The 46,829-nt window shown below is 66.0% G+C and carries 42 protein-coding genes and 4 tRNA genes; 8 read left to right on the top strand and 38 right to left on the bottom strand.

Going from position 1 to position 46,829, the window contains the following annotated elements; all coding sequences use genetic code 11:
• Nucleotides 1-99 precede the first annotated feature (99 nt).
• The 4 genes from UU9_RS17035 to UU9_RS17020 form a co-directional block, all read right to left on the bottom strand.
• Nucleotides 100-175: transfer RNA gene (locus UU9_RS17035), tRNA-Thr, on the bottom strand.
• Nucleotides 176-296: 121 nt separating this feature from the next.
• Nucleotides 297-370 (bottom strand) — tRNA-Gly (locus UU9_RS17030).
• Between the two features lie 59 nt (nucleotides 371-429).
• Nucleotides 430-515 (bottom strand) — tRNA-Tyr (locus UU9_RS17025).
• 101 nt (nucleotides 516-616) lie between these two features.
• Nucleotides 617-1,105: an acyl-CoA thioesterase gene (locus UU9_RS17020; protein ID WP_007083010.1), complete on the bottom strand. Its 489-nt coding sequence runs from the start codon at nucleotides 1,103-1,105 to the stop codon at nucleotides 617-619.
• Nucleotides 1,106-1,238: 133 nt separating this feature from the next.
• On the opposite strand from UU9_RS17020, the gene UU9_RS17015 reads away from it, so the two are divergent.
• On the top strand, nucleotides 1,239-3,554 hold the full coding sequence (locus UU9_RS17015) for a SpoIIE family protein phosphatase (protein WP_007083009.1): 2,316 nt from the start codon (nucleotides 1,239-1,241) through the stop codon (nucleotides 3,552-3,554).
• Nucleotides 3,551-3,943 (top strand): STAS domain-containing protein, encoded by a 393-nt coding sequence (locus UU9_RS17010; RefSeq protein WP_007083008.1) that lies wholly within the window; start codon nucleotides 3,551-3,553, stop codon nucleotides 3,941-3,943. Before UU9_RS17015 ends, UU9_RS17010 begins: the two co-directional genes overlap by 4 nt.
• A 27-nt stretch (nucleotides 3,944-3,970) precedes the next feature.
• On the opposite strand, the gene ychF is transcribed toward UU9_RS17010, so the two are convergent.
• The 8 genes from ychF to UU9_RS16970 form a co-directional block, all read right to left on the bottom strand.
• Nucleotides 3,971-5,059: a redox-regulated ATPase YchF gene (gene ychF, locus UU9_RS17005; RefSeq protein WP_007083007.1), complete on the bottom strand. Its 1,089-nt coding sequence runs from the start codon at nucleotides 5,057-5,059 to the stop codon at nucleotides 3,971-3,973.
• Nucleotides 5,060-5,153: 94 nt separating this feature from the next.
• Nucleotides 5,154-5,729, bottom strand: coding sequence for an aminoacyl-tRNA hydrolase (gene pth / locus UU9_RS17000; RefSeq protein WP_007083006.1), 576 nt, complete (start codon nucleotides 5,727-5,729; stop codon nucleotides 5,154-5,156).
• Nucleotides 5,730-5,782: 53 nt separating this feature from the next.
• Complete coding sequence (locus tag UU9_RS16995; protein WP_007083005.1) at nucleotides 5,783-6,466, bottom strand: 50S ribosomal protein L25/general stress protein Ctc; 684 nt, start codon at nucleotides 6,464-6,466, stop codon at nucleotides 5,783-5,785.
• Nucleotides 6,467-6,631: 165 nt separating this feature from the next.
• Nucleotides 6,632-7,597, bottom strand: a complete 966-nt coding sequence (locus UU9_RS16990; RefSeq protein WP_050982479.1) for a ribose-phosphate diphosphokinase — start codon at nucleotides 7,595-7,597, stop codon at nucleotides 6,632-6,634.
• A 27-nt stretch (nucleotides 7,598-7,624) separates the two neighbouring features.
• Nucleotides 7,625-7,701: transfer RNA gene (locus UU9_RS16985), tRNA-Gln, on the bottom strand.
• Nucleotides 7,702-7,744: 43 nt separating this feature from the next.
• Nucleotides 7,745-9,121 (bottom strand): 4-(cytidine 5'-diphospho)-2-C-methyl-D-erythritol kinase, encoded by a 1,377-nt coding sequence (gene ispE / locus UU9_RS18605; protein WP_007083003.1) that lies wholly within the window; start codon nucleotides 9,119-9,121, stop codon nucleotides 7,745-7,747.
• A 53-nt stretch (nucleotides 9,122-9,174) separates the two neighbouring features.
• The gene (gene lolB / locus UU9_RS16975; RefSeq protein WP_007083002.1) at nucleotides 9,175-9,777 is read right to left on the bottom strand and encodes a lipoprotein insertase outer membrane protein LolB; all 603 of its coding nucleotides are present in this window, start codon (nucleotides 9,775-9,777) and stop codon (nucleotides 9,175-9,177) included.
• Nucleotides 9,774-11,426: a tetratricopeptide repeat protein gene (locus UU9_RS16970; RefSeq protein ID WP_007083001.1), complete on the bottom strand. Its 1,653-nt coding sequence runs from the start codon at nucleotides 11,424-11,426 to the stop codon at nucleotides 9,774-9,776. The genes lolB and UU9_RS16970 overlap by 4 nt, the downstream gene beginning before the upstream one ends.
• 194 nt (nucleotides 11,427-11,620) lie before the next feature.
• On the opposite strand from UU9_RS16970, the gene hemA reads away from it, so the two are divergent.
• Together hemA and prfA are read left to right on the top strand one after the other, a co-directional pair.
• Nucleotides 11,621-12,895 (top strand): glutamyl-tRNA reductase, encoded by a 1,275-nt coding sequence (gene hemA, locus UU9_RS16965; protein WP_007083000.1) that lies wholly within the window; start codon nucleotides 11,621-11,623, stop codon nucleotides 12,893-12,895.
• 108 nt (nucleotides 12,896-13,003) lie between these two features.
• The gene (prfA, locus tag UU9_RS16960) at nucleotides 13,004-14,083 is read left to right on the top strand and encodes a peptide chain release factor 1 (RefSeq protein ID WP_007082999.1); all 1,080 of its coding nucleotides are present in this window, start codon (nucleotides 13,004-13,006) and stop codon (nucleotides 14,081-14,083) included.
• A 116-nt stretch (nucleotides 14,084-14,199) separates the two neighbouring features.
• On the opposite strand, the gene UU9_RS16955 is transcribed toward prfA, so the two are convergent.
• From UU9_RS16955 to UU9_RS16945, 3 genes are read right to left on the bottom strand one after another with little or no spacing between them, the layout of a single operon-like run.
• Nucleotides 14,200-14,466, bottom strand: a complete 267-nt coding sequence (locus UU9_RS16955) for an acylphosphatase (RefSeq protein ID WP_007082998.1) — start codon at nucleotides 14,464-14,466, stop codon at nucleotides 14,200-14,202.
• 13 nt (nucleotides 14,467-14,479) lie between these two features.
• On the bottom strand, nucleotides 14,480-14,968 hold the full coding sequence (locus tag UU9_RS16950; RefSeq protein ID WP_007082997.1) for a TlpA family protein disulfide reductase: 489 nt from the start codon (nucleotides 14,966-14,968) through the stop codon (nucleotides 14,480-14,482).
• Complete coding sequence (locus UU9_RS16945; RefSeq protein WP_007082996.1) at nucleotides 14,965-16,248, bottom strand: YihY family inner membrane protein; 1,284 nt, start codon at nucleotides 16,246-16,248, stop codon at nucleotides 14,965-14,967. Before UU9_RS16945 ends, UU9_RS16950 begins: the two co-directional genes overlap by 4 nt.
• Before the next feature lie 153 nt (nucleotides 16,249-16,401).
• Here UU9_RS16945 and wrbA point away from each other — a divergent pair, with 153 nt between their 5' ends.
• On the top strand, nucleotides 16,402-17,004 hold the full coding sequence (wrbA, locus tag UU9_RS16940) for an NAD(P)H:quinone oxidoreductase (RefSeq protein WP_007082995.1): 603 nt from the start codon (nucleotides 16,402-16,404) through the stop codon (nucleotides 17,002-17,004).
• Entirely contained in the window at nucleotides 17,001-17,351 is a 351-nt protein-coding gene (locus UU9_RS16935; RefSeq protein ID WP_007082994.1) for a DUF2069 domain-containing protein, read from the top strand. The genes wrbA and UU9_RS16935 overlap by 4 nt, the downstream gene beginning before the upstream one ends.
• A 1-nt stretch (nucleotide 17,352) precedes the next feature.
• Here UU9_RS16935 and UU9_RS16930 read toward each other — a convergent pair whose 3' ends face one another.
• Both UU9_RS16930 and UU9_RS16925 read right to left on the bottom strand, forming a co-directional pair.
• A complete protein-coding gene (locus UU9_RS16930; RefSeq protein WP_007082993.1) occupies nucleotides 17,353-18,960 on the bottom strand; it encodes a hypothetical protein in 1,608 nt (535 codons plus the stop codon).
• The gene (locus tag UU9_RS16925; protein WP_007082992.1) at nucleotides 18,960-19,910 is read right to left on the bottom strand and encodes a glycosyltransferase family 2 protein; all 951 of its coding nucleotides are present in this window, start codon (nucleotides 19,908-19,910) and stop codon (nucleotides 18,960-18,962) included. The genes UU9_RS16930 and UU9_RS16925 overlap by 1 nt, the downstream gene beginning before the upstream one ends.
• 90 nt (nucleotides 19,911-20,000) lie before the next feature.
• Here UU9_RS16925 and UU9_RS16920 point away from each other — a divergent pair, with 90 nt between their 5' ends.
• Together UU9_RS16920 and UU9_RS16915 are read left to right on the top strand one after the other, a co-directional pair.
• On the top strand, nucleotides 20,001-21,641 hold the full coding sequence (locus tag UU9_RS16920; protein WP_007082991.1) for an acyl-CoA dehydrogenase family protein: 1,641 nt from the start codon (nucleotides 20,001-20,003) through the stop codon (nucleotides 21,639-21,641).
• Between the two features lie 82 nt (nucleotides 21,642-21,723).
• A complete protein-coding gene (locus UU9_RS16915; protein WP_007082990.1) occupies nucleotides 21,724-22,218 on the top strand; it encodes an asparaginase domain-containing protein in 495 nt (164 codons plus the stop codon).
• A 50-nt stretch (nucleotides 22,219-22,268) separates the two neighbouring features.
• Here UU9_RS16915 and UU9_RS16910 read toward each other — a convergent pair whose 3' ends face one another.
• From UU9_RS16910 to UU9_RS16815, 21 genes are all read right to left on the bottom strand, one after another.
• Entirely contained in the window at nucleotides 22,269-23,540 is a 1,272-nt protein-coding gene (locus tag UU9_RS16910) for a threonine/serine exporter family protein (protein ID WP_007082989.1), read from the bottom strand.
• Entirely contained in the window at nucleotides 23,537-23,998 is a 462-nt protein-coding gene (locus UU9_RS16905; RefSeq protein WP_007082988.1) for an NfeD family protein, read from the bottom strand. The genes UU9_RS16910 and UU9_RS16905 overlap by 4 nt, the downstream gene beginning before the upstream one ends.
• A gap of 21 nt (nucleotides 23,999-24,019) precedes the next feature.
• A complete protein-coding gene (locus tag UU9_RS17675; protein WP_007082987.1) occupies nucleotides 24,020-24,397 on the bottom strand; it encodes an endonuclease domain-containing protein in 378 nt (125 codons plus the stop codon).
• A gap of 67 nt (nucleotides 24,398-24,464) precedes the next feature.
• The gene (locus UU9_RS16900) at nucleotides 24,465-25,409 is read right to left on the bottom strand and encodes an SPFH domain-containing protein (protein WP_007082986.1); all 945 of its coding nucleotides are present in this window, start codon (nucleotides 25,407-25,409) and stop codon (nucleotides 24,465-24,467) included.
• A gap of 61 nt (nucleotides 25,410-25,470) precedes the next feature.
• A complete protein-coding gene (locus UU9_RS16895; protein WP_007082985.1) occupies nucleotides 25,471-26,853 on the bottom strand; it encodes a sensor histidine kinase in 1,383 nt (460 codons plus the stop codon).
• Between the two features lie 97 nt (nucleotides 26,854-26,950).
• Complete coding sequence (locus tag UU9_RS16890; RefSeq protein ID WP_040671306.1) at nucleotides 26,951-27,277, bottom strand: hypothetical protein; 327 nt, start codon at nucleotides 27,275-27,277, stop codon at nucleotides 26,951-26,953.
• Nucleotides 27,278-27,348: 71 nt separating this feature from the next.
• Entirely contained in the window at nucleotides 27,349-28,689 is a 1,341-nt protein-coding gene (locus UU9_RS16885; RefSeq protein ID WP_007082983.1) for a sigma-54-dependent transcriptional regulator, read from the bottom strand.
• A 121-nt stretch (nucleotides 28,690-28,810) separates the two neighbouring features.
• Nucleotides 28,811-30,067, bottom strand: coding sequence for an ABC transporter permease (locus tag UU9_RS16880; RefSeq protein ID WP_040671305.1), 1,257 nt, complete (start codon nucleotides 30,065-30,067; stop codon nucleotides 28,811-28,813).
• Between the two features lie 11 nt (nucleotides 30,068-30,078).
• A complete protein-coding gene (locus tag UU9_RS16875; protein ID WP_007082981.1) occupies nucleotides 30,079-31,407 on the bottom strand; it encodes an ABC transporter permease in 1,329 nt (442 codons plus the stop codon).
• A gap of 85 nt (nucleotides 31,408-31,492) precedes the next feature.
• Nucleotides 31,493-32,731, bottom strand: a complete 1,239-nt coding sequence (locus UU9_RS16870; protein WP_007082980.1) for an ABC transporter permease — start codon at nucleotides 32,729-32,731, stop codon at nucleotides 31,493-31,495.
• A 9-nt stretch (nucleotides 32,732-32,740) separates the two neighbouring features.
• Nucleotides 32,741-34,057 carry an ABC transporter permease gene (locus tag UU9_RS16865; protein ID WP_007082979.1) on the bottom strand — a complete coding sequence of 439 codons (1,317 nt, stop codon included), beginning with the start codon at nucleotides 34,055-34,057 and terminating at the stop codon, nucleotides 32,741-32,743.
• Nucleotides 34,058-34,099: 42 nt separating this feature from the next.
• On the bottom strand, nucleotides 34,100-35,155 hold the full coding sequence (locus UU9_RS16860) for an alpha/beta fold hydrolase (RefSeq protein WP_237710318.1): 1,056 nt from the start codon (nucleotides 35,153-35,155) through the stop codon (nucleotides 34,100-34,102).
• A 169-nt stretch (nucleotides 35,156-35,324) separates the two neighbouring features.
• Entirely contained in the window at nucleotides 35,325-36,542 is a 1,218-nt protein-coding gene (locus tag UU9_RS16855) for an ABC transporter permease (protein WP_007082977.1), read from the bottom strand.
• Nucleotides 36,543-36,553: 11 nt separating this feature from the next.
• Nucleotides 36,554-37,855: an ABC transporter permease gene (locus tag UU9_RS16850; RefSeq protein WP_007082976.1), complete on the bottom strand. Its 1,302-nt coding sequence runs from the start codon at nucleotides 37,853-37,855 to the stop codon at nucleotides 36,554-36,556.
• 117 nt (nucleotides 37,856-37,972) lie between these two features.
• Complete coding sequence (locus UU9_RS16845) at nucleotides 37,973-39,196, bottom strand: ABC transporter permease (RefSeq protein WP_007082975.1); 1,224 nt, start codon at nucleotides 39,194-39,196, stop codon at nucleotides 37,973-37,975.
• A gap of 1 nt (nucleotide 39,197) precedes the next feature.
• Nucleotides 39,198-40,496, bottom strand: a complete 1,299-nt coding sequence (locus UU9_RS16840) for an ABC transporter permease (RefSeq protein ID WP_007082974.1) — start codon at nucleotides 40,494-40,496, stop codon at nucleotides 39,198-39,200.
• A 132-nt stretch (nucleotides 40,497-40,628) separates the two neighbouring features.
• Nucleotides 40,629-41,882, bottom strand: coding sequence for an ABC transporter permease (locus UU9_RS16835; RefSeq protein ID WP_007082973.1), 1,254 nt, complete (start codon nucleotides 41,880-41,882; stop codon nucleotides 40,629-40,631).
• Between the two features lie 10 nt (nucleotides 41,883-41,892).
• Nucleotides 41,893-43,209, bottom strand: coding sequence for an ABC transporter permease (locus UU9_RS16830; protein ID WP_007082972.1), 1,317 nt, complete (start codon nucleotides 43,207-43,209; stop codon nucleotides 41,893-41,895).
• A gap of 135 nt (nucleotides 43,210-43,344) precedes the next feature.
• Complete coding sequence (locus tag UU9_RS16825; RefSeq protein ID WP_040671309.1) at nucleotides 43,345-44,583, bottom strand: ABC transporter permease; 1,239 nt, start codon at nucleotides 44,581-44,583, stop codon at nucleotides 43,345-43,347.
• A gap of 9 nt (nucleotides 44,584-44,592) precedes the next feature.
• A complete protein-coding gene (locus UU9_RS16820) occupies nucleotides 44,593-45,903 on the bottom strand; it encodes an ABC transporter permease (protein ID WP_007082970.1) in 1,311 nt (436 codons plus the stop codon).
• A gap of 108 nt (nucleotides 45,904-46,011) precedes the next feature.
• On the bottom strand, nucleotides 46,012-46,731 hold the full coding sequence (locus tag UU9_RS16815) for an ABC transporter ATP-binding protein (RefSeq protein ID WP_007082969.1): 720 nt from the start codon (nucleotides 46,729-46,731) through the stop codon (nucleotides 46,012-46,014).
• Nucleotides 46,732-46,829: the final 98 nt, after the last annotated feature.

Genomic DNA, 46,829 nt, shown 5'->3' with positions numbered 1-46,829 from the left:
GAATTTACCCTTTGCCATGCGCGCTAAACCCCGATGGAGTCAATGGTTAAAAAGAAAACGTGCCCTGCTAGGGTCACGACCGTGAAGGTCAAACTGAACTGGTGCTCATAACAGGAATCGAACCTGTGACCTCTTCCTTACCAAGGAAGTGCTCTACCGACTGAGCTACATGAGCAGATACTTTTTGCCATCCTCCGTGATGGCGAAGATAAACCCGGCATCCGGCCGGACTTCATCAAGGCGTCGATCTAAGCAGCGACTGCTTCGACCGAGGGCGCCGGGCACGTGCAGAACAATGGAGCGGAAGGCGGGAATCGAACCCGCGTAATCAGTTTGGAAAACTGATGTTCTACCATTGAACTACTCCCGCCCTGCGCGGAACCCTTTGTCAACCGCGCCGTTTTCACGTCGCATGATGCCGCTTGCAACTGGTGGAGGGAGGTGGATTCGAACCACCGAAGGCGTAAGCCAGCAGATTTACAGTCTGCCCCCGTTGGCCGCTTGGGTATCCCTCCAACAAAGAACGCGTATTGTGTGGATCGGACCCGGGACTGTCAACACCTTCTGGCACCGAATTCGCATGTCCGCATGATTTTCCGGCGGGTTTTGCGGCCGCTCAATCCAGTGTCACGCCGCGCAGATCGACCAGTTGCTCCATTCCCTTGGACAGCTCCAGCAACTGCCGGGCCTGCGCCTGCAGCCGGCGCTCGCTGTCGTCGCGCGGTTCCCAGCGCGGCACCGGGGCGGGCTTGCCGTCCTGCCCGTCGAGCGCCACGAAAACCATGACGCAGCTGGTGGCCAGGCGCTGCTCGTCGCGACGCAGGTCGCGAGCCAGCACGTCGACCGCCAGATGCATGCTGCTGGTGCCGGTGTGGATCAGCCGCGCGCGTACCGTGACCAGGTCGCCGATCAGGATCGGCGCCACGAACTGGATGCCGCTCACCGATGCGGTGACGCAATACGCCCCGCTCCAGCCCACCGCGCAGGCATAGCCAGCCTGGTCGATCCACTTCATCGCCATGCCGCCATGCACCTTGCCGCCGAAATTGACGTCCGTTGGCTGGGCGAGAAAGCGAAACGTCACTTCGTGCTGTTGTCCGGACATGGGGCGGCGTCTCGTCGGTGAAGTAGGAGGGCGGGATTATGCCCTGACTGACGAAACCACCCTTGCCGGTCCGGCTTGCGGACAACCAATTATTCGTGGCTAGATGCAAGGCCAAGGAAACCGGGAATGCAGCATGGCCCTGCGCAGCATTGCATCGCGGACAGCACTGTGGGTTCTGGTCGGATCCACGGTCGTGCTTGCGGCGATCGGGGCGTTGTTGCTCAGCCTGACCCGCGCGCAGATCCTGCAGCACACCCACCACGAGGCCGCCGCCCTGGCGGCCAACGCGGGTAGCCAGATCCAGGCCAGGATCGATCGCGTGGCCGTCTCGGCGCAGATGCTCGCAACGATCGTCGCCACCCGCCAGGATGACGCCGAACCCCTGCTGCGCGACACCTTGTCCACCAATCTGGACATGGACGGCCTGGCCGCGGTGTTCACGCCGTCACCCGACCCCTCCGATGCGCCCATGTACTCGCCGTTCGTGCGTCGACTGGACGACGGCAGCCTGACCAGCCGCAACCTGTCGCAAGACAGCAACCCCTACTGGAACAGCAACTGGTTCCTCGGCGGACTCGGTTGCGCCAGCGGCTGCTGGCAGCGGCCGTTCCTGTCGCTGTCGCGGCACCGCCAGGTGATCAACTACTCCGTGGCGATCGAGCGCAACGGGCACCCCACCGGCATCATCAACGCCGACGTCACGCTCGACTGGCTGCACAATATCCTCAGCAGCCTGGACAAGCCCGCGGGCGCCTACGCCTTCGTGCTCGACAGCGACGGCAACTACCTGGCGCACGACAATCCGGTTCTGGTCGGCAAACGCGGCTCACCGGCCCTGCTCAACGCGCTGGCCAGCGACCAGGCCGGAACCATGCGCCTGCGGGTGGCGCAGAACCCGCGGGCGCGCGGGCCGGTCTGGGTTTATTCCGCACCGATCGAAGGCACCCGCTGGCGGCTTGGGCTGGTGGTGCCCGAGTACCAGACCTACGCCAGCGTGCGGCGCATCTTCATGCTGAGCCTCGCGCTGGGCCTGTTGGCGCTGCTCGGCGTGTCGCTGATCACCCTGCTGACGATCCGTCGCACGATGGCGCCGCTGGGTGTGCTGGCCGACCGCGCCGAGCACGTTGCCCGCGGCGAGCTGGATTTCGAATTGCCGCCGGCCCGCCGGCCCGACGAAGTGGGCCGCCTGACCCAGTCGTTCGATCACATGCGCCGCGAGCTGGCCCTGCACCTGGAAGATCTCGCCCGGGTGGCGCGCGAAAAACAGCGGCTGGCCAGCGAACTGGAGATCGCCCATCAGATCCAGCTGGGCCTGTTGCCGAATGCACACTACCTCGACGCCGTCTGCGCGCAGTTCGAACTGCATGCCGCGCTGCGTCCCGCGCGGGCGGTGGGCGGCGATCTCTACAGCTACTTCATGCTCGACCCGCAGCGCTTCTTCGTGATGGTCGGCGACGTCTCCGACAAGGGCATTCCGGCCGCCCTGTTCATGGCGCAGACGATCACCCTGGCCAAGGCGCTGGCGCCGCGCGCACAGACGCCGCAGAACCTGCTGCATCTGCTCAATCTCGAACTCTGCCGCGGCAACGACAGCTGCATGTTCGTCACCCTGCTGTGCGGCCTGCTGGACACCGGCAGCGGCGACCTGGTACTGGCCAGCGCCGGCCACGAGCCGCCGATCCTGTGCGGCCGCGGCGCGCCGCAACTGCTGGAATTCCCCACCGGCGCGGTGCTGGGGCTGTACGAGGATTCCACTTATCCGGAACACCGCCTGCGCCTGCGCACCGGCGAAACGCTGCTGATGTATACCGACGGCATCACCGAAGCCAGCGACCACGAGCAACAGATGTACGGCATCGAGCGCACCGTGGAAAGCCTGGTGCAGGTGCCGTCGACCGCCACCACCGCCGGCTACATCGAGCGGTTGCTGGGCGACGTCGACCATTTCGTGGCGGATGCCGCGCAGGCGGACGACATCACCCTGCTGGCGCTGACCTGGCACGGCACCGGGGTGCCGGCGACCGGGATAGACATCGACAACCGGCTGCCGGACGTCTTCGTGGCGCTCGACCGCTGCGAGCAGCTGCTGCAGGAGGCAAAAGTCCCGGCATCACTGCACGGCGACGTGCGCCTGGTGCTGGAGGAGCTGATGGTCAACACGGTGGAATACGGCTACCCCGATGGTCGACCCGGCCGGATTCGGCTGCTGCTGCAGTCCCGACCCGGCGCCACCACGATCGAGCTGATCGACGACGGCATCGCCTTCGATCCGCTGCAATCCGCCGCCCCCACCCTTACCGGCGACCTGGCCGACCGCGAGCAGATCGGCGGCCTGGGCATCCACCTCGCACGCACCATGACCGACGAAATGCGCTATACACGGGACGCGCAAGGCAATCACCTGCTGCTTCGCTTCACCTACCCGACCGAGGATGGATCTTCACCATGACGCTCAGCCTGCACAGTGAATTCTCCGCCCCCGACCGCGCGGTCGTGCAGGTCGGCGGCCGCCTCGACGCGATGACCTTCGGCGAGCTCGACGAGGCCATGCTCGCCCTGCTGCCACGGCTCGCCGATGGCGGCACCGTGGTGATCGACCTGGCCCACCTTGAATACGTCAGCAGCGCCGGCCTGCGCAGCTTTGCCAAGATCCGCAAAAGCATGCGCGCCCGCGGCGGCCACACCCTGCTGCTGAATCCGCAGCCGCAGGTGCGCAAGGTGTTCGACATCGTCAAGGCCGTGCCGGTGAACGAGGTCTTCGCCAGCACGCAAGAACTCGACGCCTATCTGGACCGCATGCAGCGGCAGATCACCGAAGGCGACGACAGCGACATCTGATCGCTGCGCCGCCGAACGTCCGGCAGCTCAGACGTTGAACAGGAAGTGCAGCACGTCGCCGTCCTTGACGATGTATTCCTTGCCTTCCTTGCGCAGCCGGCCGGCGGCGGCGGCGCCGGCTTCGCCCTTGTACTGGATGAAGTCGTCGTAGCCGATCGTCTCGGCGCGGATGAAGCCCTTCTCGAAATCGCTGTGGATCACGCCCGCCGCCTGCGGTGCGCTGGAGCCGCGGCGCAACTGCCACGCGCGCACTTCCTTCACGCCGGCGGTGAAATAGGTCTGCAGGTCGAGCAATTTGTAACCGGCGCGGATCACCCGGTTCAGACCCGGCTCGTCCAGGCCCATGTCCTTCAGGAACTCGTCGCGGTCGGCGTCGTCCAGCTGCGCCATTTCCTCTTCGATCGACGCGCACACCGGCACCACTTCGGCACCCTCGGCCGCAGCGCGCTCACGCACGACATCGAGCAGCGGATTGTTCTCGAAGCCGTCGTCGGGGACGTTGGCGATGTACATCAGCGGCTTCAGGGTGAGCAGGAACAGGTCGCGCACCAGCGCCTTTTCTTCCTCGTCCAGGCCGAGGCTGCGGGCGGACTTGCCCTCGTTGAGCCCGGTGGACAATTTCTGCAGCACCGGCTTGCGCGCCAGCGCCTCCTTGTCGTTCGCCTTGGCCGCGCGCTCGGCGCGGTTCAGCGCCTTGTCCACCGACTCGAGGTCGGCCAGCGCCAGCTCGGTGTCGATGGTCTCGATGTCGGCGATCGGATCGACCTTGCCGGCCACGTGGATCACGTCACCCTCGAAGCAGCGCACCACGTGAGCAATCGCGTCGACCTCGCGGATGTGGGCCAGGAACTTGTTACCCAGGCCCTCGCCCTTCGACGCGCCAGCCACCAGCCCGGCGATGTCGACGAACTCCACCGCGGTCGGGATCACCTTCTGCGGATTGACGATCTCTGCCAGCGCGTTCAGGCGCGGGTCCGGTACCGGCACCACGCCCACGTTCGGCTCGATCGTGCAGAACGGGAAATTCGCCGCGGCGATGCCCGCCTTGGTCAGCGCGTTGAACAGGGTGGACTTGCCGACATTGGGCAGACCGACGATGCCGCATTTGATGCCCATTTGGGACTCCGGGATTTGGGATTCGGGATTCGGGATTCGGAAGAGCGGGCCGCCATGTTTTGACGAATCCCGAATCCCGAATCTCCAATCCCGGCTACTTCGTATGCAACAACTGCATCGCCTTGTCGAATTGGCCTTCCGCTGCCAGCGGCAGCACGTCCAGGGCGCGGGCGATGCCGTCGAGGATCGCGTCCTCGTCCGTGGCCGACGGCCGGCCCAGCACCCACGGGGTGACCTGGTCGCGGTGGCCGGGGTGGCCGATGCCCACGCGCAGGCGATGGAACTTGCCGTGGCCGAGGTGGGCCATGATGTCGCGCAGGCCGTTCTGGCCGCCGTGGCCGCCGTCGAACTTCAGCCGCACGGTGCCCGCAGGAAGATCCAGGTCGTCATGCGCGACCAGACATTGTTCGGGTTCGATCTTGTAATAGCGCAGCGCCGAAACCACGGCGATGCCGCTCTTGTTCATGAAGGTGGCCGGCTTCAGCAGCCAGACCGGTTCGCCACCGAGGCGCACGCGGCAACTCTCGCCATGCAGCTTGCCGTCGAAGGCGAAACGCTCGCCTTGAGCGCTGGCGAGGGCGTCAACTAGCCAGAACCCGGCGTTGTGCCGGGTTCGGAGGTATTCGGTACCGGGGTTGCCCAGCCCGACGATGAGTCGCAAACCAGCCATGCGCAGAAGCAGCAGGACGGCCCGCACTCCATCGGAGCGCGGGCCGTCGCGGCTTACTTCTTGTCAGCCGCCGGCTTGGCCGGCTTGGCAGCCGCGGCCTTGTTCGCCTCGGCCTCGGCTTCGGCAGCCGCGTCTTCGGCCGCGTCGGCAGCGCTTTCCTTGACGGCGTTCACGGTGACCACCGCGGCGTCGTGCGCCTCGCCCAGCGCCAGCGCGGGCAGTTCCACGTTGGCCGGCAGCTTCAGCTGCGACAGGTGGATGATGTCGCCGGCTTCGACCGCGCCCAGATCCAGCTCGATGAACGCGGGCAGGTCCTTCGGCAGGCAGCTGACTTCCACCTCGGTCAGGTTGTGCGAGATCACCACGCCGGACATCTTGCCGGCCGGCGATGTTTCCTGGTTGAGGAAGTGCAGCGGCACGTTGGCGCGCAGCTTGGCGTTCTCGTCGATGCGCAGGAAATCCATGTGCATCATCAGCTGCTTGAACGGGTGCTTCTGCCAGTCGCGCACCAGCACCTTCTGCACCTTGCCGTCGACGTTCAGGTCGAGCACCGAGGAGAAGAACGACTCGTTCTTCGCGGCCAGCAGGATGGTGTTGTGCTCGATCTGGATGCTCTCGGGAGCCTGATCGCCGCCGTAGACAACGGCAGGCACATAAGCGGCACGACGCAGGCGGCGGCTCGCACCTTTCCCCTCGTCCTTGCGGCTTTGCGCCTTGATTTCAAGATTCTTGGACATTGCTTTTCACTACCTTGGTGGTTGTTTGCCGCCTCGCGGCGACTGGTTGACTTCCCCGCGACCAGGTGAAGTCTGTGTTTCGGGATTTGGAATTTGGGATTTGTGATTCGTCAGAGCCAGTGGCGCTTTTGCGAATGCCAAATCCCCAATCCCGAATCCCGTCTCTCAATCTACATACAACGAACTCACCGACTCGCCGTAGGCGATGCGGCGAATGGTTTCGGCCAGCAGTTCGGCGACGGACAGCTGGCGGATCTTGCCGCAGGCCTGCACTTCGGCACGCAGCGGCAAGGTGTTGGTGACGATGAGCTGGTCGAGCTGGGAGTTCTCGATGTTGCTGACCGCCGCGCCCGACAGCACCGGGTGCACGCAGTAGGCGATCACCTTGCGGGCGCCACGCTCCTTCAGGGCGGCGGCGGCCGCGCACAAGGTGCCGGCGGTGTCCACGATGTCGTCGACCATCACGCAGGTCTTGCCTTCCACGTCGCCGATGATGTTCATCACCGTGGAGACGTTGGCGCGCGGACGGCGCTTGTCGATGATCGCCAGATCCGCGTCGTCCAGCCGCTTGGCAATGGCCCGCGCACGCACCACGCCGCCCACGTCCGGGCTCACCACGATCAGGTCGTCCGTGGCGTGGTTGCGCCAGATGTCGGCCAGCAGCACCGGCGAGGCGTAGACGTTGTCCACCGGGATGTCGAAGAAACCCTGGATCTGGTCGGCATGCAGATCCACCGTGAGCAGGCGATCCACGCCAGCGGCGCTGACCATCTTGGCAGCCAGCTTGGCGGTGATCGGCACCCGCGCCGAGCGCGGCCGGCGATCCTGCCGTGCATAGCCGAAATACGGCATCACCGCGGTGACGCTGGTGGCCGAGGCCCGCTTGAGTGCGTCGGTGAGCGCCAGCAGCTCGAACAGGTTTTCCGCGCTCGGCGCGCCTGTGGGCTGGATGACGAAAACCTCCTGCCGGCGGACGTTCTCCTCGATCTCGATCTGCACTTCGCCGTCGCTGAAGGTGCCTACCAGCGCCTTGCCCAAGGGCACACCCAGGCGCTGGGCGACGTTCTCGGACAGTGCGCGGTGCGCATTGCCGGAAAAAAGCAGCATCGGGGTGGACGTATCCACAGTCATTACCTCAGAACCAATGGCCATCATGAATGGCTGGGGCGGCAGGATTCGAACCTGCGCATGCGGGAATCAAAATCCCGTGCCTTAACCAGCTTGGCGACGCCCCAGAAGTTTTAGTTTTCGTTCGTGCTTTGGTTCGATCCATGCGGCTCACGGCGCGCCGCAATGGCGCGCCAGGGCCTGGTTCAGCGGTGACACGTCGACACCTGCGGCCACTTGTGCCGAAAATGCCGCCGGGCAACGACGCGCAATCGCCACCGCCCGATCGAGTGATTTCGTCTCCAGGAACAGGCAACCACCGCTACCGGAAAGTCGCGCCTCGCCGAAGCCCGCCAACCAGTCCAGCGCCGTGGCCACCCGCGGGTGTCGCGCTCGCACAACTGTCGTGAAGGCGTTCTCCGACGTTTCGCCGGAAACAAAGGATGAAATTGTCGCCCGCGGCGCATTTCGTGTCAATTCGGGCGCCTGGAAAAGCGCCGCCGTCGGTACCGATTCGTGCGGGTCAAGCACCACATGGTAGCGCCGCGGCAACGCCAGCGGCGTGAGTTTCTCGCCGACGCCTTCGGCCCACGCCGACCTGCCCCGCACGAAAACCGGCACGTCGGCGCCCAACTGGCGGCCCAGCTCGGCCAGCGCATCGATGTCGAGGTGGCGTCCCCACAGGTGGTTGAGCGCCACCAGCACGGTGGCCGCATCGGAACTGCCGCCACCCAGGCCGCCACCCATGGGAATGCGTTTTTTCACCGCGATGTCGACGCCCAGGCCGCCATCGGCTTGCAGCAGGCGCGCGGCGCGGGTCACCAGATCCTGTTCGGCCGGCACGCCGGGCGTGTCGCTCAGCCGGCGTATCCCGCCATCGCCACGGACGCGAAGGCGTATCTCATCGCCCCAGTCGAGCAGCCGAAATACCGTCTGCAGCTCATGGTAGCCATCGTCGCGCCGGCCCACGATGCGCAGGAACAGGTTGAGCTTGGCCGGCGCCGGCCAGACCGTCCAATCGCCCGCGGCCAGCGGCGGCAGATGACGGCTCATGAACTGGCGCAGGTGCTCGGGGAAACCGTTGTCACGATCACGCTGGTGGGCCAGGGCGAAGGTCGGATCGTTCTTGTCGACCGCCACGAAGCCATGCCTGGCGTAGAACGGCGCGTTCCACGGCACATCGGCCAGGGTACCCAGGTCGACCCGGCGATAGCCGGCCGCGCGCGCCCAGTCGCAGGCATGTTCCAGCATCGCCGCGCCAATGCCACGGCGGCCGTGCGACGGCAGTACGTCGAGCTCGGCAATGCCGATCGCGCCCTCGCCCACGTCGGTATCCAGCCATACGAAACCCACCGGCTCGTCCGACGTGTCCAGCGCCACCCATACCAGGCCGCGGCTGATCGCCAGATGCAGCAACGGGGGCGGAATGACCATCGCCGCATACGACGGCCAGGCCGGGTGGCCGCGGAACAGCTGCACCGCCTTGCGCTCGATCTCGCACAGCGCGTCGACGTCAGCGGCGCGGGCACGCACGATCCGGCAGCTCATGTCGTGGCGGCCGGATCGAGGATGGGGTGTAGCGTCATCGCCGCGAACCGCACTCAGGGGAGTTGCCACGATTCGATCACCAGTTTCACCTTGTACGGCGGTTTCGTCGCGTACAGCTTTTTCGGCAGTGGCGGCTGGCGGCTGGTATCCCACTCGCGATAATCCACGCTCCAACCATCCTGCAGCAGCGTGGCCGGAAGCCGGTCCTCGCCGAAAGTGAGCTCCGCGGGGCCGCTGTCGGCGCGCAGCCCCAGCACCCAGGCGCGCAGGTCGCGCAGTGGCACATCCCAACCCAGCGCCCGGTGCATCAGCGATTCGGCGTCGCGGCCGCGGATCGGCCCGCCATCCAGGCCTTCCATCAGCGCACCATGGCCGTCACCGCTGAGGCGGAAGCTCTTGCCGGTGACGGGTGCGCGCAACACGAATTCGTAGTGGTCGCCATCCTGGCTCCAGCTGAAACTTCCGCTGCCGCCGTCACTGCCGTTGGATACGCCAAGCCGCCCTTGCAGCACCCAGCGATCGACCGGCGCCAGCACCCGTTCGCGTGCCTGCTGGGCGGCCAGCAGGCTGGCGTCGCCTTTCATGCGCACGGCGGGCACGCAGGCGGTCAGCAGCAACGGCAACACCAACAGGGCATGCCGCAACAGGCGCTTCACGGCTGCAGCCTTTTCAGGGTCTCGCGCAGCAAACTGCTGTGCGGGTCGAGCTTGCGTACTTCGTCGAACAATTTCTTCGCTTCCTGTTGCCGACCCTGTTTCCACAACACCTCGGCCAGATGCACGCCCACGTCGGTGTCCTTGCGCGACTGCCACGCGCCGCGCAGAACCTCGGCCGCCTTGTCGAGGTGACCCAGCCGATATTGCAACCAACCCCAGGAGTCGGCGATCGCCGGGTCCTGCGGCTTGGCGGCACGGGCGGCGCGCAGCAGTTTTTCGGCCTGCGGCAGATCGCGGTCGGCATCGGCCAAGGTGTAGCCCAGCGCATTGCTGGCGTCGATGTCATCGGGCTTGATTTTCAGCAGGTGCTCGAAATCCTTCACCGCCTGATCCACCTTGCCCGCCTCGGCATAGGCCAGCCCGCGCCCGTACAACAGGCCGGGATCGTTCGGCACCACCTGCAAGGCGCGGTTGAACGCCGCTTCGGCCAGCGTGAAGTGCTGCTCGCGCATGTAGAGCTCGGCGTCCACCTGATAGGCCTGTCGCAGTTGATCGGGCTGATCGAGGTAACTCATCTGCAATTGGCTGAGCAGCTCGTGGGCCTGGGCGCTGTGGCCTTGCGATTGCAGGATGACCGCGGTGCGCAGGTCGGCGTCGAACGCGTGCGGGTCGTCATCGGCCACCTGGTCGTACCAGGTCAATGCCTCGGCATCGCGGCGCTGCATCTGCGCCAGTTGCCCGAGCAGGTAGGCGTTGTGCCGGCGCACGTCGGGCGAAGCCTTCTGCAACTGCTGGTACAACGCCGCTATCGCCTTGTCATCGTCGGCCCGCGCGGCCAGCGACGCGCGCAGGGCGTAGGTGTCGGCATCCTGCGGGCCGCGGTCGAGCACCCGCAAGGCGGCGGCATTGTCGCCGGCCTGGCTCAACATGCCGGCATAGCCCATGCGTAGCGCGGTGCTTTCCGGATGACGCGCAACGGCCTGGCGCAGCAGCGCCTGCGCCGCCGCATGGTCGCCCTGGCGGAACGTCATCTGCGCCGCCCAGGCGTAGGTTTCGGGGCTTTTGAAACGCTCCATCGCCGCCTGGGCGATCTGCATGGCGTAAGCGTGGCGGCCCAGCTTGTCGCCCAGTTCGCTCATCGCCAGCCACGCCCTGGGGTCGGCTGGCAAACGTTGCGCCGTGGCCAGCTTTTCCAGCAGGCGGCCCGCCTGGGCCTGGTCGCGGGCAGCCAGCAAGACGCGGCCGAGCTGACGCCAGGCGTCCTTGTCACCGCTGTCCAGCAAACGCTGCAACTGACGGGCCGCCTCGTCGCCGTCGCCGCGGTCCAGCGCCAGTTGCGCGCGTCCCGCAGCCAGCGCGGCAGGCTCGGCACCCAGCGACTGCCACCGGTCCAGCGCGCGCTGCGCGGCGGCGTCATCGTGCACCGCGGTGGCCAGGCCGGCGGCGCGTTCGGCCACTTCGGGCTCGTCGCTCAGCAGCATGGCTTTGCCGAAGAATCCGGCCGCACCGGCGAGGTCGGTGCGGTTCAGCGCCATCTCGCCGGCCAGCAGTTGGGCCAGCAGATCGTGGTCGGCGTCGGGCGTCGCCACCACCAGGTGCGTCAACGGCTGCGCGGGCGCCGTTGCGGTGGTGGCCGGCCGCGACGCCATCGAGGCGCACCCACCCAGCCCCAGCGCCAATGCCGAGACTGCCGTAAAATGCCGCAGTTGCTTGAACTTGACCGCCCTGCTCCGCACACTGTTCACCGTTTGTTTGACCGTTTCGCCGTATTCGCCTCATACACGGCAGCATGTATCAAGCTTAGCCTACGCTGCCGTCATTCCCGCCCGGATCCCCTCCGAAAATGCCGCTGATCGCCCTCGGGCTCAATCACCTCACCGCGCCGGTCAGCCTGCGCGAGCGCGTGGCGTTCGACCCGGACGCCGCCGCGGCAGCCGTGCGCGCGCTGCGTGGCGAGCCGGGCGTGGAAGAGGCATTGATCCTGTCCACCTGCAACCGCACCGAGTTGTATGTGGGCGTGGCGGCCGGCGCCGAGGGTATCCCGCAGCAATGGCTGAATCGCCACCACCATCTGACGCCGGGCAAGCTGGACGAGTTCCTGTATCGGCATGATGAACAGGATGCGGTGCGGCACATGTTCCGCGTCGCCACCGGGCTGGATTCGATGGTGCTGGGCGAGCCGCAGATCCTGGGCCAGGTGAAGGATGCCTACCAGCAGGCCCGCGCCGCGCAGGCACTGGGTGCGCCGCTGGACCGCCTGCTGCAGCACACCTTCGCCGTGGCCAAGCGGGTACGCACCGACACCCGCATCGGCGCGCACACGGTGTCGGTGGCGTTCACCGCAGTACGCCTGGCCGAGCAGGTCTTTGCGGACCTGAAAGAAGCCTGCGTGCTGCTGATCGGCGCCGGCGACACCATCGAACTGGCCGCACGGCACCTGGCCGACAAGCAGGCGCGCCGGCTGATCGTGGCCAACCGCACGCTGGAAACCGCACAGGAACTGGCTGCCCGCCATGGCGGCTACGCGGTGGCGCTGGCCGACCTGCCGCAGCACCTGGCCGAAGCCGACATCGTGATCTCCTCCACCGCCGCGCGCACGCCGATCGTCACCCGCGCCATGGTCGAACAGGCGATGGCCACGCGGCGGCGCAAGCCGATGTTCATGGTCGACATCGCCGTACCGCGCGACATCGAGGCCAGCGTGGCCGAGTTGTCCGATGTCTATCTCTACGGCATCGACGACCTGCAGCAGGTGATCGACGAAAACCGCCGCTCGCGCCAGGCTGCCGCCCGCGAGGCGGACGCCATCATCGACCTGCAGGTGGATCGCTACATGGCCTGGCGCCGTGCGCTCACCGTGCACAATCCGGCGCTGGACATCCGCCAGCACGCGGAAACCTACCGCGACGAAGTGCTGGAAAAAGCCCGCGCCATGATCGCCCACGGCAAGCCGGCAGACGAAGCGCTGGCCTTTCTCGCCAACACGCTGACCAACAAGCTGCTGCATCACCCCAGCGCGCGCCTGCGCGAGGCGGCGCTCAGCGGCGACATGGATCTGTTGCACGCGGCGGGCCGGCTGTACGGGCTGGACGACGACGCGAACACCCCCAACTTGTAGGAGCGACTTCAGTCGCGATGCTTTTGCTTTGGAGCCTCAGAGCAGAAGCATCGCGACTGAAGTCGCTCCCACTATTCAGCCCCGCCATCAGGGTAAACATTCCGGCCCATGACCCCATCGATCCGCCGCAAGCTCGAAGCACTGGCCGAGCGTCACGAGGAAATCGGCCTGTTGCTGGCCCAGCCCGACGTGCACGCCGACAACGCCCGCTTCCGCGCGCTGTCGCAGGAATACGCCCAGCTCGAACCAGTCGCCGCGTCGCTGCACGAACACGACCAGGCCGAACACGAGTTGGCCGACGCGCGGGCCATGCTGGACGACGCCGAACTGCGCGAGATGGCCGCCGACGACGTGCGCCGGCTGGAGCAACGCCTGCGGGAACTGGACGACGAGCTGCAGATCCTGCTGCTGCCCAAGGACCCGCGCGACGACGCCAGCCTGTATCTCGAAGTGCGCGCCGGCACCGGCGGTGACGAGGCCGCGATTTTTGCCGGCGACCTGTTGCGCATGTATCTGCGCTTTGCGGAAAGCCGCCGCTGGCAGGTGGAAATCCTCAGCGAGCATGCGGGCGAGCACGGCGGCTACAAGGAAGTGGTGGCGCGCATCGAAGGCAAGGGTGCGTATTCGCAACTGAAGTTCGAATCGGGCACGCACCGCGTGCAGCGCGTGCCGGAAACCGAATCACAGGGGCGCATCCACACCTCGGCCGCCACGGTGGCCATCATGCCGGTGCCCGACGAGATCGACGAGATCGAGATCAACCCGGCTGACCTGAAAACCGACACCTTCCGCGCGTCCGGCGCCGGCGGCCAGCACGTCAACAAGACCGACTCGGCCATCCGCATCACCCACATCCCCACCGGTACCGTGGTGGAATGCCAGGACGAGCGCAGTCAGCACAAGAACCGCGCCCGCGCGCTCAGCCTGCTGAAGGCGCGGCTGCTGGACGTCGAGCGCAGCAAGCAGAGTGAGGAACGCTCCGAGGCGCGGCGCCTACAGGTGGGCTCCGGCGACCGCAGCCAGCGCATCCGCACCTACAACTACCCGCAGGGCCGCATTACCGACCACCGCATCAACCTCACGCTCTATCGCTTGCCTGAAATCGTGCAGGGGGATCTGGGGGAGTTGATCGATGCGTTGAATCGGGAGTACCAGGCTGATCAGTTGCAGGCGCTGGGCGGCGGGTAGAGAGCAGATCAAGAGCGAACCCCCTCCCAGCCTCCCCCTGCGAGCAGGGGGAGGAGCAAAGCGCTCTGCTGTGCTCCCTCCCCTGCTTGCAGGGGAGGGTTGGGGAGGGGTGCTCTTCAACCGATCTGAAAACCCCGCAACCCCTGCTCCGGCAAATCCTCACGACCGACCGTCGCCACCGCGGCCATCGGCGGCCCTTTCCGCAACCAGCGCTCCAGCGCATCGAGCGCCTGCGCCGACCCGCTGGCCAGCACCTCGACGCTGCCATCGCGCCGATTTTCCGCATGCCCGGAAACACCAAGCGCCAGCGCCTGCTCGCGGGTGCTGGCGCGATAAAACACGCCCTGCACCTTGCCAATGACAACGAACCGCGCGGTCGGCATCACGGCGTGCCCATCACGGCTGGCCGATCAACTTGGCCAGCGAGGCTTCGGTCACCGGCCCCACGATGTGCGTGGCCACCTTGCCATCCGGGCTGATCAGGTAGGTGGTGGGCAGCCCGCGCGGCTGGTCGAAATCCTTCAGCGGCTTGTCCAGCGTCACCTGCGCAATCGGATACACCACCGGCCGCTTCGCCAGGAACGCCTTGATGTCGGCTGGATCGCTGTCTTCGTACGCCAGCCCGATCGCGCGGACATTCGGGTGCGCCGCCACGAAGCGCGAGATGTCCGGCATCTCCTTGATGCACGGCACGCACCAGGTGGCCCAGAAATTCACGATGACCCACTTGCCGCGCTGTGCGGAAAGATCAAACGTCTTGCCCTGCAGCGTGGTCACCTGAAGCGTGGGCTGCGCGGGCATGGCCGACCATACGGGCGCGGCAAAGGCCAGCATCACGACGGATATGGCCGTCCATACGGCGGGACGGGAAAAGCGGAAAGTCATGCGTTCGGTTCCTCAATGGCGGGCACATCGGCAGGCGCATCGGCGTCCTGCGGATAGATCTGGTCCAGCCGCGTGCCCAGCGCGGCATGCAGGGTATCGGCCATCACGTCCAGCAATTCAAGCAACGTCCTGGGCAACTCGATGCCCAATGCGGCCGCTTCCTCAGCCGGGCGCAACGGCAGGCGGTAATGGGTTTTGTTGTAGACGCGCAGCAGGTCCGTGCTGTCCAGGCTGCGGCAGAGCAGCCAGCCTGCCTCGCCACGGGTGATCAGGTCGGCACGTTGCAGGTCGTCGAAATAGGCGGCGATGGCGGCGCTGCGCAGATACGGCTCGCACAACCGCACCTGTGCCGGGTCCACCCGCGAGCCATCGCGCTGGGCTTCGATGAAATGGCGCAACACCACCAGCAGCCCCAGGAATTCCGCGCCCTCGGGCAGCGTCGTGGCCGGCGCGTGATATTCGTACGCCGACAGCGACGCGGCGATGGACGCCGCCAGTATCACGATCACCCACGACAGGTAGATCCACAGCAGGAAGATGGGAATCGTGGCCAGCACCCCATAGATCTGCTGGTAGGTGTGCGCATTGCGCACGAACAACGTGAAGCCCCAGCGGGCGACCTCGAACAGCACCGCGCCCAGCAGCGCGCCGATCGCCGCATCACGGCGCGACACGCGGCAGTTGGGGATCACCGAATACATCAGCCACAACGTCACGAACGTCACCACGAACGGCAGCACCACCAGGAACCGCTCGGCGATGCTGGTGCCCAGGTCGTAGGCGCCGTGCAGCAACGGCATCGCCGTGACATACGAGGTGGCGGCAATGCCGCCGACCACCAGGATCGGTCCCAGCGTCAACGCGGCCCAATACAGCAGCAGACGCGATCCCCATCCGCGCGGCTGGCGCACGCGCCAGATGCGATCGAGCCGATCCTCGATGCTGATCATCATCGACACCGCGCTGAACAGCATCACCAAAATGCTGATGCCGGTGAGCTTGCTGGCGTTGGCCGCGAAACCCAGCATGGTGTTACGCACCGCCTCGCCCGCCGCCGGCACGAAATTGTTGAACACGAACGTGATCAGCGTATCGCGTGCGGGCTGGAATACCGGAAACACCGAGAACATCGCGAACACCGCCACCATCAGCGGCACCAGCGACACCAGCGTGGTGTACGACAGCGCGCCGGCCGTCTCGAAGCATTTGTCGTCGACAAAACGCTGCCAGATGAAGCGGCTGAAATTCGACGTGCGTTCGCGATTGAAGCGCAGGGCCATCATTCTTCCATCGTTGCGCCGGTGGGGCGGCATCGTCGCGACAACCTCGCGTGCGACATCGCGGCATGAACTCGCGCGGCATGCGCCGGTACACTAGCGTATCGCCCATGAACACCCAAAACACATGAATCGCCGACGCCGGAACCACCGCGCATGAGCCCGGACATCCTGGTGCTCTACTACAGCCGCTACGGCCACACCGCCCAACTGGCGCGCCTGATCGCCCGCGGCATCGAGGAAGTGCCCGGCATGCACGCGCGACTGCGTCAGGTGCCGCCGGTAGCGCCGGTGACGGAAGTGGCGCAGCCGCCCGAACCGGACGACGGCGCACCCTACGTGACCCGCGCCGACCTGGCCGACTGCACCGGCCTGGCGCTGGGCAGCCCCACCCGCTTCGGCAACATGGCCGCGCCGCTGAAATACTTCCTCGACTCCACCGGCGCCGAATGGGCCAGCGGCGCGCTGGTCGGCAAACCGGCGGCGGTTTTCACCTCCACCAGCACCATGCACGGCGGCCAGGAATCCACCTTGCTGACGATGGCCCTGCCGCTGCTGCATCACGGCATGCTGCTGCTGGGCCTGCCATTCACCGAAGCCGCGCTCAGCGCCACCCAGAGCGGCGGCACACCGTACGGCGCCAGCCACGTCGCCGGCGCCACGGGCGACAACCCGATCAGCGATCATGAACGCGAACTGGCGCGTGCTCTGGGCCGCCGCCTTGCCGACACCGCACGCAAACTGGCGGCCGGCGCATGAGCACCATGCCGCGTCTGCCGCAGGAACAGCGGCTGGGCCTGATCGCCTGGGCGGCGCTGACGGTGCTGCAGCCGGTGTGGCATGCCTGGCTGTTTCCCGCGCAAACCGTGCCGGTCTGGCTGGTGCTGGCGATCACCACCGTGCCCCTGTTGCTGCCGCTGCTGGCGATCCGCGACGTGCGCCGCGCCTTGCTGTGGGTGGGCATCCTCAGCCTGTTTTATTTCTGCCATGGCGTGTCGGAAGCATGGAGCGCCGCCGACCAACGCTGGCTGGCCATCGTCGAGATCGTCTTGACCGTGCTGCTGATCGGCCTGCTGGGCGCCGGCGTGAAACGCAAGGCGCGCTGAACTAGTCGGACATCAGCCGGCAGATGCGCAGGTTACCGGAAGCGTCCTTGCCGTTGCGCCGTTGCTCCAGCCCGCTCCGCACCGGCGCGCAATCGCTGATGCGGGCGCCGGGCAGATACCGTTGCAGCAGCGGCAGATCCTCATCGGCGTCGTCGCGCAGCAGGGCGTACACCGCGCCGGCATGGGCCGCGATCCGCTCCTGGATCAACGCATCGAACCGGAAGCCGAGCGCGGATCGGGTGAACCAGCTCAATCCGATATACCGGTTGTCCTGCGCATGCGGCAGAAACGGAATCACGTACGCATCCGGCTGCCCCACCACCAGCACCAGGCTGCCGCGCTCGACCGCCGGCGGCCGCACGTCGAACGCGACGTCCCCATACGGCACATGCCCCCAGCCCGGATAGCGACTGAACCCGGCCAGCAGCAGAAAGGCGCCAGCCATCGCCCACACCAGCCAACTCCGCGGCGCCGCGTCTGCCGGCGCGAACCACTGCAACGCTGCCAGCAGCAACAAGCCCGAGAGCAACTCCAGCGGCACCGCATAACGCAGGATCGAAAACAGACACAGCCACGACACGTACGCCGTGGCCACAAACACCAACAACAACCGTATCGACCGATCCATTGGCAGCGGCTGGCGCCGCAGCAGCCACAGCAACGTCACCAGCGCCAGCGTCGACAACCCCGCCAGCGCATAACGCGCATCGGCGAAGTTCACCTCGGTGACGATGTGCTGGTTCTTTCCCAGCCAATAGAGCGGGTAAAACAGCCACTGACCCAGATCGCGCGGCAGATATTGCCGATCGGTGCCGCCCAACGCCGGCACCCACGCCGAGTGGAACACCTGGTTGAACAGCGGAAAGATCGGGTTGCCGGTGAGTTCGTAAAGCTGCCAACCCCACCAGCCGTACGCCGCAACGAAACCGGCCAGCGCACCGACGCCGAACAGTGTTGCCAGCCGCCACGCCTCGCGCCGCATCCCCAACGCCAGCAACAGGCCCAGCGCCAGGGCCGGCGCATACACCACCGCGGTGGGTTTCAAACCCGCAGCCAGGCCGCTCAGCAGACCGGCCAGCAGCGCGCGCCGCCACGGCTGCGACAGCGGCGTGTCGGCGCACAACGGCAACAGCACGTACAGGCTCGACAAGATGAACAAGGCCAGCGGCAACTCATTGAAGCTTGAACCGGTCTGGGAAACCGTCATCGTTCCGGTCACGCCGATCAGCACCGCCCACACATCGGCCCAGCCAAACGTGCGCCCGCGCAACCCCGCCAGCCGGATCGCCACCCGAAACAGCATGAAGACCAGGCCGCCGTACCACAGCCCCTGCACGCCGGCGAGCAGCCGCGGCCCATGCTGCAACGGGCCCGTGCCCAGCAGGAAATACGGCACGTCCAGCAAGGGATTGAAAAAGCTCTGCAGGCCCGCCGGCGCCAGATCCAGCGCCAACCGCCCGTGCAGCCAGGCCCAGGCGTTGTAGAGGTGGTAGTTCTTCAGGTCCCAGTTGGCGTCCTGGCCGCGCAGTACCGACAGCAGCGCACCGAACGACAGGCACGCCAGCAAGGCGCGCACGCCCAGGAATTTCCGCGCATCCAGCGCCCGCATCAGCGCGGATCACTCGCGCTCGGGAGTCCCGGCTGGTTGAGGTACGCCAGATACTTCTGCTCGCGCCGGCCCAGCGTCACCGTGTCCAGCACCAACCCGCAAACCAGGAACACGCCGCCGAGCAGGCACAGCGACGCGCTCAGGATCGCGGTGGGGAATCGCGGCACCAGGCCGGTGGCCAGATAGGTTTCGAACAGCGGCAGCGACAGGACCACCGCCAGCAACACGCACAAGGCGCAGGCCACCGAGAAGAACGCCAGCGGCCGGCCGTTCTTGGCCAGCTTCACGATGGTCAGGAAAATGCGCCAGCCATCGCGCCAGGTGTTGAGCTTGCTGTGCGAACCCTCCGGTCGCGCGCTGTAGCGGCTGGGCATCTCCGCCACCGGCATGCGCAATTCCAGCGCGTGGATTGCCAGCTCGGTCTCCGTCTCGAAACCCTGCGCGTGGGCCGGAAACGACTTCACGTAACGCCGCGACATCACCCGGTAGCCGGACAGCATGTCGGTGAACGTGCGGCCGAATATCCAGCCGACCAGGCCCGTCAGCAAACGGTTGCCCCATTGATGGCCGGCGCGATAAGCCTGCGCGTGATCGCTGGATCGGCTGGCCACCACCAGATCCAGGCGCTCGTCGCACAGGCGCTGGATCATCGCGGGCGCATCGCCGGCGTCATAGGTGGCGTCGCCGTCCACCATCACGAAGACGTCCGCATCGATATCGGCAAACATGCGCCGCACCACGTGGCCCTTGCCCTGCAACCGTTCCCGCCGCACCTCGGCGCCGGCCTCGCGGGCGATGCGCGCGGTGTCGTCGGTCGAGTTGTTGTCGTACACCACGATCCGTGCCTGCGGCAGGCTGGCGGCAAACGCGCGCACCACGGAGGCAATCGCCACCGCCTCGTTGAAACACGGAATCAACACCGCCACACGCGGTACCGTCACTGGGGTCATGGGGCTGGCACGCCTCGATGGAAACGCGCCTATTCTAGTCGTCTGGCGAACGGTTCCACGTCCAACCCTGGTCACCTAGGGAGAACACCCATGGGATTCCTGCAAGAAGGTCCGCAACTGGCGCATCCGTGGCGCAGCGATCGATGGCTGCACGCCCTGCTCGATCGCGTGCTGCCAGCCGAACGCCGCGCGGCGCTGGATGCCGACCTCGCCGCTCTCGGCGACTACGCGCAGATGACATGGCAACGCGCCAGCGAAAGCACCCGACGCAAACCGGTACTGACCCAGTGGGACGCGTGGGGCCGCCGCGTCGACCGGATCGAACTGACCACGGCATGGCTGGAAGGCCCGCACCTGACGACGCGGCACGCGGTGCTCGCCGCCGGCCATGCGCCGGGCGAATACGCGCGGCTGGAGGAGTTCGCCCGCGTCTACCTGTATCACGTGGCCAGCGAGTTCTACACCTGCCCGCTGGCGATGACCGACGGCGCCGCCACCGCGATCAAAGCCTCCGGCAACGCGGCGTTGATCGAGCGCGCGCTGCCGCATTTCCTCAGCCGCGATCCGGCGCACTTCTGGCTCAGCGGCCAATGGATGACCGAGAACATCGGCGGCTCCGACGTCAGCCGCAGCGAAACCGTGGCGCGCCGCGATGGCGATGGCCAGTGGCGGCTGCATGGCCGCAAATGGTTCAGCTCGGCGGTGGTCGGCGAGGCGGCGCTGGCGCTGGCACGGCCCGAAGGCACCGGCGAAGGCAACGCCGCGCTGGCGCTGTTCTACGTGGAAACGATGGATGGCCCACGGCGCAAACCCGAGCTGATCATCGACCGGCTGAAGGACAAACTGGGCACGCAGGAACTGCCCACCGCGGAAATCCATCTCGACGGCCTGCCCGCCTGGCCCGTGGGCAAACTGGCCCACGGCGTGCGCCAGGTGGCGCCGATGCTCAATGTCACCCGCACCTGGAATGCCGTCTGCGCGGTGGCCAGCATGGCCCGCGCAATCAGCCTGGCGCGCGATTACGCCACGCGGCGGCAGGCGTTTGGCCGCCCCTTGATCGAGCAGCCGCTGCACGCGCGGACGCTGGCCGACATGCAGGCCGAATTCGAGGCCGCCTTTGCGCTGGCGTTCGAAGTGGCGCATCTGCTGGGCCGGGTCGAGAGCGGCAGCGCGACCGCGCATGAAGCGGCGCTGCTGCGCCTGCTCACGCCATTGGCGAAATTGTGGACGGGAAAACTGGCGGTAAAGCTGTGCTCCGAAGCGCTGGAAAGTTTCGGCGGCGCCGGCTATATCGAGGACACCGGCCTGCCGCAGTTGCTGCGCGACGCGCAGGTGTATCCCATCTGGGAAGGCACCACCAATGTGCTTTCGCTGGACAGTTTGCGGGCGCTGGCCGGTGACGGATTGGCGGCGCTGCGGCTGGCGATCGACGGCTGGCTGGTCGCCAGCGATGATGCAACGGCCGCGGCCGTCATCACCGGCGCGCTGGATGGGGCCGCCGCGCAGCTCGATCGGCATGGTGCTGATCGTGCGTCGCTCGAAGCGGGCGCGCGCGGGTTGGCTTTCACTCTCGCCCGTTGCGCGGCGGCCGCGTTGCTGGCGCGTCAGGCCACGTGGTCGGCGCGCAGCGGCGAGCGGCGGCCGGGGGCGGCGTTGCGCCGGTTCGTCAGCCACGGGCTTGATCGGTTGACGGTGGCGGATGCGGAGGACACGGGTTTGTTGCTGGGGTGAAGAGCATCGCGGCTGAAGCCGCTGCCACAGGGTGATGCGGTGGGCGGGCTAAAATGCGCCATTCCCTCTACTGGCCCAGCCCATGCAGCATCTGACCATCGTCACCACCGGTGGCACCATCGACAAGATCTATTTCGACGACAAGTCGGACTACAAGATCGGCGCGCCACAGATCGGCGACATCCTGAGCCAGCTGGGCGTGGGCTTCCAGTTCGACGTGATCCCCATCCTGCGCAAGGACAGCCTGCACATGGCCGCGGAGGACCGCGCCCTGGTGCGTTCCACCATCGAGGCGCAGCCGCATCGGCACGTGCTGGTGACGCACGGCACCGACACCATGGTCGACACCGCCAAGGCGCTGGCCGGCATCAAGGGCAAGGTGATCGTGCTGACCGGCGCGCTCAACCCGGCCCGTTTCCAGGGCTCGGATGCGGTGTTCAACATCGGCTGCGCCGTGGCCGCGGTGCAGACCCTGCCCGATGGCGTCTACATCACCATGAACGGCCGCGTGTGGGACCCGGCCAAGGTGCGCAAGAACCGCGACGCCAACCGCTTCGAGGAAGCGTCGGGCGCCTGAAAAGCCCGATATTTCCCTTCCCCCGCAAGCGGGGGAAGGAAGGCTTGGGGTTACAACGAGCGCCTTGGCGAAATCAGCAAATCGCCGAACATCAGGCCGGCCACGATCGACACCAGCAGGGTCAGCAGCAGCATCGCGGTGTCCAGGCCCAGCGGCGTATCGCGCTCCAGCAGGAACGACATGCTGCGAAAACCCACGCTGCCCGGCACCAGCAGCAGGATGCCCGGCTCGCGGATCACGGCGCCGGGCTGGTGCGCAAAACGGGCGTACAGGTTGGAGAACGCGCCCAGCAGCAAGCCGCCCAGGAACACGCCGAACGGCGCCGCCGGCAGCGCGCCGGAAATCTCGCCGCCCCAGCGCGTGGCCAGGTAGCCCACGATCACCGCGCCGATCACCGCCGGCCAGTCGCGCAACGCGGCGCGAAACAGGATGGCAAACGCGACCGCGCCCACCAGCAGCGCCACGTAATCGGTCCAGGGCGGCAACGCAGGCAAGGCGTAGTCGCGCGCGTGGATGCCGGCGGCGGAGCAGAGCTGGGTGGCAGCCACGGTGCCGAACACCAGTTTCAGCAGCGTCGCCATGGCGCCGCCCATGCGCGCCATGCCGGAGACCAGGTTCTGGCTGGAAATCTCGCGCACCGCGTTGGTCAGCGACATGCCCGGCACCAGGATGATCAGGCCCGCCAGCACCACCGACTTGATCGCCAGCGGCACCACGAAGGCGCTCACCACGATCGCCACGGTAGTCGCCACCATCGCGCAGATCACGTCGCTGGCCACCGCCAGCCGCGGCCGCGTGCCGGCGAGTATCGCGATCCAGCCGATGATCACGCCGATCACCCCAGCGACCACCAGATCGACCCACGAACTGTGCAGGAACAGCGCCGCGATGGCGGCGGCGGACAAGCCGTAGCTGGCGATGGTGCCGGCCTGCTCCCACGGTGTATCGGGACGACCCAGCAGCCGCAACTGGCGAAAGCCTTCGCGCAGATCCAGCTCGCCCGCGATGGCGCGATCGGCGATGTCGTCGGCGCGGCACAGGCGCGCCAGGTTCACCTCGCCCGGCGCCAGCCGCATCACCTGCGTGGTCTGCGCCACGCCTTCCTCGCCCTGCGCCATGTCGGTGAACGAAATGATGATGGCGGTGGGACTGGACCACACGTCGGCCACCAGCTCCAGCCGCTGCGCCGCGCCGGAGATGGCCATTTCCAGCCGCGGCGCGGAGGTGCCGTATTGATGCAGTCGTCGCGCCAGTTCCACCAGGAAGGCAATGCGCGTGTTGAGCGCAATCGCGGCGAAAGGCTGGCTGACGACCGCACTCATGCCGCTGCGCGAACCTGCAGCGTGGTGCCCTGCACCGCTACCACTTCAACTGTGCTGCCGGCGGGCAGATCCGGCCCGCTGACCAGCCACTGGCCGTCGCCCACGCGGGCCTTGCCGCGGCCGTTGACGATCGCCTCGATCAGCTCGTAGCGCTGGCCGATCATCTGCTCGCCGCGACGGTTCAAGCGCTCATTACCCGGCTCGCTGCGCTCCAGCCGCGGCCGCAGGAGCTTCGCGTAAAGCACGCACGCCGCAAACGCCAGCACCCCAAACACGATTGCCTGCGCCAACATCCCCAGCGTCGGCGCCACCCACAGCACCACGCCCATCGCCGCGGCGGCGATGCCGATCCACAACAGGAAATACCCCGGCAACAACAATTCCCCCGCAATCAGCAGCAGGGCAAGAATCCACCACAGGTAATGCGTAGAAATGGCCTCGAACATGATGGTTTCCATGGGTTAGCTCCCCTCTCCCATTCATGGGAGAGGGGCTGGGGGAGAGGGCAGTCGTGCCGGGAAAGCCCGTTCATCGACGACCTGTCGTATGCGTTCCAACACGCTCTCCGTTTGATTCAACACATCGTGATTCCAGAAGCGCAACACGATGAAGCCCTGTGACGCCAGCCACCGGTCACGCCGCTGATCATAAGCAACATCATCGCCGTGTTGTCCGCCATCCACTTCGATGATGACGCCGCGTTCGAGGCAGATGAAGTCGACGATATAGGGACCCATCGGTTTTTGTCGCTTGAACTTCAGGCCCATGAAGCGATTCGCGCGCAGGTGGTACCAGAGGTGCTGTTCGGCTGGCGTTTGCTCTGAACGCATGGTTTTGGCGTTTGCGAGGTTGTCCATAACCTTCTCCGGCTTCTTGCCCTCTCCCCCGGCCCCTCTCCCGCAAGCGGGAGAGGGGAGCAGAGCATCAGCGTGCTGGTGGTTGCGCGACGACTTTCTGCTGCCCCAGCGATTCCTTCGCCAGCTCCGCAATACCGGCCAGCGAGCCCAGGATGCCGGTGGCCTCGATCGGCAGCAGCAGCATTTTCTGGTTGGGAGATTTGGCCATTTCCTTCAGCGCATCGACGTAGTTGTTGGCCACGAAGTAATTCAGCGCATTGACGTTGCCGCCCTCGATCGCGTCGGACACCATCGTGGTGGCCTTGGCTTCGGCCTCCGCCGAACGCTCACGCGCCTCGGCGATGCGGAACGCGGCTTCCTTCTCGCCCTCGGCGGCCAGGATCACCGACTGCTTCTCGCCCTCGGCCTTCAGGATGGCCGCCTGGCGGAAGCCCTCGGCGTCGAGGATGTTGGCGCGCTTCTCGCGCTCGGCCTTCATCTGCCGCGCCATCGCGTCGATCAGGTCGCGCGGCGGGGCGATGTCCTTGATCTCGATGCGGTTGACCTTCACGCCCCACGGGTGGGTGGCCTCATCCACCACGCGCAGCAGCTTGGCGTTGATGGCGTCGCGCTGGCTGAGGCTTTCGTCCAGATCCATCGAGCCCAGCACGGTGCGGATGTTGGTCATGATCAGCGCCAGCGTGGCCTGCTCCAGGTTGGAGACTTCGTACGCCGCCTTGGACGCGTCCAGCACCTGATAGAACACCACGCCGTCCACGCCCACCACGGCGTTGTCCTTGGTGATGACGTCCTGCGAGGGCACGTCCAGCACCTGTTCCATCATGTTGATCTTGCGTCCGACCGCCTGGTAGATCGGGATCAGGAAATGCAGCCCCGGGGTGAGCGTGCGGGTGTATTTGCCGAAGGTTTCCACGGTCCATTCGTAGCCTTGCGGCACGATGCGCACCAGCTTGACGATGCCGACCACCACCAGAAAAACAATGACCAGCGCCAGCAGTTGTCCCAATCCCATGACGTAAGCTCCATCCCCTGAAGAAGCCTTGAGTATAGGCGAGCGCCATGGGCCGCGGCGGTTATCTCGGCGTGGCCTGCGGCAACAGCAAGGTCACCCGCAAACCGCCGCCTTCGCGGTTGGCCAGCAGCACCCGGCCGCCGTGCGCCTCGGTGATTTCGCGCGCCAGCGCCAGGCCCAGGCCGGTGCCCGCGCGCTTGGTCGAATAGAACGGCAGCAGCGCCTGCGCCAGTACGGTTTCGCTCATGCCGGGGCCGCGATCGGCCACCTCGATGCGCAGGTCGCGGCCGGCCTGCGTGATGGAGAGCGACACCTCGTCCTCGTCGCCGCCGGCTTCGTGGGCGTTCTTGATCAGGTTGATCAGCACCTGCTCGATCTGCACCGCGTCGAAGATGCCCGGCCGCTCCGGCGCTTCCGCCAGCAATCGAAAGCGGCAGTGCAAGGCCAGTGCATCAAGAAAGGGCGGCCACTCCACCGGCGCCAGCCGCGGCGCCGGCAACTTGGCGAAGCTGGCGTAGCCGGCGATGAAACCGTGCAGATGGTTCGCGCGCTCGCCGATGGTGGCGAACACGCCCGGCAGCCGCGCCACATCGCCGCGACGGGCCAGCTCGGCGCCCGAGTGCGCCAGCGAGGAAATCGGCGCCAGCGAATTGTTCAACTCGTGGCTGATCACCCGGATCACCCGCTTCCAGGTCGCCACTTCCTGCCGCGACAGCTCGCGCGTCATGCGGCGGAACAACTGCAGCCGGTGGGGTCGCCCCTGCAACCGGAACGCGCGCTGGGAAAGGTGGAAGGTTTCCTCGCCGCCATCCATCTCCACGCTGAGCAGGGCATCCTCGCCGCTTTCCACCGCTTGGCGCAGCGCGTCGGGGCCGGCGGCCAGCAATTGCGAGAAATCCATCCCCTGCAGGCTGCGGCCGTTGTTGAACAGGTGGCGCGAGGCGATGTTGGCGTACGCCACGCGGCCGATCGCATCGGTCAGCACCAGCGCCACCGGCGTGTTCTGCACCACGGTGTCCAGCAGCAGTTCGCGCTGCACCAGGTGCTGGCGCTGCTCACGCAGGGTCTGGCCCAGCGCGTTGTGCATGCGGATCAACTGGCCCAGTTCATCGCGCCGGCTCGCGGCGATGGAGAAGCTGAAATCGCCGTCGCGGTAACTGGCCACCGCGCCTTCCAGTGCGCGCAGCAGGCGGCTCACCGGCGCCATCACCACGCCGGCCAGCCAGAGCGCCAGCGGCAGCAGCACCACCAGGCTGATCAGCACGCCGCCATAGACACCGGCCGACGACGCATGCGTCGAAAACGCCTCCTGGGTCCGCAGCCAGTGCAGTACCTGCGGCACGGGCCAGCGGCTGACGCCGGCGTAGATCAACGCCCCCGCCACGCCCGCCACCACCAGCAGGATGGTCAGCCGCATCCGCAGCGAGGTCAGCCAGCGCCACATGGCGAACTCCATCTTGTGGGAGCGACTTCAGTCGCGATGCTTCTGCCTGGCCCGAAAGGCATCGAGACTGAAGTCGCTCCCACAGAGATCACACCCCTCAATGGCACTTGGCATCCATCGGCGTCTGCGCGCAATCGAGCGGTGGGCGGCCGTCGGTCCAGGGCAGGCCCAGGCCCAGCACCACGTTGCGGTCGTTCGGTCGCGGCGGCGGCTGGCCTACCGGACCGCGCGGGCGATGGTCGTCGAACTCGAACGGACCGGGTGGCGGCGCGTCGACCCGCGGCGAGCCGACCCGGTAGTCGATGGCCGGCGACTCCGTTGACGGAATCGTCCACTTTTGCCCGATGGATGGTTGGGTCACAGCGGCCTGGGCGACCAGCGCGCCCAGCAACAGTGCCGGCAGCGGTGCCATTACGTATCGCATGACAGTTCTCCCCCGAGAAAGGCGGCGTCCATCTTTCTACGACCCGCGCGGCGCGGCAAGGCCACTGCATCTCAGTTTGACGACGCCAGGCCATAGCGCTCCATGCGACGGTACAGGGCCTGCCGCGACAGGCCCAGTTGCTGCGCTGCACGACTGACCACCCCGTCGGCCTTGTGCAACGCGCTTTCCACCACTTCGCGGCTGGGCTCGTCCAGGCTGCGCGCCGCGCTGGAGACATGCTGCGGCAGGTTGAGCAGCTCCGGCGTGATTTGCCCGCCGCCCGAGAGCAGCGCGGCGCGCTCGATGGCGTTTTTCAACTCGCGCACGTTGCCCGGCCACGGGTAGCCGAGCAACAGTTCGCGCGCCGCATCGCCCAGTTCGGCGCGGCCATCGAGGAAAAATTCGGCCAGCGGCAGGATATCGTCGCTGCGCTCGGAGAGCGGCGGCAGGTTCACCTCGATCACGTTGAGCCGGTAATACAGGTCCTCCCGGAACGTGCCCGCGCGCACCATCGCCTTCAGGTCGGCATTGGTGGCCGACAGCACGCGCACCTTCACCTGCCGCGTGCGCCCGGACCCGAGCCGCTCGTACTGGCCGGTTTCCAGCACGCGCAGCAGTTTCACCTGGCCGGACAACGGCAGGTTGCCGATCTCGTCCAGGAACAAGGTGCCGCCATCGGCCAGCTCGAAGCGCCCTTCGCGCGCCTTGTTGGCGCCGGTATAGGCACCGGCATCGGCGCCGAACAGTTCGGCCTCGATCAGCTCGCCGGGCAACGCACCGCAGTTCACCGCGATGAACGGCCCGCGCTTCACCGCGGAGTTCGCATGCACGATCGCGGCGATGCGCTCCTTGCCGGCGCCGTTGGGACCGGTGATCAGCACCGGCACGTCCGACCGGGCGATCTGGCAGGCCAGCTCCAGCGTGCGCGCCATCGCGTCGGAGGCAAACACCAGCCCGTCCAGCTGATAATTCTTCCGCAACTGGTCACTGCGCTGACGCCGCTCGCGCCGGCTGCGCGATACCTCGCGGGTGGATTCGGATAGCTCCAGCAGGTTTTCCACCGTGGCCAGCAGCTTGTTGTCATCCCACGGCTTGGCCAGGTAATCGGCGGCGCCAGCCTTGACCAGTTCCACCGCAGTTTCCAGATGCGTCCACGCGGTCAGCAGGATCACCGGCAAATCCGGATGCCGCTCGCGGATGGCACGGAACAGCGCCACGCCCTCCTCGCCCGAGGTGGTATCGGCGGTGAAGTTCATGTCCTGGATCACCACATCCACCTGACCACGCGCCAGCGACGCTAGCCCCTCGTCCGGCGTGAGCGCGGTCAACGGCTTGATCTCGTTCAGCGACAACGCCAGCGACAGCGCCTCGCCCACGGCCGGGTTGTCGTCGATGATAAGGACAGTTCTCATAGATTTTCTGCACATGCGGTCATGGATGCCGCCGAGGCCGGGAAGGTTGCCATGACTTTCGGGTGGCGGACAGTCGGCGGGTATTTCCGTGGCGGCATGGCGGAAAGGTCTGGAGTGTCCATCACACCGACCTCGTCGCCACTACCGGCGGTACCGCCGAGGCGCGCAGCGCAGGGCCGAGCACGGCAAGCTGGCTGAGTATCACCATCACCAGCGCGCCCCACGGCAGGTAAGTCCAGGGCAGGTGCACCAACTCGTAATGGCGCATCAGCAGCCGGTTGCCCAGGCTGGCGAGCAGCATGCCGATAGCGATACCGACGCCCACGATCAGCAGATTCTCGACGAGGAAATAGCGCAGGATGTCCACCTTTCGCGCACCCAGCGCCCGCCGGATGCCGATCTGTCGCGTGCGTTTCTGCACCCAGAAACCGGTGAGTCCCATGATGCCGATCACCGTGACGATGACGACCGCCAGGGTTACCCCGGCAAAGAGCCACAGCGCCGCGCGTTGACGCTGGAACGCTTGTGCCCGTCGTTCGCTGTAGAAGCTGACGCGGGCGGTGGCCCCTTCTTTCATCCTGGCGCCGAACTCGCGCTGGATCGCCGCAGCGACCCGCTTCAACACCGCGTCGTGCATCGAGGGATCGACACGCACCGCAAAGTTCAAGATCGACGTGCTGCCGATGCGCCGAGCCAGCAGGACGGTGTTGTCGGCACGGCCGTCGGTGGCGAGGCCGAGCTGATTGCGCAGCAGGTGCCGCACGATGCCCACCACTCGATAACCATGACCATTTCCCTGGTTATCGTGGAGATCGCTCATCAACTTGCCCAGCGCATGCCCATCGTCGAACAGTTGATCCGCCAGCGCGCGGGTGATGATGATCGGTTGCTGTGCCACCGGATCCCATCCGTGGCTGCCGTCACCATCCAAGCCAAAGTCGTGGTATTCGTCCGGCAGAAAATCCCGCCCGGCCACCAGCTGCAGCCCCAGCGTTTTCACCAAGCCTGCGCCGAGATAGCCGTTGACGCCAATCTTCACGCCGTTGCCTCCCTGCAAGGCCATATCCATCAGGGCACCCGGCACCATCGGTAGCCCGAATGCGGCCGATGCGTCACGCACGCCAGGTACCTCGCGCAACACCTGCTCGCCACGGCGCACCTCGGCGGCCGTCCATGGTTGCGCTTGTGAATCCATTCGATCGACCAGGATTAGTTCATCAGTGGCGACGCCGCTAGGCGCCAACAGCGGCGCCAGTTTCTGCTGTACCAGAAACAGCACATTGCACAAAATCGCGCAGGCCAACGCCACCTGCAGCACGACAAGTGCGGGCATCAGGCTGTGCCGCCGCAACACGGATAGATGGATACGCATGGACATGATCAGCCCCCTCAGACGCTCTTGACCTGCAAACCGGGTTCGATCGTGGATGCACGCCACGCCGGCACCACGCCCACCAACACGCCCACCAAAAGCGACAGGGCGAACAAGCCCGCAAACATCAGCGGATCAAGCCGTGCCAGATCGGTAAAGCCCTGATCCTGCAACCGCACAATCCATAGACCCAGCAAAGTCAGCGGCAGCGCGACCGCGCCACCCAGCGCACTGACTGCGGTGGCCTCCAGCACGTACTGCATGAAGACAACACGGCGGGGTGCCCCGAGCGCGCGCCGAATGCCGATCTCGCCACTGCGACGCAGGAACTTCGCGGTCAGCAAGCCCGCCACATTGGCCATGCACAACAGCAGGAACGACATGGCCAGCCATACATTCATGCGTGCGTTGTCGGGGATCACGTTCTGCTTCGCCAGCCACTCCGACACACCGAACAGCTGCGCCTTCGCCGGCTTGGCCAGTTCCGCCAGGCGCGGTTGTTGCGCGGCGTAGTGATCGAGATAAGTACGGTAATCCGCGACCTGCTGCGGCGTATCCAGTTCCACCCAGTACGCCAGCCACGCGCAGCGTGCTGGATCGACGTCGAAAAGGCTGCGTTTGGTCTTGTCGTCACAACCGTCGGAGCCGCCCGGTATCAGACCCGCGTCCAGCGCTGCGGTGTACGGCACGAACACGTTCTCCAGGTCGCTATCACTGAAAGCCCATCGATCCAGTCCAAAAAAATGCGGCTGCGGTGCGAATGGAGTGCTGACCCCGATCACCCGGAACACGGTCTTGTCGAGCCGGATGCTGCGCCCCACGACGTTCCCGGTACCGAACAACTTCTGCGCCAGATCCACATCGATCACCGCCACCGGCGCACGCGCCGCATCCTCTGCCGCGCTCCAGTTTCGGCCATAGCGCAACGCCACGCCGAACATGGGCACGAGCTCACTGGTCGTCCCCAGCAGCGACTGCGCCTTCTGCACATGCTCACCCTCCGTGGTGCTCACATCGGCATCCAGCCCAGCCAGCGCCGCCTGCCGCACCGCCCGGTGCTCCTGCACCAAGGCCTGCGCATCGGCCATCTTGATGCGCTTGAAATCGGGATGCGTCACGTCATTCAACGATTCATAGCTATCGGGTTTCGCCTGCACCGTATCCACCCACGCCAGGTACAGGTTCTGGCTTCGACCCGGCAATGGATCGGCCGACAACTGGTGCAGCAACGCCAGCGTGGTCATGCTGGCCGCCAGCCCCAGCGCCACCGTGACGATCGCCAGCACCGTGCTCTTGGGAGAACGCCGCAACCCATGCAGGGCCAGCTCAAGGCTGTATCGAATCATTCGATCGCTCCGTTGGTGAACGCGGCATGCCTCAACACGATAAAGACCGGCGGAACCGCCCGATTCCGGCAGGATCCCCCGCCCATCACACCGACCTCGTCGCCACGACGGGCGGCACCGCCGCCGCGCGCAGCGCGGGGCCCAGTACCGCGAGCTGGCCCAGCATCCATAGCGCCAGCGCGCCGATCGGCAGATAGAACAAAGGCAATCGCGGCACTTCGTAATGCGTCATCAATCCCGCGTTCAACCCGAACGCCAGCGCCATGCCCAATACGATGCCCGCGCCCACGATGAGGAAATTCTCGGTCTGGAAGTAACGCAGGATGTCGCCGCGGGTGGCACCGATGGCGCGGCGGATGCCGATGCTGCGGGTGCGTTGCTGCACCCAGAAATTGGCCAGGCCGGCGATGCCAAGCGCGGTGACGAACATCAGGCCCAACCCCGCGGCGATGAGCAGACCGATCATGGTCGTGTCGCGCTGGAAGAAGCGCGCACGCATGTCGGTGTATGGCTCCATCCGATCGGGGTTGACCAGGCGGTTGGAACTCGCCGCCAACAGTGCCTGGCGCCCTTCGCGGAGCAGCCGCGCGCGATCCCGCGGCGCGCTGCGCAGCACGTAGGTCACGGTGCGCCCGTCGGGTTTCTGCGGCCAGACCACGCTGTAACCGTCCACGGCTGGCGTGCGCAGATTGGGGCGCAACAGAGTGTCGACCACCCCGACCACACGGATCACCGCATCACCCAGGTACATCGACTGACCCAGCGGATCCTTGCCAGGGTACAGGCGCCGCGCCAGCGCGCGCGTGATCACCGCCACCGCCGGCTTGTGCACGCTGCCGATCACATAATCGTCCGGTGTGAAGTCGCGTCCCGCGACCAGCCGCAGGCCGAGCGTGCCGATCAGGCCCTCGGTGCCGTCGTACATGCTCGGCTGCACGCAACTCGTACCGTCTGCCGAACGCCGCGCCATCGCCTGCTTCTTCGACGCGTCGTCAGGGCAGACCCCGTACGAATCGTCGCTCTGGTCCAGCGGCAGCGACCAACTCACCGCCGCCACCGAACGCACACCAGGCATGGCGCGCAACACGGCCAGATCGGTGGCATGCCGGGCCTGCGCATTTTCGTGCGCGGTATAGCCGGAGCTGTGGATCACCGACAACTCGTTCTCGGCAATGCCGGTGGTGACACTCACGCGCTGTACGCGCTGCACGATGAGGAAGACCACGTTGCAAACGATGGCGCAGGTGAAAGCCACCTGCAGTACCAGCAGTACGGCGGTAAGCCTGTGCCGGCGCAACGAGGAGAGGATGGGAAGAATCTGCATGGGAACTCCTCACGACGCCTTGAGTTGCAAAGCCGGCGCCACCCGGCAGGCACGCCATGCGGGCAGCAGTCCGGCCAGCACGCTGGCCAGCACCGCCAGCACGAACGTGCCGGCGAGCATGGAAGGATCCATCTGCGCGATTCTTGCGTAATCGCCGGGCCGATGGCGCACGCTCCACAGGCCGAGCTGGGCGATTGCGAGGCCGAGCGTACCGCCGGCCACGCCGATCAGCGCGGACTCCACGCCCAACTGCACGAAGATGTCGCGCCGTCGCGCCCCGAGTGCCCGGCGCACGCTGATCTCGCCGCTGCGGCGCAGGAATTTCGCCAGCAACAGGGCCACGATGTTGACCATGCACACGAACAGAAAGCCCAGCGCGAGCCACAGCTGCAGGTGCACGTCGTTGGGTACCAGGTTCTGGTGTGCGAGCCAGTCCATCAGGCCGAACAGCGTCGCGTTCGTGGGCGGACGCTGGAACCGGCCCAACGCCTTCTGCTGTGCCGAGTAATTGATCAGGTATTGGCGGTAGTCGGCCACCTGTGCCGGCGTGTCCAACTGCACCCAGAACTGCAGCCAGCTCATGGCAGCGCCACGCTTGCTCGAACCTGTCTTTTCGTCGTCGCCCCAGCCGGACTCGTTCCCACTGACCGGCAGGTCCTCGTTCACCGCCACCGACAGCGGCAGGAAGAAGGTATCGATGTCACTGAACTGGGAACCGGTGCTGTCCGCGTAGAACTGAGGCGCTGGATCCCACCGGGTAACCACGCCGACCACGCGGTAGTCCAGCTCGCCGAGTCGTGCCGTGCGACCCACCACGTCGGCGCGACCGAACAGCTTGCGCGCCAATTCGTCCGACAGCACGACCACGCGGGCACCGGCCGTATCGTCCGCCGCGCTCCAGCCGGCGCCGTACTCGAACGGCACGCCGAAGAGCGCGAAGAAGTCCGCCGTGGTGTAGCGCCCGGCGGCGTAAAGCGCCTGCAATCCAGACTGGACCGGCAGCGCCAGCAAGGTGCCGCCCGCCATCGCCGCCTGGTGCACGCCGCGGTGCGCGCGCAACAGCGACATCGCGTCGGGCCAGGTGAGGTTGTCGGAAGGATCGATGCCGCTGCCGCCGTGCGAGTAATCCAGCGGCAGCGGGTCAAGGTGCGGCGTATAGAGATGCGTACTGCGTTCCGGCAGCGGGTCGTTGGTCATCACGTGCAACACGGTGATCATCGTCATGCTGGCGCCAATACCCAGCCCGATCGCCAGCACCATCAGCGCGGTGAGCACCGGGTTGCGCTTCAGGCTGCGCAGCGCCAGGTCCATGTAGTAAGCAAACATTCCATTCCCCTCGAATAGGCCGACTAACGGGAGCGTGGTCGATCAATCGCCGCGGGTGATTTCCGCCGGTGCCGCATCGCCGACCTTCTGGGCAAGCGGCAACGCATCCGTCACCAGGTGCATCAGGAATCGGCCTGGTTGATCCTGCATGACCATGTGCGCCGATTCCGCGAACAGCACCAGATGCTTCGACGGCGCCTGGATGCGCTCGAACCATTGCTCGGCCAGTTCGTGCGAGGTGGTGTAATCGTGTTGTCCGACGAACAGGATCACCGGGCAGCGGAATGCTGTCACGTTGTCGAGATTCAGGCTGAGCAGCGGCTGCAGCAGGTGATTGAGCGTGTACAGGCTGCCCTTGCCGATCGCAGCGAGCTCAGCCTGGCTGTAATCGGGCGACAGGGCTCCGGCGTCGGCGTCGTGGGAGAAGTCCTTGCGGCCATAGGCCAGGCCGCCGTAGTAGGCCTCCCACTTGCTGCGCGTGCCGATGCGCTGGATCGTCATGGATCCCGTACCCGGATAGGGCATCAGCGCCTCCAGTTCGCGCACGGCCGTCTGGTTGTGGTCGGCCTTCGCCTTGCGCAGGGCGAAGGCGAAACCGATCTCCTCGTTCCTGCGAACATTCACCACCTGCCCCACGCCGATATAGGCGTAGAACCAGTCCGGATGTTGCTGCGCCAGCCGCGTGCCCAGCACGGTGCCCCAGGAATGGCCGAGCAGGAAAATCTTCTGCTTGTCGTAGTGCTTGCGCAGGTACTGCACCAGCTGCGCGGCGTCATCGGTCATGCCGGCGACGGTCATGCCCGGCGACATCTGCGCTTCCGTATTGGCCGCATAGGTCTTGCCGGCGCCACGCTGGTCCCATTGCACGACGGTGAAGTAGTCCTCCCACGGCGACTGGAAGGTGTAGCTGACCGGCATGACCACCGACGCCGGGCCGCCGTGGAGGAACAGCAGGATCGGATTGCGACGGTCGCGCCCACGGATCGACACCCACTGGTCGATGCCGCCGATGCGCAGCTTGAGGCGTTCGTCCACGCCGTTGGGTGAAACGATGCGGCGCGTGTTGTCGATGATGCGGGTAACTTCGTCGCGCGTCATCGTCTGCGCTTCGGCGTCGGCCGAAGGCGTCGACTCGCGGGCGGACGCTGCCGCCGGAGCCATCGTGCATTGCAAGATTGTCGCTAGGCACAGGCACACGATAGGGAACGATTTCATGAGTAGCCTTGGAGGTTGCGTAGGTAAGAGGAGTCGTGGGAAGCCGCCGGGGTCATACGCTCCGCGTTGCCACCACCGGCGGCACGGCCGCCGCGCGCAGCGCCGGCCCGAGCACGGCAAGCTGCCCCAGCCCCCACAGCACCAACGCACCGATCGGCAGGTAGTAGACCGGCAGGCGTGGCAGTTCGTAGTGCTGCATCAGCAGCAGGTTCAGCGCGTAGGCCAGCGCCATGCCCAGCACGATGCCGCCGGTGACGATCAGGAAATTCTCGGTCTGGAAGTAACGCAGGATGTCGGTGCGGGTGGCGCCGATGGCGCGGCGGATGCCGATCTGGCGGCGCCGCTGCTGCACCCAGAAGCTGGCCAGGCCGACGATGCCCAGCGCGGTGACGCCGAGCATGGTGACGATCACGCCGATCAAAAGGTCGATCATGATGCGGTCGGACTTGAAGTAATCCGCGCGCAGGTCGCCGATGGTCTGGCTGTTTTCCTGATCCAGCACCACATGGGGGGCAATCTTCGCCACGGCGTCGCGCGCCTCGTGCAACACGCGTGGCAGATCGTGCGGGTTGGCACGCAGCAGATACGTGCCGGCCAGCGAGCCTCCCGGCAGCGTCGGCGTGAACACCGTCCACTCCGTTGCCTGCGTGCCCCAATCATGCGGATGCGCGCGTGCCAGGTGATCGACCACACCCATCACGCGGAAGTGCAGCTTGTCGCACCAGAAATCCTTGCCCAGCGGGCTTTCCCCCGGCCAGGCGTGATCCGCCAGCGCGCGGCTGACCAGCACCTGCGCATCCGGCGGCGCGAAATTGGTGGCAGGGCGATAGTCGTCCGCCTGCGGCAGGCGCCCCTCGACCAGCTTCAGGCCCAGCGCCTCGTACGTGCCCGGCCCGCCCAGCACGAAATCCACCACGCCGATCGTGTTCTTGAAACTGCCAGGGTCGTGCGAGACGCCGGCGGCGCCGGCCTGCGGACCGAACGGCACCTGATTGATCACGGTGACCGACTGCATGCCCGGGATGCTGCGCAAGCCGGTCAGCATGCGCGCATTGACGTCCGCTGCCTGGCTGGGATCGAAGCCATTGACCGTCAGCACCGCCAGCGCGCTTTCGTCGACACCGCTGTGGATCTGGATCAGCTTCCAGCGCTGCACCACCAGGAAACACGCGTTGCACAGCACGGCGCAAGCCAGCGCAACTTCCATGGCGATCAGCAGCGTGGCGAGCCGATGGCGACGCAAGGCGGCGAGTATGGGTCGAATCTGCATGGTCATCCTCCTCACAGCGCCTTGAGTTGCCAGGCGGGCACCACGCGGCTGGCACGCAGCGCGGGTATCACCCCGGCCAGCAGGCTCGCCGCTATCGCCATGACGAAGGTGGCCAGGAACATGCCGGTGTCCAGATGCGCGAGATGGGCGTAATCCACCGGTTGCTGCCGTACCAGCCACAAGCCCGCCAGCGTCAGCAGCCAGCCGAAGAACCCACCCAGCAGACCGATCACGCCGGCTTCCACCAGGCACTGCGCAAAAATCGCACGACGGCTCGCGCCGAGCGCGCGGCGCACGCCGATCTCGCCGCTGCGGCGCAGGAATTTTGCCAGCAGCAAGCCCACCGCGTTGAACAGACAGATGGCTAGGAAAGCCGACGCCAGCCATGCCTGCAGTCGTACATCGCCCGGCACCATGCCGCGTGCGGTCAGCATCGTCATCACATCACGCACCCGCACATGTTCCCTGCCCGTTGCGAATCGCCCCATCGCCTTCTGCTGCTCCGCGTAATCGGCCACGAAGCGCGCGTAGGCCGCCGCCTTGGCCGGGCTGTCCAGCTCCGCCCACAACCACACCCACACGCAATCCGCGTTCTGCAGGTGGTGCGTATCCTCCGGCACATGCCAGCAGGTGTAGGGCAGGAAATTGCCCTCGTTGATTTCCATGCTGCTGGTAAAGGGCGCGAACACGTCTTCGGTCTTGCTGAAGTTCTGGGGCCACGGGTCGTAGAACAGCGGCGTGGGTCGCCATGGTTTGAGTACGCCCACGATGCGTACGTCGGTGTCGCGCACCCGCAGGCTGCGGCCCACGCTGTTGGCGCCGCCGAACAGCTTGTCGTTCAGGTCGTGCGAGATCACGGCCACGCGTGCGTGGCGGGCGTCGTCTTCCGCGCTCCAGCCGGAACCGTACTGGAACGGCACCTGGAACATCGGGAAGAAATCCGAGGAGGTGGAAAGCAGGCCCAGCATCAGCGGTGGTCGACCGGTTTCCGCTGCACGCACCTTCACGGAACTGCTGGTGAGGATGGCCTGGCGATCGGCGCGGTGCGCGCTCCACAGATCCACAGCCGAGCGGTAGTCCATCACGGCATAGGGCTCGGTGTGATCCGCTCGGGCAGGGTTCTCGGGATCAAGCTGCGGGAAATACAGCACGCTGCTCTTGCCCGGTATCGGGTCGCCGGACAACAGGTGCACCACGGTAAGCGTGGTCATGCTGGCGCCGATGCCCACCGCAATCGCAAGCACCATCAGCGCGGTGAGGACCTTGTTGCGCTTGAGGCTGCGCAGGGCGAGGTCGAGGTAGTAGGTGAACATGTTTGCTCCTTCGGAGCGGGATTTGGGATTGGAGATTCGGGATTCGGAAAAGCGGCGACACGGCGAGCCTTTGCTCTTCCGAATCCCCAATCCCGTCTCCCGAATCCCGGCAAAAAATCACACCGACCGCGTCGCCACCACCGGCGGCACCGCGGCGGCGCGCAGCGCAGGACCCAGTACCGCTAGTTGGCCGATCACCCACAACGCTACTGCGCCCACCGGGAAATAGACGGCCGGCAATCGTGGCAATTCGTAGTGCGCCATCAGGAACAGGTTGATGCCGTAGGCCAGCACCATGCCCAGCACGATGCCGATGGTGGCGAGCAGGAAGTTCTCGGTCTGGAAGTAGTGGAGGATGTTGCGGCGGGTGGCGCCCAGCGCGCGGCGTACGCCGATGGTGCGGCGGCGCTGTGCCACCCAGAAACTGGCGAGGCCGACGATGCCCAGCGCGGTGACTACGAGCAGCGCGATGATGACGCCGACCAGGATACCGGCCATGGCGCGATCGTTCTGGAAGAAGTGGCTGCGGATGTCGTCCAGCGTTTTCGTGTCGAGGATGATGCGGCGCGGGTCGTTCTCGCGCAGCACCTTGCCGGCGGCCGCCATTACGCTCTCGCGTTGCCCGGGTGCCGTGCGCAGCACATAGCGCGTGGCGCTGGCAGCGCTCATGCGCAGCGGGAAGACCATCGTCCACTGCGCCGAGTCGTCACCCCTGAACAGCGATGGCCGGATCAGCGACTGCACCACGCCGATAACGCGCACCGAGGTTTCACCGAGATAGATGTTCTTGCCCAGCGCACTCTCGCCGGGCCACAACCGTTCGCCCAGCGCTTGCGTGATCACCACCGAACCCACCTTGCTCTGCAGGTCGGGATCGCTACGCATGGCGTCGAAGTCCATGTATTCGTCGGCATTGAAATCACGCCCGGCCACCAGCCGTGCGCCAAGGGTGTCGATCACGCCTTCACCCATGTACATGGTGGCGCTGAGCGTGTGCAGCTTTTGCGTCGGATCCAGCTTGATGCCGGTATTCGACGAGCTGTTGGTGAATGGCACCTGGTTGAGCAGCGCCGCGGCGGTGACGCCGGGAATCCGTCGCAGCAGCGCCAGGTCTTCCTGCGCACGCGCCCTGGCGTCGGCCGGTTTGCCGATGTTGGCGACATGGATCTGCACCAGTTCATGCTCGGCCACGCCGCTGACCATCTCGGTGCGCTGCAGGCGCTGGCTGATCAGGAACACCGCATTGCAGACGATGGCGCACGTCAGCGCGATCTCCAGCACCAGCAGCAGCGAGGTGATCTTGTGCCGGCGCAAGGTGGAGAAGATGGGGCGGATATCCATGTCAGTTGCTCTTCAGTTGCAACGCAGGCGGGATCAGGCAGGCCCGCCAGGCAGGCAGCAGACCGGCCAGCAAGGTGGCCACGACGGCAGCGGCGAACGTCGCCAGCAACATCGGCAAATCCAGATACGCCAATGCGGCGTAATCCGACGGTTGCCTGCGCACCAGCCACAGACCGAGCAGCGCCAGCAGCAGGCCGCCGCTACCACCGACCAGGCCGACCACCCCGGCTTCGGTCAGCAGTTGCGCAAACAGCGAACGGCGCGAAGCACCCAGTGCGCGGCGTATGCCGAGCTCGCCCGAGCGGCGCAGGAATTTGGCCAGCATCAACCCGACCGTGTTGACCAGGCACACCAGCAGGAAGCCGAACGCCAGCCACACCTGCAGGTGCACGTCGCTGGGCACCACCTTGTTGTAGTCCAGCCAGCCCATCACATCGGGCAGACGCACGTTGGGCGGACGCTGGAAACGGCCCAGCGCTTTCTGCTCGCTTGAGTAATTCAGCAGGAATTTGCGATACGCGGCGGCCTCGGCTGGTGTGTCCAGTTGCACCCACAACTGCAGCCAGGTGCAGGTGGCGGTTTTCATGTTGTCGCTCTGGCCCTTGCCCCAGCAATCGTTCGAACCGTTGTGGGTGAACTTCATGTCCGTGGCGGTCGTCAGCGGAACGAACACGCCCTCTTCGGACGAATAGCTGCCGGTGTAGAGGTCGTAGAAATGCGGTGTGGGTCGCCAGCTGTCCAGCACGCCCACGATGCGAAACGCCATGTCGTCGACGCGCAACATCTGCCCGGTGCTGTCCTTGCCGCCGAACAGCTTGTCGTTGAGCTTTCGACTCAGCACGACCACGTGCGCGCTGGCGCCATCGTCAGCGGCGTTCCAGCCATGCCCGAAAAGAAAAGGCACGTCGAACATCGGAAAGAAATCGGCGGAGGTGTAGCGCGCGTCCTCGAAGAACGGATCGATCGCGGAGTTCGCCGGCTGGATCGGCACGGCGCCGCCGGTCATCAAGGCCTGGTAGCGGGCACGTTTGGCATGCAGCAAGGCCATGCCATCGATCCAGGTGACCTGCTCCGGCGGATCATCCTGCGGCTTGTAGCCATCCATATCGCGCGGGTCCATCTGCGGGTAATACAAGCTGCCGCTGCGCCCCGGCAGCGGATCACCCGACAACACATGCAACACCGTAAGCGTGGTCATCGACGCGCCGATACCCAACGCGATCGCCAGCACCATCAGCGCGGTGAGTGCCTTGTTTCGGCGCAGGCTGCGCAAGGCGAGGTCGAGGTAATAGGCAAACATTCCGCTCACTCTGTTGATGGCCCCTCCCCCTGCTTGCAGGAGGAGGTTGGGAGGGGGGCAGCTTTTGACTTCAACAGCAAAAGCACCCCTCCCCAGCCCTCCCCTGCAGAGCAGGGGAGGGAGTTGAAAGCGTCACACTGCGCGGGTGGCGACCACGGGCGGCACATTCGACGCGCGCCGCGCGGGCACGAACACCGCGGCCTGGCCGATCGCCAGCATCGCCAGCACGCCGGTGAGCACGTACAGGATCGGGATGCGGGTCATCTCGTAGTGGCTCATCAGCCACTGGTTCAGTCCCACCGCCAACAGCACACCGATCACCACGCCGCTGCCGGCGATCAGCAGGTTTTCGATCTGGAAGTAATGCAGGATGTCGATCTTGCGTGCTCCCAGCGCGCGGCGCACGCCGATCTGCCGGTGGCGCTGGCCGACCCAGAAGCTGGTCAGGCCGACGATGCCGGCGGCGGTGACGCATAGCAGGATCAGGCACACCACGCCCATCAGGATCGCCATGCCCAGATCGGCGCGATAGGCCTTGTCGCGGATCTCGGTGAACGAGCGCACGCTGTCGTCGTCGAGCACGCGCATCGGGTTGACCTTGTACAGCGCCGGCGTCACTGCGCGCATCACGTCGTCCAGGCGGCCCGGCTTGGTGCGTACCGCGTAGCGGGCGAAGTTGGCGTTGAGCCGGGTGGGTATCAGGGTGGAGTTCCACGCCACCTCGTCGCCGCCGCCGGCATACGGCACCTGCATGCGCTCGACCACGCCGATCACGGTGACCGGCTTGTTGCCGCCGTTGAGGTAAACGGCCTTGCCCACGGCGCCATTGGGGAACAATTTGTCGGCAAGCGCCTTGGTCAGGATCACGATGTCCGGATCACGCTGGTCACGAAATCCCTGGTGCCCGACATCGCCGGCATTGAACGCGCGCCCGGCCACCAGCCGCACGCCGAGCGTGGGCAGCATCTGGTCATCGCTGAAGTAGTACGTGGTGCGGGTAACGCTTTTGCCTCGGAATTGCGTGTCACCGGGCTTGCTGGCAATGGCGCCGTTCCACGACGAGTCGAGCAGCGGCATCGAATTGATCGGCGCCACCGACACCACGTCGGGCACTTGGCGCAACGCCGCGAGATCTTCGAGCTGCATGGCATCGAGCTTGTCCACGCCACCGGGCGTGTCCTCGCCGGGCGCGTCCACCCACTGCTGGGTGATCAGGAACAGGTTGCTCTCGTCCAGCCCGGTCGGGCGGTTCACCCGCTCGATGCGCTGGCCGATGATGAACACCGCATTGCAGACGATCGCCAGGGTCAGCGCGATCTGCATGGCGATCAGCACGACACCCGCCTTGTGCTTGCGCAGAGCGGCGAGGATGGGATGCAAGGTCATCGGTCGATCCTCAGTTGCTTTTCAATTGCCACGCGGGCTGCACACGCGACGCACGGAAGGTGGGGTAAAGCCCGGCCAGCAAGGTCGCCAGCACGGCCACCAGCAGCGTGATCGCCAGCAGCGAAAGATCGAGCCGGGCCAGGTCGGAAATGCTCTTGGGCAGCACCAGGCCCACGCTGGCCACACCCACGCCGGTCAGCAGCAGACCCAGCACGCCGCCGGCCGCACCGACCATGCCGGCCTCGGTGAGAAACTGCAGGTAGATCGCCTTGCGCGGCGCACCCAGCGCGCGGCGCACGCCGATCTCGCCGCTGCGGCGCAGGAACTTGGCCAGCAGCAGGCCCACGGTATTGACCAGGCACACCAGCAGCAGACCCAGCGCCACCAGCAGCGACACCTTGGTATCGCGCGGCACCACCTGCTGTTGTTCCAGATAATCGGGCAGGTTGCGCAAGCGGTTGTTGGGCGCCCAGCCGAAACGGCCGGCCTTCTGCTGGTTTTTCGCATACGCGTCCAGGTACTGGCGATACGCGGTGACCGCCGCCGCATCGTCCAGCTCGGCCATGTAGGCGATCCACACGCATTCCGAATGCTGCAGCCCCACGAAACCGGACTCCTTCGGCGTGGCGTTGCAGTTGGTGTTGCCGTTGTTGGGCAGGCCCACCGAGATCGCGCGCTCGAACGGCAGGAAGACGTCCTCGACGTTTTCGCTGAAGCCGCCCGTGTTCGTCACGTCGTAGAAGCGTGGCTGCGGATTCCAGTGATCGAGCACGCCGACCACGCGGTAATCGCGGCCTTCGATGTTCACCGTACGGCCCACGCTGTCGACGTTGCCGAACAGCTTCTCGTTGAGCTTGCTGCTGATCACCGCCACCGCGGCGCGCTGCGCATCGTCCTGCGCGCTCCAGCCGTTGCCGTAGAGAAACGGCACGTCCAGCATCGGGAAGAACTCGCTGTAAACCGCATGGCCGGTGACGTTGAGCGGATGCTTGCCGGCCTGCGCGGGCACCACCGAGGGGGAGATCTGATACATCGCCGATTGCCGTTTGGCACGATGGTCGCGCATCAGCGTGGTGGCATCGAGATAGTCCATCGCATTCGGCGGCTCGCCGTCGTCGGTACCGTTCTTCGGACCCCAGTTGTCGATCTGGGGCACGAACAACTGCGCCGATTTCCACGGGATCGGATCGCCGGAAACGGCGCGAAACACCGAGTACGTCGTCATCGACGCGGCCACGCCGAAGCCGATCGCCAGCACCATCAGCACGGTGAGGCCGGGACTTCGTTTCAGGCTGCGCAGGGCCAGTTCGAGGTAGTAGGCAAACATTCCGAATGCTCCAGAAGAAGTGGCCCCTCCCCCTGCAACGCAGGGGGAGGTTGGGAGGGGGGTAAAGCTTTTGACGTCAGGATCAAAAGTCCCCTCCCCAGCCCTCCCCTGCCTTGCAGGGGAGGGAGAAAAACGTCACACCGAACGCGTGGCCTCCACCGGCGACACGTGCGAGGCGCGCACGGCCGGCGCCAGCACCGCGCCCTGCCCCAGCAGCAGCAACAACACGACACCGCTGGCCACATACGCCAGCGACAACCGCGCCGTTTCGAACTGGCTCACCATCCACAGGTTGATGCCGAACGCCAGCACCACGCCCGCCAGCACGCCGCCGATGCCGATCAGCAGGTTTTCGGTGAGGAAGTAGCCGAGGATGTCGCCGCGCGTGGCGCCCAGTGCGCGGCGTATGCCGATCTGCTTGCGCCGCTGGCCGACCCAGAAGCTGGTCAGGCCCACGATGCCTGCCGCGGTAATCGCCAGCAGCACCGCGCTGATGATGCCCATCAGGATGGCCATGCCGCGGTCGCTGTCGAAGACACGGTGGCGGATCTGCGCGTAATCCTGGATGCCGTCCTTCGGGTCGATGATGCGCAGGCGGCTCTGCGCGTACAGCGCCTTGGGTGCCTCCCGCATCGCAGCAGCAAGCTGGCCCGGTTTCGCGCGCACGATGTAGAACACGCCGCGCGCGTCGTCCGGTCGTGCCGGCCATATCAGCGACTGCCCGGCGTGCAGCTTGTCCCATGGCGATGCACCCTGCCGGTGAAGCGGATCGACGATGCCGATGATGGTGCTGGGCGAGGCAGCCATCGCGTAGAAGCTTTTGCCCAATGCCGAGCCGTCGGGGAAAAGCCGATGGGCCAACGCCTTGCTCACGATCACCTGCGGCGGAACGAGCGCCTGCTGGGTGCCCATCACGAGCACCTCGTCGGAATGGAAATTTCGCCCCGCGACCAACCGCAAGCCCAACGTATCGAGCAGGTGTTCGTCACCCATGTACACCGCCGAGTCGGTGGTGGGCTTGATCTGGTCGGGCGTCATCGTGATGAAGTTGTCCCAGCCGCCACCCTGCAGCGGATAACCGGTGGACGGGGCGGCATTGCGCACGCCGGGCAGCTGGCGCAGCGCGAGCATGTCGGCTCGTACCTGGGCGTCGATCTGCTGGGTTGTCCAGTCGACCGCCCACTGGTTGGCGATCACGAACACATTGGCCTCGTCCACGCCGCTGCGTTCGGACAGGGTGGCCAGGCGCTGGTGGATGATGAACAACGCATTGCAGACGATCGCCAGGGTCAGCGCGATCTGCACCGCGATCAGCAAGGTGCCTGCCTTGTGCCGCCGCAGCGCGACCAGGATGGGTTTGATCTGAAGGCTCATCGTCATCCCTCAGTTGCTCTTCAATTGCCACGCCGGCTGCACGCGCGCCGCGCGCCAGGCCGGGTAGAACGCCGCCAGTACGGTGGCGATGATCGCCACCAGCAAGGTCAACCCCACCAGCGACATATCGAGTTGCGCCAGCTTTGCGATCTGCGGCGGAAACAGCACGCCGACGCCGGCCACGCCGGCTGCGGTCAGGAGCAACCCGAGCACGCCGCCGGCCAGACCGACCGTGCCCGCCTCAATCAAATATTGCGCGTAGATTTCGCGACGCGACGCTCCCAACGCGCGACGCACGCCAATCTCCCCGGCACGGCGCAGGAACTTGGCCAGCAACAGACCGATGGTGTTGACCAGGCAGATCGCGAAGAAGCCCAGCGCCACCAGCAGCGAGATGCGGCTTTCCGGTGGCACCACCCGGCGGACGTCGAGCCACTGCATCACGTCGTACAACCGCACGTTGGGGGACCACGCAAAGCGTCCGGCCTTTTGCTGATCGCTGGCATACCCTTCGAGAAAACGCCGGTAGCGCGCCACGGCGGCGGCGCTGTCCAGTTCCACCCACGCGGTGATCCACACGCAGTTGCTCTGCCGATAGTCTTCCCAACCGGTAAAGGTCAGGCTGCCCCGACAGCTGTTGCCGCCATTGCTGCGCATCTGCAGGTCCTGTGCGCGAGTGAACGGCATGTAGAAATCCGAGGCATCCTTGAAGCCGGTGGTATTGAACAGGTCGAAAAAGCGTGGCTTGGGGTCCCATGGTCGCGTCACCCCCACCACGCGATAGTCGTGGCCGCTGAAGTTGACCGTGCGACCCACGCTGTTCACGCCGCCGAACAGTTTCTGGTTGAGCTGCGCGCTGATCACCACGTCGGAACTGCGCGCCTCGTCATCCTGGGCGCTCCAGCCGCTGCCATACTGGAACGGCACGTCGAACATCGGAAAGAAATCGCCGTAGACGGCGTAACCGTTCGCCGAAACAGGCAGATCACGATCACCGCCCGGCAACACCGACATCTGCACCTGGTACAACAGGGTCTGGCGCTTCGCTTGCTGCGCGCGCATCAGCGCCATGGCATCCACGTAATCCAATGCATCCGGCGGCTCGCCCTGGAGGTTTTGCTGCGGCCCCCAGTTGTCCACCAGCGGCGTGAACAATTGCGCGGATTTGCCAGGAATCGGGTTGCCGGACACCGCACGAAAGACGGCATACGTGGTCATCGACGCCGCCACGCCAAACCCGATCGCCATCACCATCAACGCCGTCAGCGCCGGGTTGCGGCGCAGGCTGCGAAGACCGAGTTGGAAGTAGTAGGCGAACATGCTCAAGACCTGGGATTGGGGATTTGGGATTCGGGATTCGGAAAAGCGGTGGACGCGCGAGCTGTGGCTTTTGCGAATCCCGAATTCCCAATCACGAATCCCGGCCGCTCAGCCGCGGGCTTCGCCGGTGGCGACCTGGGCGGGGTGAAAACGCGGGTCTTCCGACAGTTCCACCACCTGGCCGTCGATGATGTGCACGTTGCGCTGGGCGCGTGCGGCCAGTTCCGGGTCGTGCGTGACCATCACGATGGTGGCGCCTTCGCGGTGGATGTCTTCCAGCAGCTCCAGCACGCTGCGCGCCATTTGCGTATCCAGGTTGCCGGTGGGCTCATCCGCCAGCAGCAGGCGCGGCGAGCCGGCGAGTGCGCGGGCGATGGCCACGCGCTGCTGCTGGCCGCCGGAGAGTTCGGCCGGGTAGTGCTTGGCACGCGAGGCCAGGCCCACGCGCTCCAGCGACTCCATGATCCGCTGCTTGCGCTCGGCCGCCTTCATGCCGCGATAGCGCAGCGGCACCTCGATGTTGTCGAACACGTTGAGGTCGGGGATCAGGTTGAACGCCTGGAAGATGAAGCCGATCTTCTCGTTGCGGATCTTCGAGCGGGCGTTGTCGTTGAGGTTGCTCACCTCGATGCCGTCGAGGTGGTATTCGCCGCCGCTGAAAGTTTCCAGCAGGCCGGCGATGGTGAGGAAGGTGGTCTTGCCCGAGCCGGACGGACCGGTCACGGCCACGAATTCGCCCTCTTTCACGTCGATGTTGAAATCGCGCAACGCATAGGTCTCCACCACTTCGGTGCGGTAGACCTTGGACAGGTGGGTCATCTTGAGCATGGGTGTCATCCCTCAGTGGTGGTTATTTTTGGCCCCTCCCCCTGCTAGCAGGGGGAGGTTGGGAGGGGGTAACGCTTTTGATTTCAAGATCAAAAGCG

The organism is Rhodanobacter fulvus Jip2 (genome assembly GCF_000264315.1).
In the GTDB taxonomy this organism is placed as follows: Bacteria; Pseudomonadota; Gammaproteobacteria; order Xanthomonadales; family Rhodanobacteraceae; genus Rhodanobacter; species Rhodanobacter fulvus.
Note: the sequence above shows the minus strand (reverse complement) of the source record. Positions and strands in the feature narration are given on the sequence as shown.

What these genes read in the sequence shown, in the direction of transcription:
- hemA (WP_007083000.1), top strand. Translation starts at nt 11,621, where the DNA reads ATGCCGCTGATCGCCCTCGGGCTCAATCACCTCACCGCGCCGGTCAGC.
- UU9_RS16970 (WP_007083001.1), bottom strand. Translation starts at nt 11,426, where the DNA reads ATGGCGTCGCGGCCGGCCACCACCGCAACGGCGCCCGCGCAGCCGTTG.
- UU9_RS16860 (WP_237710318.1), bottom strand. Translation starts at nt 35,155, where the DNA reads ATGACGCGCGACGAAGTTACCCGCATCATCGACAACACGCGCCGCATC.
- UU9_RS16830 (WP_007082972.1), bottom strand. Translation starts at nt 43,209, where the DNA reads ATGTTTGCCTACTACCTCGAACTGGCCCTGCGCAGCCTGAAACGAAGT.
- UU9_RS16845 (WP_007082975.1), bottom strand. Translation starts at nt 39,196, where the DNA reads ATGGATATCCGCCCCATCTTCTCCACCTTGCGCCGGCACAAGATCACC.
- UU9_RS16880 (WP_040671305.1), bottom strand. Translation starts at nt 30,067, where the DNA reads ATGTCCATGCGTATCCATCTATCCGTGTTGCGGCGGCACAGCCTGATG.
- UU9_RS16820 (WP_007082970.1), bottom strand. Translation starts at nt 45,903, where the DNA reads ATGTTCGCCTACTACTTCCAACTCGGTCTTCGCAGCCTGCGCCGCAAC.
- ispE (WP_007083003.1), bottom strand. Translation starts at nt 9,121, where the DNA reads ATGAGCTGCCGGATCGTGCGTGCCCGCGCCGCTGACGTCGACGCGCTG.
- UU9_RS17010 (WP_007083008.1), top strand. Translation starts at nt 3,551, where the DNA reads ATGACGCTCAGCCTGCACAGTGAATTCTCCGCCCCCGACCGCGCGGTC.
- UU9_RS16925 (WP_007082992.1), bottom strand. Translation starts at nt 19,910, where the DNA reads ATGACCCCAGTGACGGTACCGCGTGTGGCGGTGTTGATTCCGTGTTTC.
- UU9_RS16855 (WP_007082977.1), bottom strand. Translation starts at nt 36,542, where the DNA reads ATGCAGATTCGACCCATACTCGCCGCCTTGCGTCGCCATCGGCTCGCC.
- UU9_RS16895 (WP_007082985.1), bottom strand. Translation starts at nt 26,853, where the DNA reads ATGTGGCGCTGGCTGACCTCGCTGCGGATGCGGCTGACCATCCTGCTG.
- UU9_RS16900 (WP_007082986.1), bottom strand. Translation starts at nt 25,409, where the DNA reads ATGGGATTGGGACAACTGCTGGCGCTGGTCATTGTTTTTCTGGTGGTG.
- UU9_RS16930 (WP_007082993.1), bottom strand. Translation starts at nt 18,960, where the DNA reads ATGCGGGCGCTGGATGCGCGGAAATTCCTGGGCGTGCGCGCCTTGCTG.
- UU9_RS16865 (WP_007082979.1), bottom strand. Translation starts at nt 34,057, where the DNA reads ATGTTTGCTTACTACATGGACCTGGCGCTGCGCAGCCTGAAGCGCAAC.
- UU9_RS16840 (WP_007082974.1), bottom strand. Translation starts at nt 40,496, where the DNA reads ATGTTTGCCTATTACCTCGACCTCGCCTTGCGCAGCCTGCGCCGAAAC.
- UU9_RS16850 (WP_007082976.1), bottom strand. Translation starts at nt 37,855, where the DNA reads ATGTTCACCTACTACCTCGACCTCGCCCTGCGCAGCCTCAAGCGCAAC.
- UU9_RS16870 (WP_007082980.1), bottom strand. Translation starts at nt 32,731, where the DNA reads ATGCAGATTCTTCCCATCCTCTCCTCGTTGCGCCGGCACAGGCTTACC.
- pth (WP_007083006.1), bottom strand. Translation starts at nt 5,729, where the DNA reads ATGGCTGGTTTGCGACTCATCGTCGGGCTGGGCAACCCCGGTACCGAA.
- UU9_RS17020 (WP_007083010.1), bottom strand. Translation starts at nt 1,105, where the DNA reads ATGTCCGGACAACAGCACGAAGTGACGTTTCGCTTTCTCGCCCAGCCA.
- prfA (WP_007082999.1), top strand. Translation starts at nt 13,004, where the DNA reads ATGACCCCATCGATCCGCCGCAAGCTCGAAGCACTGGCCGAGCGTCAC.
- wrbA (WP_007082995.1), top strand. Translation starts at nt 16,402, where the DNA reads ATGAGCCCGGACATCCTGGTGCTCTACTACAGCCGCTACGGCCACACC.
- UU9_RS17675 (WP_007082987.1), bottom strand. Translation starts at nt 24,397, where the DNA reads ATGGACAACCTCGCAAACGCCAAAACCATGCGTTCAGAGCAAACGCCA.
- UU9_RS16910 (WP_007082989.1), bottom strand. Translation starts at nt 23,540, where the DNA reads ATGAGTGCGGTCGTCAGCCAGCCTTTCGCCGCGATTGCGCTCAACACG.
- UU9_RS16990 (WP_050982479.1), bottom strand. Translation starts at nt 7,597, where the DNA reads ATGACTGTGGATACGTCCACCCCGATGCTGCTTTTTTCCGGCAATGCG.
- UU9_RS16945 (WP_007082996.1), bottom strand. Translation starts at nt 16,248, where the DNA reads ATGGCCCTGCGCTTCAATCGCGAACGCACGTCGAATTTCAGCCGCTTC.
- UU9_RS16825 (WP_040671309.1), bottom strand. Translation starts at nt 44,583, where the DNA reads ATGAGCCTTCAGATCAAACCCATCCTGGTCGCGCTGCGGCGGCACAAG.
- UU9_RS16885 (WP_007082983.1), bottom strand. Translation starts at nt 28,689, where the DNA reads ATGAGAACTGTCCTTATCATCGACGACAACCCGGCCGTGGGCGAGGCG.
- UU9_RS16935 (WP_007082994.1), top strand. Translation starts at nt 17,001, where the DNA reads ATGAGCACCATGCCGCGTCTGCCGCAGGAACAGCGGCTGGGCCTGATC.
- UU9_RS16915 (WP_007082990.1), top strand. Translation starts at nt 21,724, where the DNA reads ATGCAGCATCTGACCATCGTCACCACCGGTGGCACCATCGACAAGATC.
- UU9_RS16995 (WP_007083005.1), bottom strand. Translation starts at nt 6,466, where the DNA reads ATGTCCAAGAATCTTGAAATCAAGGCGCAAAGCCGCAAGGACGAGGGG.
- UU9_RS16815 (WP_007082969.1), bottom strand. Translation starts at nt 46,731, where the DNA reads ATGCTCAAGATGACCCACCTGTCCAAGGTCTACCGCACCGAAGTGGTG.
- UU9_RS16905 (WP_007082988.1), bottom strand. Translation starts at nt 23,998, where the DNA reads ATGGAAACCATCATGTTCGAGGCCATTTCTACGCATTACCTGTGGTGG.
- UU9_RS16890 (WP_040671306.1), bottom strand. Translation starts at nt 27,277, where the DNA reads ATGCGATACGTAATGGCACCGCTGCCGGCACTGTTGCTGGGCGCGCTG.
- UU9_RS16920 (WP_007082991.1), top strand. Translation starts at nt 20,001, where the DNA reads ATGGGATTCCTGCAAGAAGGTCCGCAACTGGCGCATCCGTGGCGCAGC.
- UU9_RS16955 (WP_007082998.1), bottom strand. Translation starts at nt 14,466, where the DNA reads ATGCCGACCGCGCGGTTCGTTGTCATTGGCAAGGTGCAGGGCGTGTTT.
- UU9_RS16835 (WP_007082973.1), bottom strand. Translation starts at nt 41,882, where the DNA reads ATGACCTTGCATCCCATCCTCGCCGCTCTGCGCAAGCACAAGGCGGGT.
- ychF (WP_007083007.1), bottom strand. Translation starts at nt 5,059, where the DNA reads ATGGGCATCAAATGCGGCATCGTCGGTCTGCCCAATGTCGGCAAGTCC.
- UU9_RS16875 (WP_007082981.1), bottom strand. Translation starts at nt 31,407, where the DNA reads ATGATTCGATACAGCCTTGAGCTGGCCCTGCATGGGTTGCGGCGTTCT.
- UU9_RS16950 (WP_007082997.1), bottom strand. Translation starts at nt 14,968, where the DNA reads ATGACTTTCCGCTTTTCCCGTCCCGCCGTATGGACGGCCATATCCGTC.
- UU9_RS17015 (WP_007083009.1), top strand. Translation starts at nt 1,239, where the DNA reads ATGGCCCTGCGCAGCATTGCATCGCGGACAGCACTGTGGGTTCTGGTC.